We start from the raw sequence: 57,671 nt of genomic DNA on the forward strand, positions 1-57,671 counted from the left end.
AAAAGAAATTCCAAAAGAAAATTTTAAAGAATAAAAATAATTGAATAATTTATTTTTCAAACCTTCATTAACATACAATGATGTATCATAAACATTGCCTATATCAAAAAATAATGATGTTCTTATATCTTTTAATTCTTCAGGAAGAAATGTTGGCACATGTAAAGAAAATTTTGCACAAAATAAAAGGTTGCCTCCAATACTTTCATCGTTAGAATCTTTAGGTCCAAGCATACGTTCTTTAAATCCACGCACATTAGTATTACCTTTCATGTGAAAATTTCTAAAAAATGGGAAATCATCATCTCCAGAATAAACGCTTCCATAATATAAACTAGATGTAACATTAATAATATAATCATCATAAAAATTATAATAATAATTAAAATCATAATTAAACGTATAACACTTTATTTTAGATCCAGGCATATTAAATCTGAAAATAACATTATGATAAAAACCACTTGAAGAATAAGAAAATTTATCAAAAGAATTATAATTCCAAACTATATTAAAAAAATAATCTTTAAAATCAAAACCATTTTGCTCTATAAATTTTTTAATTTCAATAGAAGATGACTCATCATACATTCCTAAAAAAGTCATATCACATCCAACTCCAAAATTAAACTTTTCAAATTTATTTAAGTCCCAAGAATAATACAAATAAGCGCCAAAAGTTTCATACAAAGTGTTAATATAATCAGCATCTTGATCAAATAAATCTGATCTATAATATAAATTATAACCTATTCCAAAAGTTTCATCTGAAAAATAAGGAATGAAATAGCTAAATATAAAATCTGTTTCAACGCCATTACTATTTATATCCAATGCTATATCACTACCTATACCCAAAAAATTAGATAATTCTGTATTTAAATTTATACTAAATCCATCATCATTACTATACGATAAGCCAGCAGTTACTTTACCAAATTTTTGCTCATCAATAATGTAAAAAATATCAGTTTCTAAATAATCATCAGGATTTTTAACATACTCTATATTAACAGAATCAGCAATACCACTACGAATTATCTCGTTTTTACTGAATTCAACATCATCTAAAGCTAAAATAGAACCTTCTGTAAATGGTAACATTCTTCTTAAAACACTATCGCAAGTTAAAAAATTACCAAAAAAACTTATATACCCAACTCTAGTTTTTAAAGATTTAATAATAGAAAAATTAATACCAACTCTAGATTCACCAGCATAAAAAATAGAAAAATCAATATCATGATTTAAAAAAACATTTCTCATCAAAAAATCTTTTAACTTAGACTTAACTTCCATTAACAATTCTCTAGAAAAAACATTTCCTATCTTTAAATATGAAAATATAACAGAGTTAAACTCATCCTCCAAATTATCCTTTTGTAAAATAACTTTATCTCCATGTATATTAATAGAATCAATATGATATAATTCTCCTTCACAAACACTTAATAAAACATTGAAATTATTTTTTTCCTTAGAAAAAAACACTCTAATAAAATCAATGTGAAAATCTGAATAACCTCTATCAAAATAATAAGCTTTCAAATTATCTACATCATTCTCAACTAAATCAGGAAAAAATAAATCATCTTTTAAAAAAAATGACATCCAATTAGAATTAGAATATGATAATGAGGATATAATTTTATCTTTATCAAAAACAGAAACACCTATTATATCTATATTCTTTATTTTTTGTAAAAAACGCTTATCAAGCTTAATAATTAAATCAACACTATTTAAATCTTTATTAAAATTAACAACTAAATCCATATTTGGAATATTAAATCCAGAATAAGCGTAAAATTGAAACAAATTATTCTTAAAAAAACTAATATTGTTACCATCATATAAACAACCACGATAAATTTCGAATCTATTTAATAATGACAAAACATATTCTTTATCAGAATCTACATGCAAAACTACTTTTTTAATAATAGGTTTTTCAACACAAAAAACTTTAATTTCTTTATTATTCCAAAATACTTCTACCTTATTAAAAATATTTAAATCAATGAGTTTTTTAAAAAAAACATCATCATTACATTTATAAAAGTTTGTATTATCAAATATTTTATTCAAAATCTCTTCGTGAGAAAAATAATTAAGACCATAAAATTTAACTTTTTTAAAATTAAATTCTTCTCCAAACAAAGAACATGAATAAAAAAATAAAACAAAAAATATTTTGAAAATAAACATAAAAAAACACTTAAACATTACAAATAATTAATATTAAAATAACAATCAAAAAAAATAAAGACAATAAAAAAAATAATATTATCGTTTTATAACAAAACCAGAGTATAAAAAATAAAGACAAAAAATATACATAAAAAATATAACTAAAAAAATTAAAAATACAGAATAAAATATATTAACTTCAGATATACCTAAAAAAGAATATCTAAAAATATTAACCAAATAAAACATAGGATTTAAATAAACAATAATTTTCAAAACCTTTGGTAATAAATCCAAAGAAAAAAATATACCACTAAAATATATAAGCGGAGTTAACACAAAAGTTGGAACTAAACTAATATCATCAAATTTTTTAGCTAAAATAGCATTAAATAATCCAAATAAAGAAAAAAGTAACGAAGTTAAAAAAAATACAAAGATTAAAAAATAAAAATTATAAAAATAAAACTCATTTAAAAAAAATACAAAAAAACAAACCCCATTAAAAATAAAAAAAGCTCTTATTACACCACCAAAAATAAATCCATTTATCAAAACAAAAAAACTAATTGGTGAAATTAATAGTTCTTCTATATATTTTTGAAACTTAGAACTAAAAAAAGATGATGATACATTAGCATACGCAGAACTTATTATAGACATCATTAATAATCCAGGAATTATATACTGAATATATTTATATCCTGACATATACCCAACCTTTAAACCAAGTATCTTACCAAAAATAATAAAATACAAAAAAATAGTTATAATTGGAGGTAAAACTGTTTGCGGCCAAATCCTAATAATTCTAAAAAACTCTCTCCTAATTATAGTAAAAAAAGCTATAAAATTAAACATTTTTATCATTAATAACAGAATTTAAAAAAAAATCTTCAAGTGGATTATTTCTCATAGAAATACTGAAAATATTAATATTATTAGACATTAAAAAATATAAAAATTCATTCAAGCTATCATTATTTGAAAGATGCAAATCTATAGTATTTTTGTCTAAAATAGAAATTTTAAAACGATTAAAAGATAATAATTTATCTACACTACATACTTTAATAGTAAAAAATTTATCTAAATTAAAAAAATGCAAATCTTTCATTGCTAATTCTTTTAAAATTGCACCCTTATTAATAACAGCAATTTTATTACATAAAGTTTCTACATCACCCATATAATGCGTAGTTAATATAATTGTTTTACCTAATTTATTTAACTCCATTAAAAAATTTAAAATAACTTTTCTAGAAAAAATATCAACTCCAGCCGTAGGTTCATCTAATATTAATATATCAGGATTATGAATTAAAGCACGAACTAACATAAGTCTACGTTTCATACCACCAGACAAATTAAAACTTATAGTATTACGCTTATCCCACAATTCAAAAAAACTTAATAAAGATTTCACCCTATCAAAAATAAAAGATCTAGAAAATCCATAAAATCCAGCTTGATTAAAAACTATGTCAGAAACACTTTCAAATTGATTAAAATTAACATCTTGCGGGACCACACCTATCAAAGACTTAATGAAAATAGAGTTATCATCTAAATTAACCCCACTTATAAAAACTTTTCCTGAGGTTTTTTTTATTAAAGAAACTATTATATTTATTATCGTAGATTTGCCTGCACCATTTTTACCTAAAATTGCATAAAAATCACCATAATCGATAGATAAATTAATATCATTTAAAGCCAAAAAACCATTATCATACTTTTTTCTAAGATCAGATATAAACAAAGCACTCATAAAATCAAATGTAAGTCTTAAATTTATAATTAGGAAAATTCAAAATAGATTTTTCTATTATATTTAAATCCATATTAAAAAAAGCAGTTGATAATGCATCACAAAAGCTACATTTTTCTCCAAAAACAGTGAGAAATAAATAATTTTCTTTTGACTTTAAAGAATATGGGTTTATTATATGATGTGAATTATTAAAAGTTTTTTTTAAATATCCAGCTGAAATAGCTATGCTTCCATCAAATAAATCAAAAAAAAAGTCTCTATCATTTAAAAATTTATATAGACGTTTATCAAAAGAAATTTTCCATGGTAAATTATTAGGCATACCGCCCATAACTCTAACATCTCCTCCAAATTCAATTGCCGCATGTTTTATGCCATTTTCGGATAAAATATTTAAACATTCATCTATAGTAAACCCTTTGCCAATGCCACCTAAATCAACCATAGAATTTTTTCTATTTAATTTTAAATAATTACCATCGAAAATAAAAAGATCATCTTTCATATCACAAAATTCAGTAATATTACCAACAATAGGAACGAAATTATCTATGCCAAATTTATACAACAAATTTCCCATTCCCATATCAAAATAACTAAATGTTTTTTTAGATATAAAATCACCAATTTTCAAAACATTTAATGTATCTATTGACATTTCATTAAACCCTAAAGGATTGTTATTTAATATTCCAACATCAGATAATGGCGAAAATTTTGTTAATACATTTTCTAAATATTTGATTCTGTTAATACTTTTATCAATTACAAATTTACCATATGCTAAATCATCACAAAAAATTTGAATTTTACCATTAGTTCCCATTAAATAAAAATCTTCGCATAAAAACTTAGACGAAAAATCTTCTAAAAAAGATTCATAAAACAAAAAATTAAAAGTAAACGCACTACCAGTTAAAAACACTTTATTTAAAAAACGTCTTCTATCTAAATAAAACATAAATATACCATAACTATTTTTTAAAATTAATTTTCAAAGCTTCAGCTAAAGTATGCCAAATCAATGTAGCACATTTAACTCTGGCAGGATACTTTCTAACATTAGCCAAAGCATTTAAATCACAATAAACTTCATCATAACATATAGACTTTTCATCTTTAATAATCTTTATAAAATAAATAAATAAAGTCTCTGTAATTTTAATCGATTTATTTTTTAATAATAATGTTAATACAGAAGCAGACGCAGTAGAAACGGAACATCCTATTCCCATAAAAGAAATATCAATTAAAACCTCATTTTCAACACATAAATAAATGTCAAACTTATCACCACACAAATGATTAAATCCTGTTGAAAAATGAGTGAATTTATCTAAAATAACTCTATTTCTAGGATTAATACCATGATCAAGTATTAAGTCTTTGTACAAATCAAGCATAACAAACCTAAGAAAATATTTTCTTAGCCTCAAAAATAGATTTTATTAAAACATCTATATCAGAAAAAATATTGTAAAAACTCAAAGATACTCTAATAGAAGACGAAATATTATAGAAATTCATAACAGGCATACAACAATGATGACCAGTTCTAACAGAAACACCATAATGATCTGCTACAGTAGCAAAATCATGTGGATGAATTCCATCTAATAAAAAAGAAATTATACTTGAATTATTATTAGGAGAACCAATTATTTTTACATAAGGTATTTCAAATAACCTATTGCACAAATAATTAAATAACTCTTTTTTATAAAGAAAAAAATCATCCAAATTATAAAAATTTAAAAAATCAATAAGAGCTCCAAAAGCTATAACATTAGCTATAGCTGGTGTGCCAGCTTCAAACTTATAAGGTAAATCATTCCATATTATATTGGAAAAACTAACGCTTTTTATCATGTCTCCACCACCTTGATATGGAATCATACTATCTAAAAAAGAAGTTTTAGCATATAACACACCAAGACCATTCGGTCCATGCATTTTATGAGAAGAAAAAACATAAAAATCACAATCTATATCTTTTAAATCTACTTTACAATGAGAAAATGATTGTGCACCATCTATTAAAACAGGAACATTAACTGAATGTGCTAAAGAAATGATTCGTTTAATATCATTAATAGTACCTATAGAATTTGAAACATGTGCTACAGATAAAATTTTTGTTTTATGCGTTAACAAAGATTCAATTTTAGAATAATCTATAGACCCATCATTTAACATAGGTATGATTTTCAATCTTGCATTAAATTCTTTGCACAACATATACCACGGAACTATATTAGAATGATGTTCCATTTGCGAAATAAGTACTTCATCTCCAGACTTTAATATCGGTCTTAAATAACTATTAGCAATTAAATTTATACCTTCAGTAGTATTTCTAACAAAAATAAAATTTCTGTAATCTTCTCCATTTAAAAAAATATTAAGCTTATTTCTAACATTTTCATATTTTTCTGTTGCTACTTCACTTAAATAATAAGCACCTCTATGAATATTAGCATTATATTTAGAATAATATTCACTAAAAGAACTTATAACACACTCTGGAACTTGCGTAATAGCAGCATTATCCAAATAAACCAATTTATTACCATTAACTTTAATATTTAAAATTGGAAATTTTTTTCTAAAATCATCTAAATCTACAGTTTTCATAATTAATATTTATAATATTTTTCAAATAAAAAAACAAATATATTAAAATAATATAAACTAACATCACAAATAATATCATTTAAAAAAGCATGTATTAATAAATTTATACACTCATCCTTAGAAAAACCTCTAGACATAAGATAAAATAAAACTTCTTCTTCTAAAAATCCAATAGTTGCTCCATGAAAACATTTAACATGATTATTTTTAATAGCCAATTCTGGTAACATATTTATGCTAGAAAAATTATCTAATAACAAACTTTTACAAATTACTCCACCATCTGAATTATAAAAATTAAAATCTACATCAATTAAAGCGTTAAAATTGCAAATAGAAAAATCAGATAAAACAGATTTAAATAAAACTCTGCTAAATGAATTATTTCCATAATGATAAACTTTAGTTGTAATATCATTTTTTGATTTAAACTTTAACAACCTAACAACATTTGCAGCAACTTTAGAAAAAACATCAAAAAGAAAAAAATAACAATTAGTTTTAGAATTAGCGCACCCAAATAAATGATTATTATAGTTCAACGAAGAATTATTATAAATTTTACTGTAAATAGAATATGTATCAAAAGAATTTAAATTAGATTCATTTAAAAAAAAATAATTAACTTTTGAATATTTTTCTAAACACATATAATTATTATAATTTACAAATACTTTATCAGACATATTATTTACATAATTAAAAATATTTAAATTCGAACAATTTTCTATTTTTAAAAAGATTCTCGGAGAATAAAAATTACATTCGTAATCATTATTAAAAAAATTTAAAATATATATAGGTTTATTATTAAAATTATCATTTAAAATAGAAAAATATCTTATTTTTTTATAAAATAAAATATTAATAATAAAAAATATATTCAGATTTTTTAAAATACATTCATCATTAAAAAATGAAACATTTTTTATAAAATTATCATCAAAACAATCAAAAGTATTTAAAACTATATTTGCATTAAAATTTTCTGTTAAAATAAGATGATCATTTAAAAACACACAAATTGGCGAACCATCTACAATATTGAAATTTACATATTTTTTATAATCAAAACTAAAGTTTTGTTTAGTTACAATAGAATCAATGCAAGAAAAATCTATATTCTTAATCAAAAATGAATCATTTAAATAATCAGATTCTAGATATTTATTAAAAAAATTTTTTAATACATCAATATCTAATTCAGATGTTGTTAAATTATTAAATAAATTACTTAAATAAAAAACATTATTATCCATAAAATATACTACGTAAATTGAAAATACCCATTACTATTAATATCATTTAATAACTCCGTATTTCCAGTTTTTACAATTTTCCCATCACACATAACATGAATAAAATCTATATCAATATATTCTAATATTCTAGTATAATGTGTTATAATCAAAAAAGAACTATTTTTATTTTTAAAATTATTTATAGACTTAAAAACATTTTTTAAAGAATCAACATCCAAGCCAGAATCAATTTCATCTAAAATAGATAAACGCGGTTTTAAAAGTAATAGTTGTAAAACTTCATTTTTTTTCTTTTCGCCACCAGAAAAATCTACATTTAAATACCTATTTAATAATTTTTCGTCCATTGACAATGACGTCATATAAGTTTTTACTTCATTCAAAAAAGAAATATTATCTAATGGTTCAATACCATTTATTTTACGTCTATAATTTAAAAAAGATTTAAAAAAATCTAAATTGGAAACTCCTGGTATATCAATTGGATTCTGAAAACTTAAAAACATTCCATTTAAAGAAATCTCATTTTTAGCTAGCTTAAATAAATCAACACCATTAAATAATACAGAACCAGAAAAAGAATAATTAACATAATCACCAGCTAAAAATCTTGCTAAAGTACTTTTTCCAACACCATTAGGCCCCATAATAACATGAACTTCACCAGGTAACATATTTAAATTAAAATCATTTATTATTTTTTTATCATTTAAAGATACAAACAAATTAGATATTTCTAAAACAAAATTTTTACTCATCCTACTGCACCTTCTAAACTTAAATCTAATAACCTTTGAGCTTCCAATAAAAACTCTAAAGGTAATTCACTAATAACTTGTTTACAAAAACCATTAACTATAATACAAATGGCACCTTCTTCATTTAACCCACGTTGCATACAATAAAACAATTGTTCATCACTAATTTTTCCAGTAACTGCTTCATGTTCAATTTTAGAAGTGGAATTTTTACTTTTTATACTAGGATAAGTATAAGCAGAACATTTATTTCCAAATAACAAAGAATCACATTTAGTATAATTTTTTGAATAAAAAGAATTAGATAACATTGAAACAATACCTCTATAAGTATTTTTAGAATTACCCGAAGAAATACCCTTTGCAATAATAACACTAGTGGTATTTTTACCAACATGAATCATTTTTGTACCAGTGTCTGCTTGTTGAAAATTATTTGTCACAGCAACAGAATAAAATTCTCCAGTACTATAATCGCCTTTCAAAATAACAGATGGATATTTCCAAGTTATGGAAGACCCAACTTCTATTTGATTCCACGTTATTTTTGAACCAATTCCTAAACATAACCCTCTTTTAGTAACAAAATTATAAATACCACCCTTCCCATTAGAATCTCCTGGATACCAATTCTGAACAGTAGAATACTTAACTGAAGCATTATCCAAAGCGATTATTTCAACAACGGCAGCATGTAATTGATTTTCATCTCTAATCGGAGCAGTACATCCTTCTAAATACGTAACACCGCTATTCTTATCAGCAATAATCAAAGTTCTCTCAAATTGTCCAATTTTAGCAGAATTTATTCTAAAATAAGTAGATAAATCCATAGGACAAATAACATTTTTAGGAATATAACAAAAAGATCCATCACTAAAAACAGCTGAATTCAATGCAGCAAAAAAATTATCAGAATAGGAAACAACACTACCCAAATACTTTGAAACCAAATCAGGAAAATTAATAACAGCGTCAGAAAAAGAACAAAAAATAATACCATATTTAGCTAATTCTTCTTTAAACGTAGTAATTACAGAAACACTATCAAAAACTGCATCAACAGCAATGCCAGAAATACGTTTCTGTTCATCTAAAGAAATTCCAAGTCTATTATAAGTATCCACTATCCTAGGATCTAATTCATCTAAAGAATTAATATTTTTTTTAATGTTTGGAGCAGAATAATAAATTATGTCATCATATTTTATAACATCATAAAAAACATTTCCCCATTTTGGTTCTTTCATGCATTTCCATTTATAATAAGCCTTCAATCTAAAATCTAATAAAAAATCTGGTTCAGATTTTTTATTAGATATCAACCTAATAACATCTTCATTTATTCCAGGTAATATACTATCAGAATCAATATCAGTATTAAATCCAGCAGCATATTCTCTTTTAATAAATTGTTCTAAATTTATCTTAGTCAAAATAATTCCTCAAAATATATAATTGAATTCAAAAAAAATTTTTTATAACATTAAAAAAAATAACAAAAAAAAATGATAAAAACTATTAAAACAATATGCTATAGAGCAATTATAAAAAAATTTCCAATTTTACACAAACAATTAAAATTAAAAGATATAGATGTATCACAATCAAAAGACACTGCAAAATATCATTTTCAATTTAATGGTGTTATGAAGCTGTCTCAATATACAAAAGAACATCCATTAAATATAGCAAAAAAAATACAAGAAAGTATAGAACAAATAATATCAAACGAATTTTTAACTTCAGAAATAACACATCCAGGATTTATAAATTTCAAAATAAATCAAAAACTTATTAAAAAAAAATTAAACAAATTATTTAAAAAAATTAAAATAAAAAATAAAGAAAAAATAATAATAGACTATTCAAGTCCAAATATAGCAAAAGATATGCATGTTGGGCATTTAAGATCAACAATAATAGGCGATTGTCTTGCAAAAATACTAAAATACACAGGAAATACCGTAATTAAAATAAGTCATTTAGGTGATTGGGGCACACAATTTGGAATATTAATAAATTATATAAAGAACAAATATAATACTCAAACAATTAAAAAATTACCGCTACAAAAATTATCAGAATTATACAAAGATGCTCAAAAAAAATTCGAAACTGATAATAGTTTCAAAGAACATGCAAAAAAAGAAGTAATAAAACTTCAAAATAAGGAAAAAAATACGATAAACATATGGAAAGAAATAAATAAAATATCAAAAAAAGAATATAAAAAAATATACGACTTATTAAATATTAAAATAAAGTACAAAGGTGAATCATTTTATAATGATTTAATAAATCCATTAATAAAAAAATTTGAAAAAAAAAATATCATAGAAATATCTAATAATGCTAAATGTATATATATAGACGGAATGATAAACAAAGAAAATTTACCACTGCCATTAATAATAAAAAAATCTGATGGCGGATCAAATTATGCAACAACTGATTTAGCAGCATTATACTATAGAATAAAATATAATAAAGCAAATAAAATAATATATATAACAGATGTCGGGCAAAGCATGCATTTTAAAATGGTTTTTGAAGCAATTAAAAAAAGTGAAATAAATAAAAATACACACTTAATACACTTACCAATTGGGTTAATGCTAACTTCTGATGGGAAAAAAATTAAAACTAGATCAGGTGAATCTGAAAAATTAATATCTTTGTTAAAAAAAGCAATAAACTACTCAAAAAAAATACTAAAAAGTAAAAATAATAAAATTAACAAAACTATGTTAAATAATAGTGCAAAAATATTAGGTATAAATACAATTAAATATTCAGATTTATCTAATAAAATAGATCAAAATTATATATTCGATTACAAAAAAATACTTCAATCTAATGGCAATACTGCATCATTTTTAAATTATGCATATGTAAGAATAAATAGCATAAGAAATAAAATAAGGGATAATAAAAAAATAGATGAAACTATTTTAAATCTACAAGAAAAAACAGAAATAGATTTAGCTGTACATTTAACACAGTATAATTATATAATAGAAAAAACAGAAGACGAATTAAATCCTAATATTTTAACAACATATTTATATAAATTAGCAGAAAAATTCCATTCATTTTTTCATGAATGTAACGTAATAAAATCACAAAACAAAAACAGCAGATTATTACTTTGCAAAATAACAAGTAAAATTTTAAAAAGTGGAATGAGTTTATTGGGACTAAAAATAATTAAAAGAATGTAAAATGAATGAAAAAAATATTTTTGACATAATATCAAAAAAGTGGTGGGATAAAAAAAATATCTGTCAGCCATTACATATAATAAACAATATAAGATTTAATTATATAAAAAGCAAAACTAACATCATAAACAAGCATATTTTAGATTTAGGTTGTGGAGGCGGCATTCTAACAGAAAAATTAGCACACCATGGGGCTAAAATAACCGCATTAGATAAATCAAAAGAACTCATAAAAATAGCCAAATCTAGGCTAATTTTTTCATCTATTAAAATAGATTATTTGAATATAGATATAATAAATTTTCTAAAAAAATGCCAAACTAAATTCGATATAATAATATGTATGGAATTATTAGAACATATAGAAAATAAACAACCAATAATAAACTTATTAAAAAACATACTAAATGAAAACGGAACAATAATAATATCTTCTTTAAATAAAAATATATTAACATATATTAAAATTATATTATTTGGAGAATTTATTTTTAAAAAATTACACAAAAATACACATATATTTAATAAATTAATAAAACTTGATGAAATTAAAAAATATGAAAATAAATTAAAAATAACAGATATAAAAGAAATAAAATATGATTCAATATTTAAATATTCAAAAATAAATAAAATACCAAAAATGAATTACATATTAACTTTAAAACATGTTGAATAATTTAAAAAAAATAGCAATATTATTTATAACAAGTTATATATTTAATGCATGTTCATCACAACAAATTAACATCGCTGTTGCAGCAAATTTTTTAACTACAACGCAAAAAATATGTTATTTTTTTGAAAAAAAATATGAAAAATGCATTATATCAATAAGTTCAGATTCTACATCTAATTTATTTACAAAAATTAAAAACAAAGCACCATTTAACATATTTATATCTGCTGACACAAAACACGCCAACATACTAGCAAAATCAAATTTTTACAAAAATAGAACACATACTTACGCAAAAGGTTATATAACACTAAGTAAAAAACAAAAAAAAATTAAAAAACAAAATTTAAAATACATAAAAAATGAAAAATTTTTTACAATAAGTAATCCTAAACTTTCCCCATATGGAAAATCTAGTCACAACTTTATTTTAAATCTAAAATTAAATCATAAAAAAATAATATTAGGCCCAAATATAAATCATACATTTAATCTTATAAATAATAATACATGTAACATCGGAATAAATTCCTTCTCGCAAAATATACAAAATAAAATAAAAAAACTTACATATTGGAAAATACCAAAATATTTGCATAAAGAAATTAAACAAAAAACCATTATAATAAAAGAAAATAAAAATAAACAAAATAAACTTTTTTTTAAAAAAATAAAAAATAATAAAATAAGACACATAATAAAAACAAATGGATACAAATAATAAATATGAATAAACTAATATTAGAACCACTATATTTATCATTATATTTAGCTTTTATAAGTTCATTTATATTAATAATATTATGCATGCCAATAGCTTGGTGGCTTGCAAAAACAAAAAAAATATTATTTAAAAAATTTATAGAAACAGTGATAGCTTTGCCACTAGTTTTACCACCAACAATATTAGGCTTTTATATTTTAATAATACTAAATCAAAATACAATCATAGGTAAGTTCTGGTTTAATTTATTTGGTTCCGACATTATTTTTTCAATGTCCGGATTAATAATAGGTTCAATAATATATTCATTACCATTTGCAACGCAACCACTACAATTGTCATTTGAAAAAATAACAAAAAAAACTATAGAACAAGCACAAATATTACAAAAATCAAATTTATTTATTATAATAAAAATAATTTTACCACTAATAAAAAATGGCATAATAAAATCATTTGTATTAAGTTTTGCTCATACATTAGGTGAATTTGGTGTAGTTTTAATGATAGGTGGAAATATTCCAGGGAAAACTCAAGTATTATCTATAGCAATATACGAAAAAATAGAACAGTTAGATTATTATTCAACTCACATACTATCACTAATAACTTTACTAATATCATTTGTTATATTAATAATATTATTTAACATTAATGAAGAATATGAAACTTGAAGCTTTTTTTTATAAAAAACTAAACACATTTACTCTAAATGTTACAATAAAAACAAATAATACAAATATAATAACAATATTAGGGGAATCAGGATCTGGGAAAACAACTCTGTTAAATTGCATGTCTGGGTTAATAATCCCAGATAAAAGTTTTTTTAAAATAAATGATGCAATATTTAACGATTCAAAAAAAAATATTTTTATAAAAACAAATAAAAGAAAAATAGGTTACATACGTCAAACTCCAACATTATTCGCTAACTTATCTGTATACGAAAATATATGCATAGGACTAGCACCACAAAAAAAAAATAAAAACATAAAAAACTTAATAAACATTTTACAATTAAATAAAATATTAAAAAGAAAAATAACAAATTTATCTGGCGGTGAAAAACAAAGAGTTATGATAATGCAAATTCTACTTATGGATCCAAAGATAATATTATTAGACGAGCCATTAACAAATCAAGATGAAAACATTAAAAAAATAATAATAAAATATATTAAACATTTAAATGAAAAATTAAACATTCCCATAATATGGGTATCACATAACATAAAAGAATTAGAATTAATATCAAAAAAAACATTATATCTTACAAAAGGGAAAATAATATATTCAAACTTTTAATTACAAATATTACAATATTGTTTTTTATCAAATTTTAAAATTAAAAAATCTAAATTTTTAAAATCAAAAAATAAAATTTTGGACAACAAAGTATTATAATTATAATTATTATTTTTATTTAACAAAAACTTAACACACTCTATAGCCTGAAAAGCACCTATAGCTCCAGCAACTGGGCCTAACACTCCGTGTCCCAAAAAATTTACATACGAAAAATCTTTATATAAACAATTATAACATCCAAAATTACGTGAAAATATAGAAATACACCCATTAAAACCCAAGATAGATCCGTATATAACGGGTATATTTAACTTAATGCCACATTCATTAACAAAAAACTTAGATTCTAAAGAATCGGTACAATCCAATATAACATCATAACTAATCATAATATCTAAAAAATTATCACGTGATAAACGTTCATTATAAGTAAATATATTAGTAGTATTATTTATCTTTCTTAAAAAATCTTCAGCACAATAAACTTTGCTCTTGCCTAAATCAAAAATATTATACATAAATTGTCTATTCAAATTACTTAAATCGACTTTATCAAAATCAATAATTCCTAAAGAACCGATTCCACAAGAAGCAAGATAGACCAATGCAGAACTACCTAATCCACCAGCACCAACGCACAAAACCTTAGATTTCAAAAGTATATCTTGCCCCAAAATACCAATATCAGATAAAACAATATGTCTAATATAACGCTTATAAAAATTGTACATAACTAATCATTATTAATAATACCCAAAATATTAAGTAAACTCAAAAAAATATTATATAAACTTAAATACAAAGATATAGTAACATTAATATAATCGGTTTCTCCTTCATTAATGACAGAACTTATGTGATATAAAATGCTTGCTGATGAAAATATTATAAAAAAACCCGAAATTAATACATGTAATAACTTTATATGAAAAAATAAATTAAAAATTATACAAAAAATAATAACTAAGCTTCCAACAAACAAAAAATTAGATAAAAAACTAAAATTTTTCTTAGTTATAAAAACATAAAAAGATAACGACAAAAATATAACGCCAGTTAAAAATAAAGCCATAAATAAAATTTGTGCACCATTTTTAACATATAAAAAATGATTTATATAAGGACCAATATAATATCCCAAAAAACCTGTTAATGCAAAAACAAAAAACAAGCTAAATACAGTCTTCTTAAAATATTCTATACAAAAAAGCAAAAATATATAAATAACAATCATCGGTAAGAAACCAACAGGTTTGGCAAATGATTTTATACTAATAAAAGCCATAACGGCACTAAACAATATAGTGCTTGATAATAATAAATAAGTATTAACTAAAACTTTATTAATAAAAATAGAATCAAAACCACTTCGTCTTACCGAAAAAGATCTAATATTATTATTCATAAAAAACAACCTTAAAAACTTTTAATAATTTTCATTATAACTATCATTAGATAAAAACATTGGCTGCAATAATATAATAACATCTTCTCCATCTAAATTAAGTACATGTGTAATCAATTCCCCACTTAATTCATAGCCCTGTTCTAAAGCTAAAGCTATTTTATTTTCAAAGTCTTCAATATTATCATCGCTTCCTTTAATAATTATACATGGCTTCATAAAAGCTCCTTATCTATAGATTTTATACAAACTAATTTTTCATTTTCAGACAAACTTATTAATGAAACACCAGTAGCCTTTCTACTAACACAAGTAATTTCATCAACCTTTATTCTGGATATTATACCAACATCGCTAATCAAAAGCAAATCATTATTAATAAAAACCATTTCAACATCAACTAAATTGCCGGTTTTTTTATTAATTTTAGTTCCTATAATTCCCTTACACCCTCTTCTTGTTATACTATACTCATCGCTTTTTATACGTTTACCATACCCATTTTCAGTAACAGCTAAAATATAACCATCTACACCAATAATAACAATAGATACAACAAAATCTAACGCTGCAAGTTTTATTCCCAAAACACCCTTAGAATTTCTACTTGAGCATTTAATATCTTTTACATGAAATCTAACAGCTCTACCAAAATTAGAAAATATAACTACATTATCAGAATCTTCCACAATTTTAACTTTAACCAAAAAATCATCTTTAGCCAAATCAATAACAAAAATACCATTACTACGCTGATTTTTCAATTTCGTTAATAAAATTTTTTTAACAATACCTTTTTTTGTGATCATAAATAAATATTCATTATCACCATAATTCTTAACAGATAAAAAAACATTTATAATTTCTGCTGAATCCAACTTTAATAAATTAATTATAGGAATACCTTTGGATTGCCTAGTATATAATGTAAAATTGTGCAAATCAAGCCAATAAACTTTTCCAAAATTAGAAAAACATAACAGAACGCTATGTGTATCACAAATCAAAGAATTTTTAATAACGTCATTATCTTTTAAAGTAACAGCAATTTTACCTCTACCACCCTTATGTTGAACATTATAATTTTTTAACAATTGTGCTTTAATATATCCAAAAGAAGACAATGTTATTACTATAAATTCTTTAACAACCAAATCTTTAGATAAAACATCATTAATGTTATAAACAATTTTAGTTTTTCTAGGATCTCCAAATTTATTCTTAATAAAAAACAACTCATCTTTTATAACGGATTCTAAAACATTTTTATTATTTAAAATTTCATTATAAAGAGATACATCTTTCAAAATTCCAACATAATCTTCAAACAAATTTTCTTTTTCTAATTTTGTTAATCTACTTACTTTCATATCTAAAATAGACTGTATCTGAATATTAGAAAATTTATATTTTTCTATTAGAAAATCTTTTTTATAAAAAGTAATACAACTATAATCCCAATCAATAAGTGAAAACTTACTTTTTATATCAGAAATATCATTTGATTTTACTATTAAATTTATTAATTTATCTAAATTATTAACAATAATACATAAACCTTCTAATAAATGAGCTTTATTTTGCGATTTCAAAAGATTAAATTTAGTTCTTCTATATATTACTTCTCTACGATGATCTAAAAAACATTTTATTATAGATTTCAAACCTAACAATTTTGGAACATTATCAACCAAAGCAACCATATTAACATTATAAGTAATTTGCATTTTTGTTTTTAAAAATAAATTATTCAATATAACATCTACATTTTTACTCTTATTTAAATAAATACACACTCTTAACCCATCTTTATCACTTTCATCTCTAATAGATTTAACTCCATCCAATAACCCAGAACTTAATAAAGAATGAAAAGATTCTAATAGTTTGGATTTATTAACTTGATATGGTAATTCGTTTATTACAATACACGAATCATTCAAATGAGATTCAACATAAGTACTTGCTCTCAAAAAAAATTTACCTTTACCAGTTTTATAAATATTTTTAATCTCTTCAGCACCAAAAATAATTCCAGAACTAGGAAAATCGGGTGCAAGAACACAAGTCATTAAATCATCAGTTGTAATATTACTAGAATTATTTAAAAATAATAAACAAGCATCAATTACTTCATTTAAATTATGTGGAGGAATATTAGTAGCCATTCCAACAGCAATACCACACGAACCATTAACTAATAAATTTGGTATCATCGTTGGTAATACAACAGGCTGCTTTTCAGTGTTATCATAATTATCAACAAAATCAACAACAGAAAGCTCCAAATCTTTTAATAAAAACTCAGAAAATTCAGACATTTTAATTTCAGTATAACGCATAGCAGCAGGTGAATCACCATCAATAGACCCAAAATTACCTTGACCATCAATTAAAACATATCTTTGAACAAAAGGTTGAGTCAATCGAACTATACTGTCATAAACAGCAACTTCGCCATGAGGATGATATTTACCTATTACATCACCAACTATTCTAGCAGATTTTTTATAATTTTTATCGAAAGTATTGTTTAATTCACGCATAACAAATAAAATGCGCCTATGCACAGGTTTTAATCCATCTCTTACATCTGGAAGTGCTCTACCAACAATAACGCTCATAGCATAACTTAAATAAGAATTAATTAATTCATCTTCTATAAAAACTTCGTTTACCATACCCATATTTTAAAAAAAATACCTTAAAAAATATAAAAATATTATTTATCATTTAATATAAAAATTATATAATAAAAGAAAATAATTACAAATAATTTAAAAAAAACATATAGAAAAAACAATGCAATACATAAATATAAAAATTAAAACACTAGAAAATTTATATACATTCATTAAAAATAACTTTGAAAACATGACAAATAAAAATATTCATATATTAATAAGAAAAAAAAAATTTTAATAAATAAAAAAAATACGAATGCAAAATATAAAATTAAAAAAAATGACATAATAAATGTAACCAACGAAATTAAAATAAAAAATATAAAAAAAAATAATACTAATTTTATAAAAAATATAATAATAGAAACAGAAAATTTTATAGCATTAAATAAGCCATTTGGAATAGCTGTGCACAATGGGACTAAATCAGAAAAAAACATAATAGATTTAATAAAAAACAAAGAATATGAATACATAGAACTATGTCATAGATTAGATAAAAATACATCTGGATGTATAATATTGGCTAAAAACAAGGATTTTCTATCAAACTTTAATAAATTAATATCAGAAAAAAAAATCATAAAAGAATATCACGCCATTATAAAAGGTAATTTAGAAAAACAAAAAATAAAAATAAAAACAAAAAATAAACTAAATCTCTATAATTCTAAAATCAATGATAACGATAAATATTCAGAAACTGTAATAAAAAACATTGAAAATTATAAAAATGCATCGCTAATCAAAATAATGCCAATTACTGGCAGGTTACACCAAATAAGAATACATTTAACTCATATAGGATATCCTATAGCAAATGATGAAAAATATGGTAACAAAACATTTAATAATGAAATTAAAAAATATGGTAGTTCAAGAATGATTTTACATGCAAAAGCAATAAATTTCACATGTCCAATAACCAAAAAAAGATTTAATATACATGCTGAATATGATTATGAATTTACAAAATTAATTGAAAAATTAAAAGGAATAACTAATGCATAATAACATTACAGAACACACATATAATATTAAAAAAAAATATGTTAAAATGATAGCATTAATATTAATTATTATATTTATAATATTTGTATTTAATAAATCAGACACAGATGATAAACATATAGCAATTATAGAAATAAATGGTATCATAACAGAAAAAAATAATAATTCAAAAACTATAATAAATTTATTGGATAATGCTTTTTTTAATAAAAATTGTAAAGCAATAATATTAAAAATAAACAGTCCTGGTGGAACACCAGTGCAAACAAATATAATACATAATTATATAAAAAAATTAAGAAATACTAAAAAAAAGAATATATATTCAATCATTGAAGATATTGGTACATCAGGCGCATACTTAATAGCAACAGCAACAGAAAAAATTTATTGTGACCCATCAAGTATAATAGGGTCTATAGGAGTAATTATAACATCATTTGGGTTTGTAGAAACTTTAAATAAAATAGGCGTTGAAAGAAGAATCTATAAGGCTGGAAAACATAAAGCAATAATGGATCCTTTTACAGAAAAAAATAAAAATGACGAAATTATAATTCAACACAATTTAGAACTTATACACGAAAATTTCATAAATACAGTTAAAAAAAATAGACCGAATTTATCAACATCATTGCAAGAAGAAATATTTTCCGGAAAATTTTGGACAGGTAAAGATGCTATAGAATTAGGTTTAATTGATGGTTTTTATGATATATATACTTTATCATCAGAAATAATAGACGTAAATAAAACAATAGATTATAATAAAGAAAATATAATTGATATAATTATTAATAATTTGTTTAAAAAATAAGGATTTTTTTATATGGCAGTTCAAAAAAGTAAAAAAAGCAAAGCAAAAAGAAATACACGTCGCAGCGCTAATACAATATTTAATCCTCCAACTTTATCAAAAGATAAAGAAACTGGAGAAACACATATGAGACATTTTATGACTAAAACAGGATACTATAAAGGTAATTTAGTTATCAAACAAAAAGAAAAAAAAAAAAAATTAGAAAATACAGATAATCAAACATAAATATTTTTATAAATTTATGTTGCGTCTTGTTAATTTTTTATGTTTAATATAAAAATGATGGTTTAAAAGTCATCATTTTAAAAAAAATTATAAAAGGAGCTTCAAAATGGCAGATACATTTGAAAGAATTAAAAAATTAATAGTTGAACACACAGAAATAGATGAAAGCAAAATAACACTACAATCATCATTTTCAGATGATTTAGGTGCTGATTCTCTAGATATAGTGGAAATAATAATGGCATTGGAAGAGCAATTTGAAATAGAAATAACAGACGAAGAAGCAAATAATCTAATAACAATAAAAGATGCAGTAGATTTTGTAAATAATAAACTTTCTAAAAAAGAAAATATATAATATATATTAATAATTTATATTTCAGACAAAAAATTATCTAGACTAGAAAATTTATTCTTGTTATTAATAGAACTTTTCAAAAAAGATTCTTCATGAGTTTCTTTATCAACTGATCTAAATACACCCAAAGGAAAAGGAATATCAGAAAAAGATAAACTAGCCAACATAAGTTGTAAAAAATTGTCAGAATTAGTATCATGAAATAAATACTCATCAGAAGAGTCTTTTTCTTTTATATGAAAAGATAAATTTTTTGATAAACAAAGCTTCTTTTCTAAATTACTTCCAAATACTAAAGGTTTTTCATTTTCCAAATAAATTACTTTATCGAGTCTGTCATGGCTATCAGTAATATCTGAATATATTTTATTATTAAAAACGTTACAATTTTGCAAAATCTCTATAAAAGAAGTTCCTTTATGATTAAATCCTTTCAAAACAATATCTTTTAATTTAGATGAATCACTGTCAACAGCTCTTGCAACAAAAGTGCATCCTGCGCTTAAAATCATTAACAAAGGATTAATAGATCGTTCTATTGAACCAAAGGGTGAAGATTTTGTTAAAGTACCTTTTTCCGAAGTAGGAGAATATTGCCCCTTAGTAAGAGCATAAATTTTATTATTTATAAATAAAACATTCAAATTAATATTTCTTCTAACCATATGTAAAACATGTGCAAGTCCAATACTAAACCCATCACCATCACCTATAACTAACCATACGTTCAAATCACTTCTAGATAAACATAACCCTGTTGCAACTGCTGGAGATCTTCCATGTAAAGTATGAAAGCCATAAGAATTAACATAATATGGAAATCTACCAGAACAACCTATGCCAGAAATAAAAACTGTATTTTTATTAGATATCCCCAAGGAATGTAAAGTCTTTTGTACTGTCATCAATATAGCATAATTTCCACATCCAGGACACCACTTTACTTCGCGGCATGATTCAAAATTATTTAATATAGTCATAAAATATCAAAAATTTTATTTTTTAAAAAAATACGGTCAAAGGGCTTGCCAGTAACCTGATTAATATTAATAATCTGTATAATATAATTAGCACGTAATATAAAAGATAATTGTCCACAATTTTCTTCTATAACAACAATTTTTTCAAAAGAATCTATAATAGATTTTAAATTTTTAGGGAATGGATTTAAATGGCGTAAACAAACTAAGGAAAAAACTTTATTCATTTCATCATATAAAGATCTGACTAAGCCAAAAACACTTCCCCAAGTGATAATTAATACTTTTCCACCTAAATTTCCAATAACAGAAACATCTTCTATATAATTAACTAAATTTAATATTTTCTTATGTCTCTTTTCAACCATCAAAGAATGATTTATAGGATCATGAGAAACATTTCCAGTTATAACATCCCTTTCTAACCCACCTATACAAATAACATCACCTTCTTTGCCAGGTACATTCCAATTGAAAGACTTATAAAAATTATCAAAATCAACTAAACTCCATTTTTTTATTTCTAACAAACAAGGCACTTTCCATAACTCAGAACTATTTGCTAAATTAGCATCAGATAATATTATTACAGGTGATAAAGAAATTATCGATAAATAAGAAGCTTCTATAATGGTCCAAAAACAATCACTAGGTGAATTCGGCGCCAAAACAACAACAGAACTTTCCCCATGTCTACCAAAAATCGAAGCTAATAAATCTGTTTGCTCTGATTTAGTTGGTATACCAGTAGATGGCCCACAACGTTGAACATCTATTAAAATTAATGGTAAATTAGCCATAATGGCCAAACCTAAGCCTTCTTGCATTAAATCAAGACCTGGTCCACTAGTACAAGTAAAAGCCAAAGATCCTCCATATGAAGCCCCAATAACAGAACAAATTGCAGATATTTCATCTTCTAACTGGAAAACACGTATAGACTCATCAATATAGTTAGCTAATTCATGAAAAATATCTGATGCTGGAGTTATAGGGTAATTTGCAGAAAATAATGGTAATTTCAATAAAAATGAACTTGTAATAGCTCCAATAGCAAAAGCTTTATTGCCAGAAATTTTAACTAATTTATCATCTTTTCCATATAACTTTAATGCAGGTATAAAAAACTGATTATTAAAAAGTTCAATTGTAGAACAATAATTATATCCAGCCCGTAAAACTTTTTCATTAGCAAAAAATAAATCACTATCACCAAATTTCTTCTTTAACCAATCAATAATACCATCTAAACTTCTATCATAAACCCAACAAATAACACCAAGTGCAAAAAAATTTTTACATTTTTTAGCTTTTGAAACAACATTTATAATATCTTTGACACAAGCATATGTAAGAGTAGTTATTGGAATACTAACTAATTTAAAATTAGATATCGATTCATCTGTTAAAGGATTAGAAACATAACCAGCTTTTTTGAAATTTTTATCATTAAAAGAATCAGAATCAACAAATAAAATTCCACCAAGTTTCAACATATTTAAACTAATTTTAAGTGCTGCTGGATTAAAAACCACCAAAGAATCTACTTCATTGTCAAAACTAAAGATTTTTTTACTAGATATTGTAACCTGAAATCCAGAAATTCCAGAAATAGACCCAGCAGGAGCACGTATTTCAGATGGATATTCAACCAAAGTATAAACATCATTACCAGATTTTATAACACTAGAATCAGAAAACTGATTTCCTATAAGCTGAATACCATCACCAGAATCACCAGCAAATCTAATAACAACTTTATCTAATAATAACTTACCCATAAAAAACAAAAAAAATACGATTGAATTTAGTATAATAAAAAACTATAATATAATCAAATAAAAAGATAAAAGAGTGAATAATTATGTTAGAAAATAAGAAAATCTCAAAGCAAGAAATCGTAATAACGCGCGCTGATTTACCATTATCATGTCCTATTAACCAAACATGGGCAGGACATCCAAAAATATATTTAGATATAAAAGAAAAGAAAAAAATAACATGCCCGTATTGTGGTAATATTTATAAATTAATTGATTAATCAATATTTTCTATTTAAAACAAAATCTATCAAAGATAAAGCTAAATGAGTATATTTGGATTCAGGTATACTCAAAATAGCTTTTTTAGCTAAATCTGCATAATCAGATGCTAAGTTAAAAGTGTAATTTAAAGCATTAGATTTTAACACATTATTTCTTATGTCCAAAACATCATCTGAAGTAAAATCTCTGCTTAAAATATTTTTTACAAAGATTTTATTAGAATTACTTTCATTCATAAAATAAATAAGCGGTAATGTAAACGTAGAACTTTTAATATCTGTAGCTATATTTTTACCAAATCTAACATCATCTGTAGAATAATCCAAAAAATCATCAACTAATTGATAAGCAATCCCCAAATACATGCCATAATTAAATGCTGCAATTTTTAATTCATCTTGCAAATTCGACAAAATAGGACTGACAGAAGCAGAAGCTGCAAATAATTGTGCTGTTTTACATTTTATTATATTTAAACAATCAGACTCTTTAATATCAAAATTACTTCTATTTACCAATTGATAAACTTCTCCTTCCGACATAATATTAGTTGTGTCAGCCATAAGTTTTAAAATATTTAAATTATCAACGTTTACCATCATTTGAAAAGCTCGTGTATAAAGAAAATCTCCGACTAAAATAGCCTCTTTATTGCCCCATAAATTATTAACAGTAATTTTACCACGTCGTTTATCTGATAAATCAACCACATCATCATGAAGTAAAGTTGCTGTATGAATTAATTCTATTGCTCCTGCCATAGAAATTGTTTTATCATGATCAGATGAAAAAATTTTAGAAAATAACATTACAATCAACGGTCTTACACGCTTGCCACCATAAAGAATAACGTATTCACCTACATTCCCTATCAAATCTATATTAGAATATAAACTCTTAACAATAAAATCTTCAACCAGCTTCATTTCAACCTCAAATTTTTTTTTTATATCTTCTATATTCACAAAAAAACTCCTAAAATTTATAAACTACAAAATAATAATACATTAATTACTTGTAGTTTTTAAATAAAAATTATACACTTTTTTACAATATTAAAAAAATAAAAAAAATGAAAAAAAAATCAACTTCATTAACAAACATTGATGAAAGCATAGATTTTTACAAACAAAGAATAAAAAATATTCCAATTTTATCAAAAGACGAAGAATATAATCTTGCAAAAAAATTTAAAGAAAAAAATGACATACAAGCAGCAAAAAAATTAATAGAATTAAATATAAATTACGTTATAAAAATAGCAAAAAATTATTCCGGTTATGGGATAAATATTAAAGATTTAATCCAAGAGGGTATAATAGGATTAATGAAAGCAGTAAATAATTTTAATCCAGATAAAAAATATAGACTTATATCATTTGCTATTTATTGGATAAAATCAGAAATACATGCATATATAATTAAAAATCTAAGAATAGTTAAAATAGCATCAACAAAAAAACAAAAAAAACTATTTTTTAATCTAAAAAACATAAAAAAAATAGGTTGGTTAAACAATAAAGAAAAAAGCCCAATAATAAATCTATTAAATACAAAAACTAAAGAATTAGAGTATATGGAAAGAAGACTGAATTCTAAAGATATTAAAACTGAATATCATAATGATGATATTAAACATACCGATGAATCACAAATAGAATTAGATAAATATGCTTATGAAATAAATAAAGAAAATGATCCACTTATAATAACAGAAAAAAACAATTTAAAACAAATAAATAAAAAAAAATTAAATAAAGCTTTATATAAATTAGATAAAAGGAGTTTAGATATAATAAAAAATAGATGGTTAAATGAAAATACTCAAACATTAAAAAGTTTAGCCGACATATATAATATATCTTCAGAAAGGGTAAGACAAATAGAAAATAATGCAATTAAAAAATTAAAATTTTTAATAGAATCAGAAAAATAAAAAATATGAATATAAACGAACTAAAAAATAAACCAATATCAGATTTAATAAAAATCGCTTCAGATTTAAATATAACAGACATAGGCAGAATGAGAAAACAAGAAATTATATTTTCTATACTAAATGAAAAAGCTAAAAAGGGTGATAGTATATGTGGAAAAGGAGTTTTAGAAATATTACAAGATGGATTTGGCTTTTTACGATCACCAGATAGCTCTTATTTAGCCGGTCCAGATGACATATACGTCTCACCAAGTCAAATAAAAAAATTTAATTTAAGAACTGGAGACGAAATAAAAGGTAAAATAAGACCGCCAAGAGATGGTGAAAGATACTTTGCTTTATTAAAAGTAGATGAAATAAACACAGAAGCTCCAGAAATAGCAAAAAACAAAATAGCTTTCGAAAATTTAACACCATTACATGCATGCGAAAGATTTACATTAGAGATGAAAAATAATACTAACGATGATATGACATCTAGAATAATAGACATAGCAGCACCAATAGGAAAAGGTCAGAGAGCATTACTTGTTTCTCCACCTAAAGCTGGAAAAACAGTAATGCTTCAAAATATAGCTAAATCCTTAACAGAAAATAACAAAGATAGTCATTTAATAGTTTTATTAATAGACGAAAGACCAGAAGAAGTAACAGAAATGTCTAGATCTGTAAAAGGTGAAGTAATAGCAAGTACATTTGACGAACCCGCTAGCAGGCATATTCAAGTTGCTGAAATGGTTATAGAAAAAGCCAAAAGATTAGTAGAACACAAAAAAGATGTTGTAATATTACTTGATTCAATAACACGATTAGCCAGAGCATATAATACTGTTGCCCCATCATCAGGAAAAGTTTTAACAGGCGGTGTAGATTCTAACGCATTACAAAGACCAAAAAGATTTTTTGGATCAGCAAGAAATATAGAAGAAGGAGGAAGCTTAACAATAATAGCAACAGCTTTAATTGAAACTGGCTCAAAAATGGATGATGTAATATTCGAAGAATTCAAAGGAACAGGTAATTCAGAAATTTATTTAGATAGAAAAATATCAGAAAGACGAATATATCCATCAATTAATATAATTAAATCAGGGACTAGAAAAGAAGAACTTTTAATAAATCCAAATGACTTACAAAAAATATGGTTATTAAGAAAAATATTACAACCTATGGATGAAGTAGAAGCTATGGAATTTTTAATTAAACATTTAAAAAATTCAAAAACAAACGAATATTTTTTTGAACTAATGAATACAAAAATGAATTAATACTATGATATACAATTTTATAATAAAAAATATATTTATAATAATAATAATATTTATAATAATTTTAACACTTCTTATTATAGAAATAAAAGATTATCAATATAAAAAAAATGGTGTAACACCTCAAGAAGCAATAAAATTATTAAATAATAACAATGCAATTATAATAGATTTAAGAGAAGAAAATATTTTCAATAACTTATATATTTTAAACTCTATAAACATACCATATAATAAAATAAACGAATACAAAAATACTATTATACGACATAAAAAAAGTCTGATAATTTTAATAGAAAACAAAAAAAACAATAAGGCAGCAACAAATTTATTAAAAAGCTATGGATGTAATAACATGACGTACATAATAGATGGAATAGAATCTTGGAAAAAAAGTGATTTACCAACATATAAAAGAGAACAAAAATGAATATGAATATACTTATATACACGACACAAACATGCACATATTGCAATTTAGCAAAAAACTTATTAAAGGAAAAAAAATTGCAATTTACAGAAATAAATATAGAAACTGACTTAAATATCTTTAAAGAATTAATTAAAAAAACAAGCCATAAAACAGTTCCTCAAATATTTATAAATGAAAAATTTATAGGTGGTTATACAGAACTATATGAATATTTAAAATAAAAAATAAGTAAGACTTAATTTTTAATAGTAAAATCTTTAATAGATTTTCCAATTTTATCTATAGAATCTATTATATAAACACCATTTCTTTTTAAAAGTCCTACTTTTTCATTAGCTTTACCACTGGTAGATCTTATTATAGCGCCAGCATGTCCCATTCTTTTTCCAGAAGGAGCACTAACTCCAGCTATATAAGCAAAAACAGGTTTTTTCATGTTATTTTTCAGATATATTGCAGCTTCTTCTTCCAAGGATCCACCTATTTCACCTATAAGTAATATAACTTTAGTATTTAAACAATTATTGAAATGTTTTAAAAAATCAATAAAATTAGAACCCACTATTGGATCTCCACCTATGCCAACACTCATACTTTGTCCCAAATCTAAATCAGAAGTTTGTTTTATAGCTTCATAAGTCAAAGTTCCAGATCTAGAAACAATACCAACCATACCAACTTTATGTATATTAATTGGCATAATACCTAACCTACAAATGCTTGGTACAACCAACCCCGGCGAATTAGGACCTATAAAAAATACATTTTTTTCTTTTAAAATTTTCTTTAAAAAAAACATATCTAATAAAGGAATACCTTCGGTAATACAAACAATAAACTTAATACCAACATCTACTGCATCTAAAACAGAATCAACACATTTATTTGCTGGAACGAAAATAATGCTAGCGTTTGCTCCAGTAGCATCAACAGCATCTTTTGCATTATCAAAAACAGGTTTTCCCAAGTGATAAATACCACCCTTACCAGGAGAAATTCCAGCAACAATATTTGTATTATATTTAATAGATAAATCAGAATGGTATGTTCCCATTTTACCAGTAAATCCATGACAAACAATTTTAATATCTTTAAAAAAATTCATATTCATTTTAGTTCCTTAGAAATTTTCACAACTTTTTCTACAGCAGTAGTAAAATCAGATTCAAAAAATACATTATTTTTACATTCAGATAAAATTAAAACTGCTTCATCAGATTTATTTCCAACAAATCTAACAACAATAGGTATATTAATTTTCATAAGCTTTATAAATTTAACAATACTGTGTGCAATAAAATCACATTTAACTATTCCACCAAAGATATTAAAAAATACACAATTAACTCTATTATTTAAAAGAATTATTCTAATAGCATTAAAAACTCTATCTTCAGTAGCATCCCCACCTATATCCAAAAAATTAGCAGGAGAACCATTTTTCATATTTATTAAATCCATTGTAGACATAGCTAACCCAGCTCCATTAACAATACAACCTATATTACCTTCCAAAGAAATATAACTCAAATTATATTTTTTTGCTTCAACCTCTAAAAAATCATATTGAGTTACATCATTCGAAATAAACAAATCTTCCTGTCTGAAAAAAGAATTATCATCAACTTCAAACTTAGCATCTAAACATAAAAAATCATCATTTTTTATTATCAGGGGATTAATTTCTAATAAAACCAAATCGTTTGAAATAAAAATATCTAAAAACGAAGATAACAAAACTTTCATTTTGTTAAATAAAAACACATCTAAATCTAATTTTTTTAATATATACTTAACATTATAATCAGAAATACCAAATAAAGGTTCTATATTAAGAGTAAAAAATTTTTTTCCAGACGAACTTTCTATAGAACCTCCAGAATCATTTGAAAATAAAAAACATATATTCTCGTCAGCCCTATTAATAAATAAAGACAAATAAAAACTTCTAGAAAAATCAATAAATTCTTCAACAAGAACTTTTTTAACAAGCTTGAATTCTCCACAAGTTTGATTTGTAACAATTTTTGATCCCAACATTTCATTTAACTTTGAATACAGATCATTGAAATCATTATTCACTAAGACTATACCACCAAAATTAGCTCTAGACCCCGAATGAATTTGTGCTTTTAAAAATAACTTATCAGAAATAAATAAAGACTTTATAGTTTGAATAGTATTTATATCTTCTACAAGGATTGATCTAGGAACTAAGATGTTATGTCTTTTCAAAATTTCTTTACTTTGATATTCATGTAAATACATATTTATCTCTTAAAAAATAAATTATATTATATATAAATAAAAACATATTATTAATAAATAAATGAAAAAACATATTAAAAAACTACACAAATCAAGAAAATTATTATTACAAAGTTTATACGGCTTAACACTTAATAAAGAAAATAATACACAAGATCTAATAAAAATTAAAAACAAAAATAAAATAAATTTAAAATATTTAGACAATTCAATAAAAACAATAACTAAAAAAAATACAATTTTAGAACTTATTGTAAAAACATATATAAAAAATTATAATATAGGTCTTATAGAAAAATTAATACTTAAAATAGCAACTTTTGAATTTTTTTTCAATAAAAAAATTCCACCCAAAGTTATAATAAATGAATCAATAAATTTATCTAAAATATTTTGTAATCAAAAAAGTCATAAAATGATAAACAAAATACTAGATAAAATAATTAAAAATAAATAAAACTACTTTTCTTCAGAAAATTTATTGACAAAACCACCCTCTATTTCTCTTAAAGCAATAACCGTTGATTTATTTTTTAAAGGATCAACAAATAATTTTGAATTTTTAAAAGAGATATCTTTTGCTCTTTTAGATGCAACCAATACTAATTCAAATTTATTAAAACAAGATTTATAACAATCTTGAAATACAAAATCAGACATATTATTACCCTCAATATTTTTTTAAAAAATTAAAAAAATTCACAAATATTAAAACAAAGTTTTTTTAATCCAATGTTATTTTTTGAAGAAATGTAAAAGATATTAGAATAATTAAACTTTGATAAAATTGTTTTATCTATGGAATAAAAGCTAGTAACTAAATCACTTTTGTTAATTATTAACCATTTTTTTATATTAAGCAAATCCAAATTATAAACTTTTAACTCATTATTAAGTATTGCTAATTCTTTTAATAAATAACTTTTAGAATCAATTTTTTCAGCATCAACAAAATGCAATAATAACTTAGTTTTTAACAAATGTTTTAAAAAATTAAAACCTAGACCAATACCTAAACAAGATCCCTCAATTATACCTGGAATATCAGCTATTAAAATTTTATCAAAATTAAAAAATTTCAAAGTTCCTAAAACTGGATGTAAAGTAGTAAAAGGATAGTCTCCAACTTTAGAAAAAACATTTGAAACACGATTAATAAATAAAGATTTTCCAACATTAGGAAACCCTAATAAACCAACATCAGCCAATATTTTTAATTCCAAATGAAATTTTGCTAATTTAGAAGCGCCACCCAATAATAATTTATCAAAAATATTTTTATCACATGATTTTAAAAAAAAATTACCATATCCAGCACGCCCACCCTTTAAAACTAAAAATTTATCATCATCATTTAAAATATCACAAATAAAAACATTATGTTCTTTATCATAAATAGCAGTCCCCAAAGGAACTGAAATATATATATCAACACCACTTTTGCCAGTTCTAAGATTTGACTCTCCATTTAATCCATCACCAGCTTTATAATTAAGATTAAACTTCAAATTACTAAATGTTTTTAAATTTTTATCTCCTATAAAATAAACATCTCCACCTCTTCCACCATTACCACCATCAGCTTTACCCAAAGACCCATAAGATCCTCTATTAAAACTAACACAACCATTTCCTCCTCTACCAGAAGAAACATACAAATCTATAGAATCAACAAAAAACATAAAATTTAATTATCAACAACATTTACATATAAAGTTCTGCTTTTTCCTCTAGCTAAAAACTTAACAAAACCATCTTTTAAAGCAAATAAAGTATGATCTTTTCCTAATCCAACATTTACACCATTATGAAATTTTGTACCTCTTTGTCTAACTAAAATGTTACCACTTTTTACAAATTCTCCACCAAAACGTTTAACTCCTAAACGTTTTGATTTAGAATCTCTCCCATTTCTAGAACTGCCACCAGCTTTTTTTGTCGCCATAAAAACTCCTTAAACTTACTTATTACCTATAAAAATAACTTTTAATGTAGTCATTTTTTGTCTATTTCCAATACGTTTCATATGATGTTTTCTTCTTCTAAATTTTAAAGTTATTTTTTTATCCAACTTAAAATGATTTATAACTTCTAATTTAACAACAACATCTTTTAAAAAAGGAGAACCAAAAATGACACTATCCCCATTATTATAAAAAATTACATCATCTATATTAATAATGCTGTTAGCAGCAACATTAATAAAATCAACTTTAATAAAACAATTTTCTTTAACTAAATATTGCTTATTTCTATCTGAAATTAAAGCATGCATAAAAACTCCCATATAAAAATACAAAATAACTTTATAAAAATTTAACTTTTTTTAAAAATAACTTCATGGCAATTCTTTTCAAACCAATTCAAATCATTTATACTTGAAAAAACTAATTCTCTATAAAAAAAAGATAACTCATAATCATTAATTTTTGACTTATCATAAATATATTTAATATAAATATTAATAATATTAATATCAAATCTATTAATAGAAAAACTACCAAAAATACTTTTTTCAAAAAAACTTTTAAGCTCTAAAAATAACCCATTCCAATCAACAGACAAATTATATAATAAAACTGGAATACTTTTTAAAATTAAAAATTTATCATCAAAAATTTCAAAAACAAATCCATAAGTAAAAAAAATGTTTTTAAAATCTAAAAAAATTGAAAAAATTTCCAAACTAAATAAATCACAATACAAAACATTTTTACTCAAAATTCTTCGTTTTTTTAAATATTGTAAAGAAAACAATTTATTTAAAACTCTATTTCTAATGTTAAACAACTTAATAAAATATAATTTATTTTCTAAATAAAAACAAACATTTACATCATCTAAAACAAGAATAATCTCATTACAATTATTAAAAATTTTTCTATTATTAAAATTCATACAAAAAAATTTATCCAAATCAAATTCTTTTTGGAAAACAGTTTCTTTATTTTTTAATAAATAATTTGATAAAATAATTTTATTAGCATTTACTGAATTAAATATAGAATCAAATAAAAATTTATAAATAAAAGCATAATTTTTAAAAAAAACATCCATTTTGTTGACACTAAAAACAATGCTATACTCACATGGATCCAAATATAAATAAAAACAATAACTTAAATTCAAAATTTTATTAAGTGCAGTAAAAATATCTTGAAAAATTCTATCAATAATGTCAGACTTTATTATTCTATTATTAACATAAAAAAATTTAAACTTTTTAGATTTTTTTTTATTATCATTAAAATAAATAAACCCAGAAAAACTAATATCATTCAATAAACAATTTATATCAACAATATTATCCGTATTAATTCCAGGATAAAAACATTCGAATCTTTTTATCTTAGAATAATCATTACTGCAAATAGGAAAATTATACAATTCAATATTATTAGAATGAAAAATAAATCTAACATCAAATCTTGATAAAACCATACACGACAACATATGTAAAATATCATTTCGCTCTTCAATAAAATCTTTGGAAAAATTTTTTAATTCTAAATTATTATAAAACAAATTTCTAACATCTACGGTAGTTCCATTTGTTCCAGGATTAACATTTAAACTATTTTTTTTTTCAGAATTTAAAAAACTAATTTTATACGCGAATGATTGATCATAAGGCTTAGAAATAATGCTTAAGTTAGATAAAGAATTTATTACATATAATGATTCGCCTCTAAACCCATAAGTACTAATATTAATTAAATCACTTAATTTAAATACTTTACTTGTATTAAACCTTAATCCTACTTTAAGTAAATCATCTTTATAAACACCAATACCATTATCTATAACTCTTATTAATTTTATACCAAAACCCTCAAGGTAAATAGATACACTAGAACTTGATGCATCTAAACTATTTTCTACCAGTTCTTTAAGTACACAAGAAGGACGTTTTATTAAAAAACTAATGCTAAATTTAGTAATAATATCATCAGATAATTTATCAATAAAAAATCTTTTCATAAAAAATTAAAAAAATCTCCTGCATTCTTTAAAATAATAAATATTTAATATACATCTATTACAAATTCTTAGTTCATTAAATTTATTTACACTCCTATGCCAACATCTTTCACATTTAAAAAAATTAGACTTTACTATTTCAAAATAAAACCCATCACTTTTTATATCTAAAATACAATTAACTTTAGAAACCAAAAAAAACAAAAACAAATCATCTTTTAATTTTAATAAAAAATTAAACCAATAAATATCACAATAAAAATACAATTCAAGCTCTAAAGAAGAGCCAATATTAAATTCATGTCTAAATCTTTCTATAATTTTATTAACATAATCTTTAATATAAAAGAGTTTATCAAAAAAAATAAGATCAAAAACATTGAAATGTTCATGATTTAAAAATAAATTAACTTTCAAATCAAAAACACTGGAATGCACAGAATTAACAACATATTTAATATTTTTCCAAATTTCTTCAGCGGTAAAAGACAAAATTGGAGAAATTAATTTAACAAATTCATATAAAATATAATACAATGTAGATTGGCAAGATAATCTAAAAATAGATGAAGATCTGGTTAAATATAATCTATCTTTAACTATCTCAAAATACTTACTGCCCAATTCATCTATACAAAAATTATATATTTTTTTATAAACAGAATAAAACTTATATTCATTAAAATCTCTAATAAGATCATCTTTAAATAAAATAAATTTTTTTAAAATCCATTTATCTATATAAAAAATATCAAAATACATAACTAAATTATTTTCAGGGTTAAAATCATAAACATTAGACAAGAAAAATCTGAAAGTATTTCTAATCTTACGATATGATTCACATACACGACTTAAAATTTCTTCTGAAATATTAACATCAAAACAATAATTAACAGAAGAAACCCATAATCTCAAAACATCAGCGCCATAAATTTTAATAACATCATTAGGAGAAACTACATTGTTAAGCGATTTAGACATTTTTCTGCCAAATCCATCTAAAACAAATCCATGCGCAACTATAGTTTTAAATGGAAATAAATTATAATTAGCCACAGAATTAATTAAAGACGCTTGAAACCACCCTCTATACTGATCATTACCTTCCAGACATAAATCAAAAGGAATTTTTAAAAAATGAAATTTATTTAAAATAAATTCATAAACAGAACTAGAATCATACCATACATCTAAAACATCAGTTACTTTTCTATACAAAACAGGATCAATATTAAAATAAGCAAAAACATCGCAATCATACCAAAAATTTGTACCATCATTTTTAATAAGTTCAATTATTTCATCTAATATAAGTAAAGACCTAGGATGTAGAGAGTCATCATTTTTATTAACAAACAAAAATATAGGCACTCCCCAAACTCTTTGTCTAGAAATACACCAATCAGGCCTATCATTTATCATTGACAATATCTTTGTTTTACCATTTTCCGGTATCCATCTAATAAAATTCTTAGACATATTAATAACATTACTTCTCAATAATTTATTATCTACACTTAAAAACCATTGATTAGTTGTTCTAAATATAAGTGAACTTTTATGTCTCCAACAATGTGGATACCTATGTAAGATACATTCATGCAATAACAAATTATTTTTTTCTTTCAACTTAGCAACAACATTTGGATTAACATCTTTAATATTCAAACTAGAAAAATCTTCAACATCACCATAAAAATATCCATTTACATCAATCTTATTCTGTATTGGCAATCCAAATTTCAAAGCTACTTTATAATCATCATACCCATAGCCAGGTGCTATATGCACACATCCAGTTCCAGAATCACTAGAAACATGATCACTTAAAACAACCTTAACAAATTTACTATACATTGGATGAATAATTCGCATATTAAGAAAAAAATCAGCAGAAAAAGTATGTAAAACATGTATGCGATTAAATGCTAATTTTTTTACAACAAAATCTAATAATTTTTTATCAAAAATATACCCAATTTCTTTATGTGCTATAAGTAAATATTCTGCTTTAGGATTTAATGCTATAGCTTCATTAAAGGGCAAAGTCCAAGGAGTTGTTGTCCAAATAACAAATCCAATCTTACGAAAATAAAACTTATCAAAAAAATTTTCAAAGTCAAATATTTCAAAAAAAACATAAATTGAATCAGATTGTTTATCTAAATACTCTAATTCAGCATCAGCTAAAGCTGATGTACAATCAAAACACCAATAAACTGGTCTAATACTACTATAAATATAACCATTTTCTAATAAAGATCTAAAAGTTTTAACAATAGCTGCTTCAAATTTAAAATCCATAGTTTGATAAAAATCATTCCACGATGCATTTATACCTAATCTAATAAAAGAGGATCTTTGAATGCTAACTTGTTCATCAGCATATTTCTTACACAAAGCTCTGAAATCACTATCAGAAACTAAAAATTTTGATTTTTTTATAATTTTTTCAACATTAAGCTCAATAGGTAGTCCATGACAATCCCATCCTGGAACAAAATTTACAAAAAAACCATCTAAGCGCTTAAATTTACAAACTATGTCTTTTAAAATCTTATTAAACGCATGACCTATATGAATATCGCCATTAGAGTATGGTGGCCCATCGTTTAAAACAAAAATTTTCTTATTAAAACTTTTTTTATTATATAAATTTATACCATCCCAAAACTTTAAAATATCATTTTCATTTAAGCTAAGATTTGCCTTCATTGAAAAATTTGTCTCAGGTAAATTTAAAGTAAATCTATAATCCATTTAAACATCTCATTTCAAAACTTTATTAAATTAAACAAAAATATATAAAAAATAACAACATAATATAAAAGTTTTTAAATAACATAAAAAAAAATTTGCATAACTGTTATAAAAAATATATTATTGTATAAAAATATTGCTGACGTAGCTCATCTGGTAGAGCAGCTGACTTGTAATCAGCAGGTAGTAGGTTCAAGTCCTATCGTCAGCTAAATTCTAATTAATTTTCTTGACTTTTATTTATTAGAATGAAAAAATATCTACTTATTAAAGGAGGAGTGCCCGAGTGGACAAAGGGAACAGACTGTAAATCTGCCGACCGAAAGGTCTACGTAGGTTCGAATCCTACTTCCTCCAAAAAAAAATCAAATCAAAAACGCGGATGTAGTTTAACGGTAAAACTTCAGCCTTCCAAGCTGATAAAGTGGGTTCGATTCCCATCATCCGCTTTAAAATATAAATCCGTAAAGCCCATATAGCTCAGAGGCAGAGCATTTCCTTGGTAAGGAAAAGGTCACCGGTTCAATTCTGGTTATGGGCTAAATTTTTAGGAGATAACAAGTGTCAAAATTAAAATTTGAAAGAACACTACCACATATAAATGTAGGCACAATAGGACACGTTGACCACGGCAAAACAACATTGACTGCAGCAATAACAAAAATCTTGTCTAAAAAATTCGGTGGAGAATTCAAAGATTACGGTGATATCGATTCCTCCCCAGAAGAAAAAGAAAGAGGAATAACAATTTCAACTACACACGTTGAATATACATCAGAAAATAGACATTATGCTCATGTAGATTGTCCAGGACACGCAGATTATATAAAAAACATGATTACAGGAGCTGCGCAAATGGATGGAGCAATTTTGGTTGTATCTGCAGCCGATGGTCCTATGCCTCAAACAAGAGAGCATATCTTGTTAGCAAGACAAGTTGGTGTACCTAGTATAATAGTTTATCTAAATAAAATAGACTTAGTAGAAGACGAAGAATTATTGGAATTAGTAGAAATAGAAATAAGAGAATTATTGTCAAAATACGATTTTCCTGGAAATGATATTCCTATTATTAAAGGCTCAGCATTAAAAGCATTAAATGATGAAGATAAAGATTTAGGTGAAAAATCTATACTTGAATTAGTAAATACAATGGATAAATATTTTCCTATACCTAAAAGAGATATAGAAAAACCATTTTTATTACCTATAGAAGATGTGTTCACAATTTCAGGAAGAGGTACAGTTGTGACAGGAAAAATTGAAAGAGGAATAATAAAAGTTGGTGAGGAAGTAGAAATTGTAGGAATCAAAAAAACATTAAGAACTACATGTACTGGTGTAGAAATGTTTAGAAAAATATTAAATGAAGGTCAAGCTGGTGATAACGTTGGAGTATTATTACGTGGAACAAAAAAAGAAGAAGTTGAAAGAGGCCAAGTATTAGCAAAAATAAAAAGCATAAATCCTCACAAAAAATTTAAAGCAGAAGTTTATGTGCTTAGCAAAGAAGAAGGTGGCAGACATACACCATTTTTTAACGGATATAGACCACAATTTTACTTCAGAACCACAGACGTAACAGGAGAAATAATATTACCAAAAAATGTAGAAATGATAATGCCTGGTGACAACATAAATATAGAAATAAATTTAATATATCAAATAGCTATGGAAGAAGGATTGAGATTTGCAATAAGAGAAGGCGGAAAAACAGTTGGTGCTGGTATAGTTTCAGAAATAATAGAATAATAAAAAGGCCAGTGGCTCAATTTGGTAGAGCAGCGGTCTCCAAAACCGCAGGTTGGGGGTTCGAGGCCCTCCTGGCCTGAAAATTTTTATTTAAATAAAATGAAAAATTATAAAACAAAAAAATATACTGCAATAAAAATAATAATGCTACTGGCATTATTAACTATAATTAATATTTTAATCCAAAAAAAAATAGTTATGCTTTTAATGACAAGCATAATAATAACAATATCCACTATAATTTTATTAAAAAATAAAAAATCAGATTTACTTGATTTAAAATCAGAAATAAAAAGCATAAGCTGGCCAGATAAAAAAGAAGTAAATCAATCAATGTTAACTGTAACACTTATAATTATTAGTGCAAGTTTGATTATATGGTTGATAGATTCTACATTAACATTTTTAATCTCAAAGATAATATGAGTAAAGAAAATAAACTTAAAAAATGGTACATAATACAAACAGTTTCTGGTCATGAAATAAAAGTAAAAGAACAATTGCAAGAAAAAATATTACAACTAAATTTAAATAATTTTTTTGGTAAAATATTAATACCTACAGAAGATATAATAGAAATAAAAGCTGGGAAAAAATATACAAGTAAAAGAAAAATATTTCCAGGTTATATTCTAATAGAAATGCAAATAACAGATGACTCAATTCAAATAATAAAAAACATAAAATATGTTTTTGGATTTATTGGTGGTACACCAGGAAATCCTACTCCTTTAAGTGAAGATGAAACAAAAAAAATTTTAGATAAAATGAAAGAAAGTTCAAAAAAACCAAAACCAAAAAAATTATTTGAGACGGGAGAAATGGTAAGGGTAATAGATGGACCTTTTTCTGATTTTAACGGCACAGTAGAAGAAATAAATTATGACAAAAACAGGCTTTGTATAGGAGTACTTATTTTTGGAAGATCAACGCCTATAGATTTAGATTTCAGTCAAGTGGAAAAAATATAAAAGGTAAAATAAATGAAAATAACAGTTAAATTACAACTAAAATCTCAAGAAGCAAATCCTAGTCCACCTATAGGTCCAGCTTTAGGTTCAAAAGGTGTGAATATAATGAATTTTTGTAACAAATTCAATGAAACAACAAGAAACATGCCTGAAATTAAAAAAGGAACTTTAGTATCTGTACTAATACATATATACCCAGACAAAAGTTTTGATTTTATAATAAAATCAACACCAACTTCAAATATGATAAAAGATATTTTAAACATAGAAAAAGGTAGTAAAATCCCAAATAAAATAAAAGTAAGTAAAATAACTAAAGAACAATTAGAAATAATATCAAAACAAAAAATAAATGATCTAATAGTAAATTCAAATGATGCAGCTATAAAAACAATAATTGGTACAGCAAAAAGCATGGGGATAGAAATCGAATGAATAAAAAAAATAAAGAAACTAACAAAAATCAAATTTATTCTTTTGAAAAAGCAATAGACTTTATAAAAAATTTAAAAAAAAGAAATTTTAAAGAAAGTATAGATGTTGCTATACAGTTAAACATTGTGCCTAATAAAAAAAATATAAGCATTAAAGGTCATGCAATACTGCCTAATAAAATAAATGAAAATAAAAAAATAGCAGCATTTTTAATCTCAGATAATGAAATAAACGAAGCAAAGGATCAAAGTATAGAAATAATATTAAATGAAAAAAATATACCAGATTTTACAAAAAAAAACATAAACTTCGATTTAATGATAACAACACCAAACGCAATAATAAAAATGGGAAAATTAAATAAAATACTTGGTTCTAAAAATTTAATGCCAGATATAAAATATGGAACAATAACTACAAATATAAAAGAAACTTTATCAAAAATAAGGAAAAATTATGTAAAATTCAAAAATGATAAAAATGACATAATACATTCTTCAATTGGTAAAATAGACTTAGATACAAATAAATTAAAAGAAAATCTGGAAACATTAATAAATGAAATTAAAAAATATAAGCCACAAAATTGCAAAAATATGTCAATTAAAAAAATACACATATCAAGCACAATGGGTTGTGGGTTAGAAATAAATTTAAATTCATTGACTATTTAATAAAAAAATGAAAACCACAAACGAAAAAAAAAAGAATATAGTAAAAGAAATAAATAATTTACTCATAAATTCTGTTTCTACAACAATACTAGACTATTCAAAAGTTACTTCATTAGAATTAAAACACATACGTAAAGCATTATTTAATAAAAATATAAAAGCTAAAGTGTTAAAAAATAATTTAATTAAAAAAGCTTTAAATGAAACAGAGAATGATAAATTATTACCTTATATACATGGTCAAATATTAATTATATTTAGTAACTCTGAAATATCAGAACCATTAAAAATAATTAAAGATTTTAATTCAAAAAATAAAAATATTAAGGTTAAAGCAACATATTTATATGGGAGAATATTTGAAAATAAAGATATACAGAAAATAATAAGATTGAATTCAAAAGAACAAGAATTACAAAACTTAATATATAGTCTTAAAATAAGTGTAATAAGGCTATCGCAAATATTAAATAATTTAATAAAAATTAAAAACAATGAAAATGGAGAAAAAAATGAAAATAACTAATGAAGAAATAATAAATGCAATATCAAATATGAATATATTGGAATTAACAGAATTAACAAATTTAATAGAAAAAAAATTTAATATATCAATACAAAATCAACAAATAGCTTCTAATCCAGAACATGTTGAAGAAAAATCAAAACCTGAAGAAAAATTAACATTTACAATAATTATGACATCATATGGTGATAATAAACTTAACGTTATAAAAACAATAAGAACTATATTAGATTTAGGACTTAAAGAAGCAAAAGACTTCGTAGAAAAATTACCAGCAACTATTAAAGAGAATGTTCAAAAATCAGATATAGAAAAAATCAAAACCGCTTTAGAAATAAGTGGCGCAAAAATAGAAATAAGATAATGTTTATTTTAAATGGGAAATACTTATGATAAATACAGAAAATATGCTATTATCATACACAGAAAAAAAATGTTTACGCGCAAATTTTGGTGAACATATAGAAAAATTGAAAATACCAAAATTACACAATATACAAATAAAATCATATGAAAAATTTATACAAGAAAACACAGGAATAGAAACGCAAAGAAAAAATATAGGATTAGAATATGTATTACGTTCTATATTTCCTATACAAAGCATTAGCAAAAATTCAAGATTAGATTATATAAGTTATTCTATATCTAAACCTTTATTCACTGCAGCAGAATGTAAAATAAAGGGATTAACTTATGCAAGCCCATTAAAATTAAAACTCATTTTCACAAAAAATATAAATACAAAAAAAGATAAAATCAAACCATTAGAACAAGATGTATATATTTTAGATATGCCACTAATGACACCAAAAGGAACATTTATAATAAATGGTACAGAAAGAGTAATAGTTTCGCAACTGCATAGATCTCCAGGATTATTTTTTGAAATAGACAAAACAAAACAAAATATATATACAAATAAAATATCATATATTGCAAAAATAATACCACATAGAGGCGCGTGGTTAGATATAGAAATAGATACAAAAAATTGTATTTTCGGCAGAATAGATAAAAAAAGAAAATTTCCAATATCAATATTGTTAAAAGCACTAAATTTAACTACAGAAGAAATAATAAATGTGTTTGAAAACAAATCAAACAACACAGAATTACAAAAAAATAATGAAATAGAATACAAAAATTATAAAAATTATATAATAAATACATTAAAATTAGAAAATATAACAAAACAAAATGACGCTATTATTGAACTCTATAAAATAATAAGACCTGATGAATTAATAAGTAAAGATTCAGCAAAACAAATGTTTGATACAATATTTTTTTCATCTGAAAAATATGACTTATCTAAAATTGGAAGAATGAAAATAAATAAAAGATTAAATACCTCAAATTTTAAAGAAACTGTATTATGTAATGATGATATAATTAATATAATTAAAAAGCTAATAGATATAAAAGAAGGAAAAGATCACATAGATGACATAGATCATCTAGGTAATAGACGTGTACGAAGTGTTGGAGAGATAATAGAAAACCAATTTAAAACAGGTTTTATAAAAATAGAAAAATCTATAAAAGAAAAATTAACTCTTGCAGAAAATGACAATTTATCACCAAATGACATAGTAAATGCAAAACCAATTGCCGCTATGATACGAGAATTTTTCTGTTCTAGCCAATTATCTCAATTTATGGATCAAATCAATCCATTGTCAGAAATAACACACAAAAGACGCGTTTCTGCTTTAGGACCAGGTGGGTTAACACGAGAACGTGCTGGGTTTGAAGTAAGAGACGTACATAACACACATTATGGTAGAATATGCCCAATAGAAACCCCAGAAGGGCCAAACATCGGATTAATAAATTCATTAGCGATATATGCAAAAACAGATGAATATGGATTTTTAGAAACACCATATATAAAAATAGAAAATAATAAAATAACTAACGAGATAAAATATCTATCCGCTATAGATGAAAGTGATTTTATAATTGCTCAAGCAAATGCAAAAATAAATAAAAAAACGATGATGTTAGAAGAAGATCAAGTATCTTGTAGATTTAAAAACGAATTCATAATAATAAGCAGCAATAAAGTAGAATACATAGATATATCACCTAAACAAATAGTTTCTGTAGCTACAGCTCTAATTCCTTTCTTAGAACATGATGATGCAAATAGAGCATTAATGGGATCAAATATGCAAAGACAAGCTGTACCACTGTTAAGAGCAGAAAAACCACTTGTAGGAACGGGTATGGAAAAAATAGTTGCTTTAGATTCTGGAGCAACTGTTATGGCAAAGAGAAATGGAATAATAGAAAAAGTTGATGCGTCAAGAATAATAATAAAAGTAAATAAAGATGAAATTCAAAATAATGAGATAGGTGTAGATATATATAATCTTATAAAATATTCAAGATCCAATCAAAATACATGTATAAACCAAAAACCACTTGTAAAAAAAGGTGATAAAATAAATAAAGATGACATAATAGCTGACGGACCAGCAACAGACTTAGGTGAATTAGCTTTGGGGCAAAATTTATTTGTGGCTTTTATGTCCTGGAATGGATTTAATTTTGAAGATTCAATAATAATATCTGAAAATGTTGTTAAAGAGAACAAATTAACAAGCATTCATATAGAAGAATTAATTTGTGTAGCAAGAGACTTAAAACTCGGTCCAGAAGAAATAACTTCAGATATTCCAAACATAAATAATACAGCACTAACGAAATTGGATGAGTGTGGAATTATATATTTAGGTTCAGAAGTTACAACTGGAGATATTTTAGTAGGTAAAGTAACAAAAAAAAGTGAAGTGCAACTAACACCAGAAGAAAAACTTTTACAAGCCATTTTTGGTGAGAAAGCTTCAGACGTAAAAGATTCGTCTTTAAAAGTACCACAAGGCATAACAGGTACTATAATAGATATCCAAATATTTACACGAGATGCTCTTAAAAAAGATAAAAGAACTTTAGAAATAGAAGATTTCAAACTAAAAAATATTAAAAAAGATTTAGCTGACGAATTAGACATATTAAAAAAAGATATATTAAATGAACTAGATGCACTTGTTTTAGAAAATAAAAAAACAAATCAAAATACATTGTTAACTTTAGATTTAATAATAAATACGCCAATTAAAGAAATTAAAAACATAAAAATTAAAAATAAAGAAATTAAAAATAAAATAATAGATAAACGCATTAAATTAGATGAAATACATCAAGAAAACAACTTAAAATTAAAAGAATTAGAAGAAAAAATAAAAAGAGGTGATGATTTACCTCCAGGTATAATTAAAATGGTTAAAGTCTCTATAGCAATAAAAAGAAGAATACAGGTTGGAGATAAATTATCTGGCAGACATGGTAATAAAGGAGTTATATCAATCATTGTTCCTGTAGAAGACATGCCATATTTAAAAAATGGCAAAACAATAGATATTATATTAAATCCCTTAGGTGTACCATCAAGAATGAATATTGGACAAGTTTTAGAAACTCATTTAGGTTGGGCAGCAAAAGAACTTGGAAAAAAATTAAAACATCTTAAAAAAGAAGATGCAAAAAATTTTATAGAAAAAATTTATAATATTAAAAACAAAAATTTAGACTTAAATTCATTTTCACAAGATGAATTGAAAACATTAATAAAAAACCTATCTAACGGCATACCTATAGCAACACCAGTATTTGATGGTATAAATGAAGAAGAAATTAAAAAATTATTACAATTGGCTGATTTACCAAAACATGGCAAAACAATATTATATGACGGAAGAACAAGCATGCCTTTTGAAAATGAAATAACTGTTGGGTATCAATATATAATGAAATTAAATCATTTAATAGACGATAAAATGCATGCTAGATCAACAGGATCATATAGTTTAGTATCACAACAACCACTTGGTGGTAAAGCTCAATTTGGTGGACAAAGATTTGGAGAAATGGAAGTATGGGCATTAGAAGCATATGGCGCAGCTTATACGCTTCAAGAAATGTTAACAATAAAATCTGATGATATTACAGGTAGAACAAAAATATATAAAAACGTAATAGATAATAATTTTCAATCAGAACCAGGCATTCCAGAAGCTTTTAATGTACTTTCAAAAGAAATTTTATCACTCGGATTAAATATAGAATTAGATAAAGAATAATTCTTGGAGAAAAAATTGAAAGACATAATAGACATAATTAAACGAAATACAAATATAACAAATTTTAATTGCATCAAAATAGGCCTTGCATCTCCAGAACAAATCTTATCAAGATCGTATGGAGAAATTAAAAAACCAGAAACAATAAATTATAGAACATTTAAACCTGAAAGAGACGGACTGTTTTGTGCAAAAATCTTTGGTCCAATTAAAGACTACGAATGTTTATGTGGTAAATATAAAAAATTAAAACATAGAGGCATAATATGCGAAAAATGTGGAGTAGAAGTAACTACTGCTGAAGTAAGAAGAAGTAGAATGGCTAGTATAACATTGGCTACTCCGATAGCACATATATGGTTTTTAAAATCATTACCATCAAAAATTGGGTTAATATTAGATATAAATTTAAAAGATGTGGAAAAAATATTATACTTTGAACAATATGTAGTTATAGATCCAGGATTAAGTTTGCTCAAAAAAGGGCAATTGTTAACAGAAGAAGAATATTTAGATTCAACAAAACAATATGGTGATGAAATAATTGTAAAAATGGGTGCCGAAGCAATACAATTATTATTAAAAGATCTAAATTTAAAAGAAGAAATTAAAATAACAAAAGAAAAAATTAAAACAACAACATCTGATATAAAAAATAAAAAATTATACAAAAGACTTAAAATATTAGAATTATTCATAAATTCAAATAATAAACCAGAATGGATGATTTTAAATGTATTGCCAGTATTACCACCAGATTTAAGACCATTGGTACCTTTAGATGGTGGAAGATTTGCGTCATCAGATCTTAATGACTTATATAGAAGAGTAATAAATAGAAATAATAGATTAAAAAAGCTAATAGATCTAAATGCACCAAATATAATAATAAAGAATGAAAAAAGAATGCTACAAGAAGCAATAGATGCTTTAATAGATAACGGACGCAGAGGTAAAACTATAAATGGATCAAATAAAAGACCACTAAAATCTTTGGCAGATTTAATCAAGGGTAAACAAGGAAGATTTAGACAAAATTTATTAGGCAAACGTGTAGATTATTCTGGTAGATCTGTAATAGTTGTAGGCCCCAACCTAAAATTAAATCAATGCGGATTACCAAGAAAAATGGCAATAGAATTATTTAAACCCTTTATATTTGGCGAACTTAAAAAAAGAAATATAACCACCACAATTAAAAGCTCAAAAAAAATGGTAGAAGAAGAAGGAGCTTACATTTGGGACATTTTAAACGATATAGTTCAAGATCATCCTGTATTACTAAATAGAGCTCCAACATTACATCGACTAGGAATACAAGCTTTTGAACCTATTTTGATAGACGGAAAGGCAATACAATTACATCCTTTAGTATGCACTGCTTTTAATGCAGATTTTGATGGCGACCAAATGGCTGTACACATACCATTAACAATAGAGGCACAACTAGAAGCAAGAATTTTAATGATGTCAACAAATAACATATTATCCCCAGCAAATGGTGAACCAATAATATTACCATCTCAAGATATAGTATTAGGGCTTTATTACCTATCTAAAGAAAAAAAATGTACAAATAAAAGTATAAAATATTTTAAAAATGTAAATGACGTAGAAAAAGCATACGAAAACTCACAAATAGGATTGCACGAAAAAATAAAATTAAAGATAAATAATTCATTTACAGAAACAACTTGTGGTCGCGCTATTTTAAGCAGAGTATTACCTATAAATATTACTTTCGACTCAATTAACAAATTAATGACAAAGAAAGAAATATCGAGCTTAATAAGCACGTGTTACAAAAACAATAGTATAAAAGACAGCGTAATATTAGCAGATAACCTTATGAGAATAGGATTTGAATATGCAACAAAGTCAGGAATATCGATTGGTATAGAAGATATAGATATACCAAAAGAAAAGTATGACATAATAAAACAAACTGAAGAACAAATTCTTACAATAGAAGATGCATATTCAAATGGATTAATAAACAAAGAAGATAGATACAATCAAATAATAGATATATGGTCAAAAGCAAATGAGAATATAACGAAAGTTCTAATGAAAAAATTAGCTCTGAAAGAAATAATAAACGAAGAAGGTAAGATTATTACAGAAGATTCTTTTAACCCAATATACATGATGGCGGAATCAGGTGCTAGAGGATCAATAAATCAAATAAGACAATTAGCTGGAATGCGAGGATTAATGGCGAAGCCAGATGGTTCTATAATAGAAACACCTATAACAGCAAATTTTAGAGAAGGTCTGAATATTTTACAATATTTTATATCTACTCATGGCGCAAGAAAAGGATTGGCTGATACTGCTTTAAAAACAGCAAACTCAGGTTATTTAACACGAAGATTAGTTGATGTTGCACAAGACGTTGTAATAACACAAAATGACTGCGAAACTACCGATAGTATAGAAATAACACCAATAATAGAAGATGGCAATGTAATAGAAAAATTAACGGATAGAATCAAAGGAAGAATACTACAAGAAGACATTAAAAACAAAAAAGACGAGATTATTATAACAAAAAACACATTATTAAATGACAACGAAATAATTTTAATAGAAAAGTTAAATATAAAAAAAATAAAAGTAAGATCAGTCATAAAATGTAAATTAAAATATGGCGTATGTTCAAAATGTTATGGAACAGATTTGACAACAAATGCATTAGTAAATATAGGTGAAGCTGTTGGCGTAATAGCTGCTCAATCAATAGGTGAACCAGGTACTCAATTAACAATGAGAACATTTCATATAGGTGGAGCAGCTTCTAGAATAAGCATGAATAATCAAATACAGTGTAAAACAGATGGAATACTCGAGTATAAAAATATAAAAACAATAATTCATGAAAAAACAAAAAATATAATATCAATTTCACGCTCAGGTAAAATAATAATACTTGACAAAGAAAAAAAAGAATTAGAACAATATAAAATACCTTACGGAGCAATAATACATAAAAATAATGCACATGAAAGCAAAAAAGACGAAATTATAGCAACATGGGATCCACACAATCTACCAATAATATCTGAAATAACTGGTACAATTAAATACATAAATTTAATAGAAGGCCTAACAATTAAAAAAGAATTAGACGAAACCACTGGATTATCAAACATAATTGTTATTGATTCAAATAAAAGCAATCAAAATATTAATAATATAAAACCATGCATAGAAATAATAAATAAAGAACTTAAGATAGAAAATAATGATACAAAAATAACTAATTATTTTTTATCTCCTGGAACAATAATAAACGTAGAAAATCATCAAAAAATTAACATAGGCGACATAATAGCTAAAATACCAAAAGATACTTCAAAAGTAAAAGATATAACAGGTGGATTACCACGTGTAGCAGATATTTTTGAAGCAAGAAAACCTAAAGATCCTGCTATACTAGCAGATACATCTGGGATTGTCATTTTTGGAAAAGAAACAAAAGATAAAAATAGAATTTTAATAAAAGATGCAGAAGGTAATTTCAATGAACTATTAATTCCAAAATGGAAAAATGTAAATGTATTCGAAAATGAAAATGTAATAAAAGGCGATATCTTGGTAGAAGGTGAACACAATTTACATGATATTTTAAGATTATTAGGTGTAAACGAATTAACTGACCATATTAAAAGAGAAGTGCAAAGTGTTTATAGACTACAAGGTGTTAGAATAGATGATAAACACATAGAAGTAATAATTAAACAAATGCTTAAAAAAGGTATAATAATAGATTCTGGTGAAAGTAATTTATTAAAAGACGATCAAGAAAACATATTTTTAATAAATGATCTAAATAAAAAATTAAAAAATGAAAATAAAAAAGAAATACTATATAAAACAATATTGTTAGGCATAACAAAAGCTGCTTTAACTACAGATTCTTTTATATCAGCCGCATCATTTCAAGAAACCACTAAAGTATTAACAGAAGCTGCTATAAGTGGAAAAAAAGATAGATTATTAGGATTGAAAGAAAATGTAATAGTAGGAAAATTAATTCCAGCAGGCACAGGCTTTCATAAAAAAATAAATACAATATGAAAAATATACTTGAAAATATAAAATACAAAGAAATCTTATCACTTATACTTTTTTTTTTAACAATAATTATAATAATAAAAAGTTCGTTTTTTTTACCAATAATTATAAGTATTATAATAACTTACTTTTTGTACAACATACAAAAATTACTGACAAAAGTAAATATATCTAATTCTATATCTTTTTTTATAACATATTCTCTTTTTTTAACATTTTTTATACTAATATTAACTATACTCTTGCCAATTATATTTAAACAATTAGCAAACTTATTTGACGACTTACCTATTATTTTGCAAAAAATAAAAATATTAACATATAAATATCCATCAATATTTTCTATAGAACAAACAAACATATTATTTTCTAATATAACTACTTATGTACAAAGTATAGGTAAAACATTAATAAGCGCATCTTTAATTTCTATAGCTATAATAATAAAATGGACGATATCTATATTTATAATACCAATTTTAGTTCTATTCTTATTAAAAGATCATAAAAAAATACTAGAATGGTTTAATAAAATAATGCCAGAAAAAATGCGCTTTTGGAAAAACATTTGGATAGAAATAAATACACAAATAGAAAACTACATACGAGGTAAAATAATTGAAATAATAATAATAACCATAGCGAACTACATTTTATTTAAAATATATAAAATATCGTATGCGGATTTATTATCTATAATGGTAGGAGTATCTGTTATAATTCCATATATAGGTGCAATAATGGTATCAATTCCAGTAATATTGATATCAGCTGTGCAACTAGGAATATCACAAGAATTTTTGTACATAACAATAATTTATACTACAATTCAATTATTAGATGGAAACATATTGGTACCGCTTCTTTTTTCAGAAGCGGTAAATCTACACCCAATATCAATAATAATATCAGTAATAGTTTTTGGTTCAACTTTAAATATATACGGAGTATTCTTCGCAATACCATTTGCAATAGTAATTAAAGCTATAATAAATATACATTTAAAACATTAATACCTACAAAGAACATAACTGTAAAATATATGATGGAAACATACCAACATACAATATGAAAGCTCCGTTAAGCAAAATTAATAAAAATGCAAAATTAGACACTCCTAATATTTCCACGCCATTATCAGAAACATTAAAAAACATAGCTTTAATAATTTTTAAATAATAATAAGCCCCAATAACTGATAACAATAAAATAAAAATAACTAATTCAATGTAACCATAAGAAATTAAATTCTTCAATACAAAAAACTTTGCATAAAATCCAGCAGTAGGTGGTATGCCAGCTAAAGAAAATAAAAATATTGCCATAACAATACCAAAAACTGGATAAATAAGTCCAACTCCATTAAAATTAAAAATAAACTGAGCTTCTTTTAACTTTGAACTTAAAGCCATTACAACACCAAAAGCACCAAGCGATGAAAACACATAAACAAAAACATAGAACATAGCAATAGAAAAATTATTTGAATTTGAACCGACAAAAGCGAAAAAAATAAATCCAACATGCGCTATTGCTGAATATCCTAAAAGACGTTTTATATTAGACTGCGTTAAAGCAAAGATATTACCGACAAATAATGATAAAACTCCACTTATAATACATAAAAATTCAATTTCATTAGTTACATAAGAAAATGTGTCTGACAATAATCTATAAGCCATACCTAAAGCAGCAATTTTAGGTACTGTACCTATAAAAAGAGTAACAGGTATAGGAGATCCTTCATAAACGTCAGGTACCCACATATGGAAAGGAACTGCACCGAATTTAAAAACTAATCCAGCAAATATAAAAACTAACCCATATAAAATGCCTATCTGAGAAAAAATATCACCTTCTGTAATTAAATAATTAATTCCTTTAAGTTCAATTAATCCAGTCAACCCATAAACCATAGACACGCCAAACAAAAATAATCCTGAAGCTATAGAACCCATAATAAAAAACTTCATGGCAGCCTCAGAAGAAATATAATTTTTATTCATAATAATTAAAGAATACAACGGTAAAGATAATAATTCTAATCCTAAATAAAAAGTTATAAAATCTCCACTAGATATTAAAATCATCATTCCTAAAATAGATAACAAACACAAAACAAAATATTCACTCTTAAATAAATCTATTAAAAAAAGATACTTTTTTGAATATAAAAATACAAAGAACGCAATCAAAATTAATAAAAATTTTAAAAAAATACTAAAAGAATCAAATACAAAAGCACCATCAAATAATATACATTTTGGCACTTTCATAGAATAACTTAAAATGAATAATATAAATAAAAACGATCCTTGAGCTAAATAATAAATTATATATCTTTTATTACTAGAAACAAAAAGATCAAAAATTAATATAAAACATGCCATTACAGCAATAACTAATTCTGGCAATATAAAAATAACTCCACTATACATAAAACACCTAACCTAAAAAACCTTAGATTCTATAACTTCACGAACAAAATGATCAAAAGTAGAATGAATTAAATTTAAAATTGGAGCAGGCCATATACCTAAAAGTAAAACAAAAAAAGCTAAAAAAATTAAAACTAATTTTTCATCTAATTTTATGTCATTAAATAACGCTATCTCACTATTAGCTATTTTACCAAACATAACTCTCTTATACATCCACAAAGTATAAGTTGCTCCAAAAATAAGAGTTAATCCAGCTAAAAAAGAATATAAAACATGAGCTTTGAAAACTGCTAAAATAACAAGCAATTCTCCAACAAAACCAGATGTACCTGGCAACCCTGAATTAGCCATAGCAAAAAGCATAAAGAAAGATGCGAAAATAGGCATAGTATTAACTACACCACCATATTTACTTATAAGTTTTGTATGCAATCTTTCATAAAGAATGCCTACACATATAAACATAGCTCCAGAAATAAACCCATGAGAAATCATCTGAACCATAGCTCCTTCTAATCCCATAACAGCATTATCAAAATATTTTGAATCAAATCCAAAAACAAAAAATAAAAAACAACCTAAAGTAACAAAACCCATATGAGAAATAGAAGAATATGCTACTAACTTTTTCATATCATCTTGAACTATAGCTACCAACCCTATATAAACTATAGATATAAAAGATAAAACTATAACAACGTCAGCAAAAATCATACAACCATCAGGCACTATAGGTAATAAAAATCTTATAATACCATACCCACCAACTTTTAATGTAATTGCTGCTAAAATAACAGAACCACCAGTAGGTGCTTCAACATGTGCATCAGGCAACCAAGTATGAACTGGCCACATAGGAACTTTAACTGCAAATGCTATCAACATTCCCCAGAACAACCATTTTTGTTGAGAAACAGATAAAAATGCTGATTGGAATTTAAGTATAGAAAAAGTCATCTCACCTGTATTGTAATAAATCATATGATTTATATAAATCAAAGATATTAAAAAAAACACAGATCCAAAAAAAGTATATAAAAAGAATTTTATAGTAGCATAAATTCTATTATTTCCACCCCAAATACCAATGATCAAAAACATAGGTATTAACATAGCTTCAAAAAATACATAAAACAATATAGCATCTAATGCTACAAAAACTCCACAAACCAACCCTTGCATAATAAGAAAATAAGAAAAATACTGAGCAATATGATCTTTTATGCTTCTATACGAATAAACAACCACAATGAAAGTCATAAAACAAGTCAATAAAACCAAAGCTATAGATATACCATCAACTCCTAAACTATAAAAAATTCCAAGACTACCAATCCATTGTCTATCTTCCACAAACTGCATTTTCCAAGAAAGAAAATCAAATCCAGAATACAATAAATAGCACAAATAAAGAGAAAAAATAGATGCCAACAATGCTAAATTTCTTGTGATAAAAGAAAATCTTTTATCATTATTAAAGAACAAAATAACAACCCCAATAATAATAGGCATCCAAATAATGAAACTTAATAAAGGTATTTCTATTAACATATATTATCTTCCAAAACTACTGAAATCACCAGCAACAATATAATATAATAATAAAGCAAATCCAGTAACCATTATATAAACATAATTATAAATACGTCCAGATTGTAACACTCTAACAAAATCAGAAAAATATTTTATCATCAATGGCACACCATTTACTATCAATTTATCGATAAATAACATATCTCCAATTTTCCAAAAAAACAATCCAATTTTTCTAGTACCAAAAGCCAAAACATATTGATTAAATTCATCAAATCCATATTTCTTAATAAGAATGAAATAGATAAAACTAAACTTTTCTCTAATAAATACAACAATACTTGAATTAACACAATATAAATACCATGCAGAAAATATACCTAAAGCACTCATTAAAAATGGTAAAGATGTAAATCCATGAAGAAATAAATTATTACTACTAACAAGTTCATGTTTTAAATGTGACAATACAGAACTGTCTTTAACAAAAATAGCATCACCAAAAAAACCAGCTAAAATTTTATCAAAAAATAACCAACCGCTAATTAAAGAAAATATACTTAAAATTATCAATGGTATTGTTATCACAAAAGGTGATTCTTTTACGCCACCATCAGAATGATGATCATTACCATGTCCATGATCTTCATGGCTAGAATGATGATTTATACGTTCATTTGTATGAAAAACTAAAAAAAACATTCTAAAAGAATAAAAAGCAGTAACAAACACAGCACAGACAAGAACATAATAAATAAAACCGGAAAATGGCACAGATGATATTTTAACTGAATCTATAATAAGATCTTTAGAAAAAAAACCAGAAAATCCAGGTATACCTGCTAAAGCTAAACTACCTATAAACATAGTATAATAAGTAATAGGCATATATTTTTTTAAATTTCCCATATATCTAATATCTTGTTCATGATGCAAAGCAACTATAACAGATCCAGCACCCAAAAATAAAAGTGCTTTAAAAAAAGCATGAGTTACCAAATGAAATATAGCAGCAGAATAAGCTGAAACACCTAATGCTGTAACCATTAATCCTAATTGAGACAAAGTAGAATAAGCTACAACTCTCTTAATATCATTTTGAACTATACCTAAAAGCCCCATAAAAAAACAAGTTATAGCTCCTATAATCATAACAAAAGATAATGCAGTCTCTGAATATTCAAATATAGGCGACATTCTAGCTACCATAAAAATACCTGCAGTAACCATTGTTGCTGCATGTATCAAAGCAGATATTGGAGTAGGACCCTCCATAGAATCAGGTAACCACACATGTAAAGGAACTTGCGCTGATTTCCCCATAGCACCTATAAATAAACAAATACAAATAAAAGTAATAGCAGAGACAGGTGTAAAAGCAAAAAAAGTATTTAAAAATAAAGAACCATCAGAAACAAAATTTTTAACACCATCAAAAACAACTAAATAATTTAAAGAACCAAAACAACAATAAATAGCAGCTATTCCAAGTAAAAAACCTAAATCACCAACTCTATTAACTATAAAAGCCTTTAAATTAGCAAATACAGCGCTTTCTCTATCAAACCAAAAACCAATTAATAAATAAGACGCCAATCCTACACCTTCCCACCCAAAAAATAGTTGTAAAAAATTATTTGATACAACCAACATAAGCATAGCAAAAGTAAAGAATGAAATATAAGAAAAAAATCTATTATAACCACCGTCACCATGCATATAACCTATAGTATACACATGAACTAAAAAAGAAATACAAGTAACTACAAAAAGCATTATACAAGTCAATCTGTCAACTAAAAAACCTATTTCTAATTTTAAACTACCTACTGTCCCCCAAATATATAAACTATCTTCAAAAGTAGCTAAACCTTTAAAAGAAAACATATACAACAATTTCAATGAAAAAATTAAAGATATGAACATCATAACTGAAGTTAAATAATGTGCAATAGAATTATTAATAATTCTACAAGTTAGTCCAACTACTGAAGCACTAAATAAAGGAGAAAAAACCACAATTAAAATATATATTTTTATTAAATCCACAAACTACCCCTTTAAATCATTCATTTTTCTAATACTAACAGTACCACGATTTCTAAAAATTATTACTAATATAGCCAATCCTATGGCAGCTTCAACAGCGGCAACGGATAAAATAAAAAATACAAAAACTTGACCAGTATAATCGCCCATATACCTAGAAAAAGAAATGAAATTAGTATTAACTGCCAATAACATAAGTTCCATACACATCAAAAGTACAATTATATTTTTTCTATTTATAAATACACCAGTGATGCCAATAACAAACAAAACAGACGAAAAAATCAAATAATTAGATAAAAAAACCATAAAAATCTCTTGAATAACGTTTATTTCTCAAAATTTACATATTTAAGTCTATCACCAGACTTAACATTAACTTGTTCAGATACATCTTGATTCAATCTATCCTGCTTACCTCTAAAAGAAATAGCTATAGCTGCAACCATACCAACTAAAAATAATATTCCTGCAATTTCAAAAGCAAATAAGTATTTATTATAAAGCAACAAACCTAACAATATAACATTATAACTTGCACCCCTAAATTCAGGCAATATAACATCAGACCCAAAATGATATGGACTTATAAACAACAATAAGGTTACTAAAAGAAGTAAAGAACTACACATAATTAAAGGCGAATATTTAGATACGCCCAATTTAGTTATTTCAAATTCTTGATCTATCATCATAACTACAAATAAAAACAAGACCATTACAGCACCTACATAAACCAAAATAAGAGTTATAGCCAAAAATTCCGCTTCTAAAAGCAACCATATACAAGCAGTAGATAAAAATGACAAAATTAAAAATAATACAGATTTAACTGTATTTTTAGATAAGACAACAAAAATAGAAGAAAAAATAGCTATACCAGCAAAAATATAAAAAAACAACCATGACATAAAAATACCCTTAATTACCTATAAATAGAATCATTTTTTTTCATCCTAAAAATATCTTTTTTATGCTGATCTCCAATAGCCAATAACTTATCTTTAGTTATAACACAGCTATTTCTATCATAAAAACAATAATCATAAATTTCAGTTTGCACTATTGAATCTACAGGACAAGCTTCTTCACAATAACCACAAAATATGCATTTAAATAAATCAATTTCATATCTAATAGTTCTTCTTGAACCATCGTCTCGCTCAGCTGTTTCAATAGTTATGGCTTTTGCGGGGCAAATTATTTCGCACAATTTACAACCTATACATCTCTCTTCACCATTATCATAACGCATTAAAGCATGTAAACCTCTAAATCTATCAGATTTAGGAATGGTTTCTTCTGGATAAAAAATAGTAATTTTTCTACCAACGAAATGTTTCATTGTAACTCTAAGTCCTTGTATAAGCTCTAACAAAAGAAAAGACTTAAAAAATCGCTTTAAAAAAACAAACAAAAAAACCCCCTAAATTAAAAAAATCTAATAAATATACCAACAACAAAAATCCAGAGCAAAGTTACAGGTATAAAAATTTTCCAACCTAATCTCATAATTTGATCATATCTATATCTAGGAAATGTTGCTCTAAACCAAAGAAAACTAAAAATAAAAAATGATGACTTAAACAATAACCAAACTATACCAGGAATAATAGAAAGAAAAGAACCAATCTGACTATTAGATGCCACAGGTGGTAACCATCCACCAAAAAACATAATAACACACAAAAAAGAAACTAATATCATATTGGAATATTCTGATAAAAAAAATAAAGCAAATCTTATACCACTATATTCAACATGAAATCCCGCAACAATTTCAGATTCTCCTTCAACAACATCAAATGGAGCTCTATTAGTCTCAGCAACAGCAGAAATCCAATATATAACAAATAAAGGAAATAAAGGTAACCAAAACCAACTAAAAACACCTCCATCTTGTTCCATAACAATATCTCTCAAATTCATGCTTTTTGATAACATTAAAACACCAACAAAACAAAAACCCATTGCAATTTCATAAGATATTGTTTGAGCAGCAGATCTTAAAGATCCTAATAAAGCATATTTAGAATTAGTAGCCCAACCAGCTATTATAACGCCATAAACACTTAATGATGTCATAGATAATAAAAATAATAAACCAACATTTAAATTAGCTACAACAAAAGTTTCACTAAAAGGCATTACAGCCCATGCTGTTAAAGAAGGCCCTATAACTATAATAGGAGCAATAACATATAAATATTTATTAGATTTTGTAGGTATAATTAATTCTTTAAACAACAATTTAATTGCATCAGCAAAAGGTTGTAAAAGCCCAAATTTACCAACTCTATTTGGGCCTATTCTATCATGCATATAAGCA

At 24.6% G+C, this 57,671-nt stretch carries 55 protein-coding genes, 5 tRNA genes and 1 pseudogene (2 of these 61 running past the window's edge); 30 read left to right on the forward strand and 31 right to left on the reverse strand.

Annotated features, from left to right (window positions below):
* From bamA to sufB, 9 genes are all read right to left on the reverse strand, one after another.
* A protein-coding gene (gene bamA, locus ESZ_RS01395) for an outer membrane protein assembly factor BamA (protein ID WP_176604999.1) crosses the window boundary here: on the reverse strand, positions 1 to 2,208 show its 5' portion. It extends 105 nt beyond the left edge of the window; the window shows 2,208 of its 2,313 coding nt (coding positions 1-2,208); its start codon is at positions 2,206 to 2,208; its stop codon lies beyond the left edge, outside the window.
* Between the two features lie 78 nt (positions 2,209 to 2,286).
* Positions 2,287 to 3,060: an ABC transporter permease gene (locus ESZ_RS01400; protein ID WP_176605000.1), complete on the reverse strand. Its 774-nt coding sequence runs from the start codon at positions 3,058 to 3,060 to the stop codon at positions 2,287 to 2,289.
* Positions 3,044 to 3,961 (reverse strand): ABC transporter ATP-binding protein, encoded by a 918-nt coding sequence (locus tag ESZ_RS01405; RefSeq protein WP_176605001.1) that lies wholly within the window; start codon positions 3,959 to 3,961, stop codon positions 3,044 to 3,046. The genes ESZ_RS01400 and ESZ_RS01405 overlap by 17 nt, the downstream gene beginning before the upstream one ends.
* Positions 3,962 to 3,965: 4 nt before the next feature.
* Positions 3,966 to 4,925, reverse strand: coding sequence for an FAD:protein FMN transferase (locus ESZ_RS01410; RefSeq protein ID WP_176605002.1), 960 nt, complete (start codon positions 4,923 to 4,925; stop codon positions 3,966 to 3,968).
* A gap of 13 nt (positions 4,926 to 4,938) precedes the next feature.
* Complete coding sequence (gene sufU, locus ESZ_RS01415) at positions 4,939 to 5,367, reverse strand: Fe-S cluster assembly sulfur transfer protein SufU (protein ID WP_176605003.1); 429 nt, start codon at positions 5,365 to 5,367, stop codon at positions 4,939 to 4,941.
* Positions 5,368 to 5,374: 7 nt separating this feature from the next.
* Complete coding sequence (locus tag ESZ_RS01420; protein ID WP_176605004.1) at positions 5,375 to 6,598, reverse strand: SufS family cysteine desulfurase; 1,224 nt, start codon at positions 6,596 to 6,598, stop codon at positions 5,375 to 5,377.
* 2 nt (positions 6,599 to 6,600) lie between these two features.
* Positions 6,601 to 7,857 (reverse strand): SufB/SufD family protein, encoded by a 1,257-nt coding sequence (locus ESZ_RS01425; RefSeq protein WP_176605005.1) that lies wholly within the window; start codon positions 7,855 to 7,857, stop codon positions 6,601 to 6,603.
* An 8-nt stretch (positions 7,858 to 7,865) separates the two neighbouring features.
* On the reverse strand, positions 7,866 to 8,618 hold the full coding sequence (gene sufC, locus ESZ_RS01430) for a Fe-S cluster assembly ATPase SufC (protein WP_176605006.1): 753 nt from the start codon (positions 8,616 to 8,618) through the stop codon (positions 7,866 to 7,868).
* Entirely contained in the window at positions 8,615 to 10,060 is a 1,446-nt protein-coding gene (sufB, locus tag ESZ_RS01435; protein WP_176605065.1) for a Fe-S cluster assembly protein SufB, read from the reverse strand. Before sufB ends, sufC begins: the two co-directional genes overlap by 4 nt.
* Positions 10,061 to 10,126: 66 nt before the next feature.
* Here sufB and argS point away from each other — a divergent pair, with 66 nt between their 5' ends.
* From argS to ESZ_RS01460, 5 genes are read left to right on the forward strand one after another with little or no spacing between them, the layout of a single operon-like run.
* Positions 10,127 to 11,842 carry an arginine--tRNA ligase gene (gene argS / locus ESZ_RS01440; protein WP_176605007.1) on the forward strand — a complete coding sequence of 572 codons (1,716 nt, stop codon included), beginning with the start codon at positions 10,127 to 10,129 and terminating at the stop codon, positions 11,840 to 11,842.
* A 1-nt stretch (position 11,843) separates the two neighbouring features.
* Positions 11,844 to 12,521, forward strand: coding sequence for a bifunctional 2-polyprenyl-6-hydroxyphenol methylase/3-demethylubiquinol 3-O-methyltransferase UbiG (ubiG, locus tag ESZ_RS01445; RefSeq protein ID WP_176605008.1), 678 nt, complete (start codon positions 11,844 to 11,846; stop codon positions 12,519 to 12,521).
* Entirely contained in the window at positions 12,511 to 13,242 is a 732-nt protein-coding gene (modA, locus tag ESZ_RS01450) for a molybdate ABC transporter substrate-binding protein (RefSeq protein WP_176605009.1), read from the forward strand. The genes ubiG and modA overlap by 11 nt, the downstream gene beginning before the upstream one ends.
* Positions 13,243 to 13,247: 5 nt before the next feature.
* The gene (gene modB, locus ESZ_RS01455; RefSeq protein ID WP_176605010.1) at positions 13,248 to 13,919 is read left to right on the forward strand and encodes a molybdate ABC transporter permease subunit; all 672 of its coding nucleotides are present in this window, start codon (positions 13,248 to 13,250) and stop codon (positions 13,917 to 13,919) included.
* The gene (locus ESZ_RS01460) at positions 13,909 to 14,553 is read left to right on the forward strand and encodes an ATP-binding cassette domain-containing protein (RefSeq protein ID WP_176605011.1); all 645 of its coding nucleotides are present in this window, start codon (positions 13,909 to 13,911) and stop codon (positions 14,551 to 14,553) included. The genes modB and ESZ_RS01460 overlap by 11 nt, the downstream gene beginning before the upstream one ends.
* Here the strand turns inward: ESZ_RS01460 and ESZ_RS01465 are convergent.
* Genes ESZ_RS01465 through gyrA form a run of 4 tightly spaced genes read right to left on the reverse strand, consistent with a single transcriptional unit; the run spans position 14,550 to position 18,648 of the window.
* Positions 14,550 to 15,287, reverse strand: a complete 738-nt coding sequence (locus ESZ_RS01465) for a HesA/MoeB/ThiF family protein (protein WP_176605012.1) — start codon at positions 15,285 to 15,287, stop codon at positions 14,550 to 14,552. The two genes, ESZ_RS01460 and ESZ_RS01465, sit on opposite strands and share 4 nt — an antisense overlap.
* A gap of 2 nt (positions 15,288 to 15,289) precedes the next feature.
* Positions 15,290 to 15,961 (reverse strand): Bax inhibitor-1 family protein, encoded by a 672-nt coding sequence (locus tag ESZ_RS01470; RefSeq protein ID WP_176605013.1) that lies wholly within the window; start codon positions 15,959 to 15,961, stop codon positions 15,290 to 15,292.
* A 21-nt stretch (positions 15,962 to 15,982) separates the two neighbouring features.
* Positions 15,983 to 16,180 carry a hypothetical protein gene (locus ESZ_RS01475; protein WP_176605014.1) on the reverse strand — a complete coding sequence of 66 codons (198 nt, stop codon included), beginning with the start codon at positions 16,178 to 16,180 and terminating at the stop codon, positions 15,983 to 15,985.
* Positions 16,177 to 18,648 carry a DNA gyrase subunit A gene (gyrA, locus tag ESZ_RS01480; protein ID WP_176605015.1) on the reverse strand — a complete coding sequence of 824 codons (2,472 nt, stop codon included), beginning with the start codon at positions 18,646 to 18,648 and terminating at the stop codon, positions 16,177 to 16,179. Before gyrA ends, ESZ_RS01475 begins: the two co-directional genes overlap by 4 nt.
* A 267-nt stretch (positions 18,649 to 18,915) precedes the next feature.
* Here gyrA and ESZ_RS01485 point away from each other — a divergent pair, with 267 nt between their 5' ends.
* The 4 genes from ESZ_RS01485 to ESZ_RS01500 all read left to right on the forward strand — a co-directional run bounded on the left by ESZ_RS01485 (position 18,916) and on the right by ESZ_RS01500 (position 21,059).
* The gene (locus tag ESZ_RS01485) at positions 18,916 to 19,656 is read left to right on the forward strand and encodes an RluA family pseudouridine synthase (protein WP_242012210.1); all 741 of its coding nucleotides are present in this window, start codon (positions 18,916 to 18,918) and stop codon (positions 19,654 to 19,656) included.
* Positions 19,649 to 20,473: a signal peptide peptidase SppA gene (gene sppA / locus ESZ_RS01490; RefSeq protein WP_176605016.1), complete on the forward strand. Its 825-nt coding sequence runs from the start codon at positions 19,649 to 19,651 to the stop codon at positions 20,471 to 20,473. Before ESZ_RS01485 ends, sppA begins: the two co-directional genes overlap by 8 nt.
* 12 nt (positions 20,474 to 20,485) lie before the next feature.
* The gene (gene rpmF, locus ESZ_RS01495; protein WP_176605017.1) at positions 20,486 to 20,701 is read left to right on the forward strand and encodes a 50S ribosomal protein L32; all 216 of its coding nucleotides are present in this window, start codon (positions 20,486 to 20,488) and stop codon (positions 20,699 to 20,701) included.
* Positions 20,702 to 20,807: 106 nt separating this feature from the next.
* Positions 20,808 to 21,059 (forward strand): acyl carrier protein, encoded by a 252-nt coding sequence (locus ESZ_RS01500; RefSeq protein ID WP_176605018.1) that lies wholly within the window; start codon positions 20,808 to 20,810, stop codon positions 21,057 to 21,059.
* A 14-nt stretch (positions 21,060 to 21,073) separates the two neighbouring features.
* Here ESZ_RS01500 and ESZ_RS01505 read toward each other — a convergent pair whose 3' ends face one another.
* The gene (locus tag ESZ_RS01505) at positions 21,074 to 22,039 is read right to left on the reverse strand and encodes a 2-oxoacid:ferredoxin oxidoreductase subunit beta (protein WP_176605019.1); all 966 of its coding nucleotides are present in this window, start codon (positions 22,037 to 22,039) and stop codon (positions 21,074 to 21,076) included.
* Positions 22,036 to 23,820: a 2-oxoacid:acceptor oxidoreductase subunit alpha gene (locus ESZ_RS01510; protein ID WP_176605020.1), complete on the reverse strand. Its 1,785-nt coding sequence runs from the start codon at positions 23,818 to 23,820 to the stop codon at positions 22,036 to 22,038. The genes ESZ_RS01505 and ESZ_RS01510 overlap by 4 nt, the downstream gene beginning before the upstream one ends.
* Before the next feature lie 83 nt (positions 23,821 to 23,903).
* Here ESZ_RS01510 and ESZ_RS01515 point away from each other — a divergent pair, with 83 nt between their 5' ends.
* Positions 23,904 to 24,080 carry a zinc-finger domain-containing protein gene (locus ESZ_RS01515; protein WP_176605021.1) on the forward strand — a complete coding sequence of 59 codons (177 nt, stop codon included), beginning with the start codon at positions 23,904 to 23,906 and terminating at the stop codon, positions 24,078 to 24,080.
* Here the strand turns inward: ESZ_RS01515 and ESZ_RS01520 are convergent, their stop codons facing one another.
* Positions 24,081 to 25,049 (reverse strand): polyprenyl synthetase family protein, encoded by a 969-nt coding sequence (locus tag ESZ_RS01520; RefSeq protein ID WP_176605022.1) that lies wholly within the window; start codon positions 25,047 to 25,049, stop codon positions 24,081 to 24,083. It abuts the gene before it with no gap.
* Between the two features lie 107 nt (positions 25,050 to 25,156).
* On the opposite strand from ESZ_RS01520, the gene ESZ_RS01525 reads away from it, so the two are divergent.
* The 4 genes from ESZ_RS01525 to ESZ_RS01540 are packed head-to-tail and all read left to right on the forward strand — an operon-like array spanning position 25,157 to position 27,945.
* The gene (locus ESZ_RS01525) at positions 25,157 to 26,020 is read left to right on the forward strand and encodes an RNA polymerase factor sigma-32 (RefSeq protein ID WP_176605023.1); all 864 of its coding nucleotides are present in this window, start codon (positions 25,157 to 25,159) and stop codon (positions 26,018 to 26,020) included.
* Between the two features lie 5 nt (positions 26,021 to 26,025).
* Positions 26,026 to 27,291 carry a transcription termination factor Rho gene (gene rho, locus ESZ_RS01530; protein WP_176605024.1) on the forward strand — a complete coding sequence of 422 codons (1,266 nt, stop codon included), beginning with the start codon at positions 26,026 to 26,028 and terminating at the stop codon, positions 27,289 to 27,291.
* A gap of 4 nt (positions 27,292 to 27,295) precedes the next feature.
* The gene (locus tag ESZ_RS01535) at positions 27,296 to 27,721 is read left to right on the forward strand and encodes a rhodanese-like domain-containing protein (RefSeq protein WP_176605025.1); all 426 of its coding nucleotides are present in this window, start codon (positions 27,296 to 27,298) and stop codon (positions 27,719 to 27,721) included.
* Entirely contained in the window at positions 27,718 to 27,945 is a 228-nt protein-coding gene (locus tag ESZ_RS01540) for a glutaredoxin domain-containing protein (protein ID WP_176605026.1), read from the forward strand. The genes ESZ_RS01535 and ESZ_RS01540 overlap by 4 nt, the downstream gene beginning before the upstream one ends.
* A 14-nt stretch (positions 27,946 to 27,959) precedes the next feature.
* Here ESZ_RS01540 and sucD read toward each other — a convergent pair whose 3' ends face one another.
* Together sucD and sucC are read right to left on the reverse strand one after the other, a co-directional pair.
* A complete protein-coding gene (gene sucD / locus ESZ_RS01545; protein WP_176605027.1) occupies positions 27,960 to 28,835 on the reverse strand; it encodes a succinate--CoA ligase subunit alpha in 876 nt (291 codons plus the stop codon).
* Positions 28,832 to 29,992, reverse strand: coding sequence for an ADP-forming succinate--CoA ligase subunit beta (gene sucC, locus ESZ_RS01550; protein WP_176605028.1), 1,161 nt, complete (start codon positions 29,990 to 29,992; stop codon positions 28,832 to 28,834). Before sucC ends, sucD begins: the two co-directional genes overlap by 4 nt.
* Before the next feature lie 61 nt (positions 29,993 to 30,053).
* Here sucC and ESZ_RS01555 point away from each other — a divergent pair, with 61 nt between their 5' ends.
* Positions 30,054 to 30,449, forward strand: a complete 396-nt coding sequence (locus tag ESZ_RS01555) for a transcription antitermination protein NusB (protein ID WP_176605029.1) — start codon at positions 30,054 to 30,056, stop codon at positions 30,447 to 30,449.
* A gap of 2 nt (positions 30,450 to 30,451) precedes the next feature.
* Here the strand turns inward: ESZ_RS01555 and rpoZ are convergent, their stop codons facing one another.
* Genes rpoZ through ileS form a run of 6 tightly spaced genes read right to left on the reverse strand, consistent with a single transcriptional unit; the run spans position 30,452 to position 36,736 of the window.
* A complete protein-coding gene (gene rpoZ / locus ESZ_RS01560; protein ID WP_176605030.1) occupies positions 30,452 to 30,652 on the reverse strand; it encodes a DNA-directed RNA polymerase subunit omega in 201 nt (66 codons plus the stop codon).
* A gap of 29 nt (positions 30,653 to 30,681) precedes the next feature.
* Positions 30,682 to 31,674, reverse strand: a complete 993-nt coding sequence (obgE, locus tag ESZ_RS01565) for a GTPase ObgE (protein WP_176605031.1) — start codon at positions 31,672 to 31,674, stop codon at positions 30,682 to 30,684.
* Between the two features lie 5 nt (positions 31,675 to 31,679).
* A complete protein-coding gene (gene rpmA / locus ESZ_RS01570) occupies positions 31,680 to 31,937 on the reverse strand; it encodes a 50S ribosomal protein L27 (RefSeq protein ID WP_176605032.1) in 258 nt (85 codons plus the stop codon).
* A gap of 15 nt (positions 31,938 to 31,952) precedes the next feature.
* Complete coding sequence (rplU, locus tag ESZ_RS01575; protein ID WP_176605033.1) at positions 31,953 to 32,267, reverse strand: 50S ribosomal protein L21; 315 nt, start codon at positions 32,265 to 32,267, stop codon at positions 31,953 to 31,955.
* A 41-nt stretch (positions 32,268 to 32,308) separates the two neighbouring features.
* The gene (gene mutL / locus ESZ_RS01580; protein ID WP_176605034.1) at positions 32,309 to 33,973 is read right to left on the reverse strand and encodes a DNA mismatch repair endonuclease MutL; all 1,665 of its coding nucleotides are present in this window, start codon (positions 33,971 to 33,973) and stop codon (positions 32,309 to 32,311) included.
* A gap of 6 nt (positions 33,974 to 33,979) precedes the next feature.
* Complete coding sequence (gene ileS, locus ESZ_RS01585) at positions 33,980 to 36,736, reverse strand: isoleucine--tRNA ligase (RefSeq protein WP_176605035.1); 2,757 nt, start codon at positions 36,734 to 36,736, stop codon at positions 33,980 to 33,982.
* Between the two features lie 138 nt (positions 36,737 to 36,874).
* Here ileS and ESZ_RS01590 point away from each other — a divergent pair.
* The 15 genes and pseudogenes from ESZ_RS01590 to ESZ_RS01660 all read left to right on the forward strand — a co-directional run bounded on the left by ESZ_RS01590 (position 36,875) and on the right by ESZ_RS01660 (position 50,332).
* Positions 36,875 to 36,947, forward strand: a tRNA-Thr gene (locus tag ESZ_RS01590).
* Between the two features lie 61 nt (positions 36,948 to 37,008).
* Positions 37,009 to 37,093, forward strand: a tRNA-Tyr gene (locus tag ESZ_RS01595).
* A gap of 21 nt (positions 37,094 to 37,114) precedes the next feature.
* A tRNA-Gly gene (locus ESZ_RS01600) sits at positions 37,115 to 37,185 on the forward strand.
* A 20-nt stretch (positions 37,186 to 37,205) separates the two neighbouring features.
* Positions 37,206 to 37,277: transfer RNA gene (locus ESZ_RS01605), tRNA-Thr, on the forward strand.
* A 20-nt stretch (positions 37,278 to 37,297) separates the two neighbouring features.
* The gene (gene tuf / locus ESZ_RS01610) at positions 37,298 to 38,488 is read left to right on the forward strand and encodes an elongation factor Tu (RefSeq protein ID WP_176605036.1); all 1,191 of its coding nucleotides are present in this window, start codon (positions 37,298 to 37,300) and stop codon (positions 38,486 to 38,488) included.
* Between the two features lie 5 nt (positions 38,489 to 38,493).
* Positions 38,494 to 38,567: transfer RNA gene (locus tag ESZ_RS01615), tRNA-Trp, on the forward strand.
* A 20-nt stretch (positions 38,568 to 38,587) separates the two neighbouring features.
* Positions 38,588 to 38,914: a preprotein translocase subunit SecE gene (secE, locus tag ESZ_RS01620; protein ID WP_176605037.1), complete on the forward strand. Its 327-nt coding sequence runs from the start codon at positions 38,588 to 38,590 to the stop codon at positions 38,912 to 38,914.
* The gene (gene nusG, locus ESZ_RS01625; RefSeq protein ID WP_176605038.1) at positions 38,911 to 39,459 is read left to right on the forward strand and encodes a transcription termination/antitermination protein NusG; all 549 of its coding nucleotides are present in this window, start codon (positions 38,911 to 38,913) and stop codon (positions 39,457 to 39,459) included. Before secE ends, nusG begins: the two co-directional genes overlap by 4 nt.
* Positions 39,460 to 39,471: 12 nt before the next feature.
* A complete protein-coding gene (gene rplK / locus ESZ_RS01630) occupies positions 39,472 to 39,894 on the forward strand; it encodes a 50S ribosomal protein L11 (protein WP_176605039.1) in 423 nt (140 codons plus the stop codon).
* Positions 39,891 to 40,568 (forward strand): 50S ribosomal protein L1, encoded by a 678-nt coding sequence (gene rplA, locus ESZ_RS01635; protein WP_176605040.1) that lies wholly within the window; start codon positions 39,891 to 39,893, stop codon positions 40,566 to 40,568. Before rplK ends, rplA begins: the two co-directional genes overlap by 4 nt.
* 7 nt (positions 40,569 to 40,575) lie before the next feature.
* Positions 40,576 to 41,094 carry a 50S ribosomal protein L10 gene (gene rplJ, locus ESZ_RS01640; RefSeq protein WP_176605041.1) on the forward strand — a complete coding sequence of 173 codons (519 nt, stop codon included), beginning with the start codon at positions 40,576 to 40,578 and terminating at the stop codon, positions 41,092 to 41,094.
* Complete coding sequence (rplL, locus tag ESZ_RS01645; protein ID WP_176605042.1) at positions 41,081 to 41,458, forward strand: 50S ribosomal protein L7/L12; 378 nt, start codon at positions 41,081 to 41,083, stop codon at positions 41,456 to 41,458. Before rplJ ends, rplL begins: the two co-directional genes overlap by 14 nt.
* 43 nt (positions 41,459 to 41,501) lie before the next feature.
* A complete protein-coding gene (gene rpoB, locus ESZ_RS01650) occupies positions 41,502 to 45,242 on the forward strand; it encodes a DNA-directed RNA polymerase subunit beta (protein ID WP_176605067.1) in 3,741 nt (1,246 codons plus the stop codon).
* A gap of 15 nt (positions 45,243 to 45,257) precedes the next feature.
* A pseudogene (gene rpoC, locus ESZ_RS01655) lies at positions 45,258 to 49,295 on the forward strand (DNA-directed RNA polymerase subunit beta'); the annotation flags it as partial.
* 23 nt (positions 49,296 to 49,318) lie between these two features.
* Positions 49,319 to 50,332 carry an AI-2E family transporter gene (locus ESZ_RS01660; protein ID WP_176605044.1) on the forward strand — a complete coding sequence of 338 codons (1,014 nt, stop codon included), beginning with the start codon at positions 49,319 to 49,321 and terminating at the stop codon, positions 50,330 to 50,332.
* 3 nt (positions 50,333 to 50,335) lie between these two features.
* On the opposite strand, the gene ESZ_RS01665 is transcribed toward ESZ_RS01660, so the two are convergent.
* The 7 genes in view from ESZ_RS01665 to nuoH are tightly spaced (at most 20 nt apart) and all read right to left on the reverse strand, a layout consistent with a single transcriptional unit that may run on beyond the window.
* Positions 50,336 to 51,757, reverse strand: a complete 1,422-nt coding sequence (locus ESZ_RS01665) for an NADH-quinone oxidoreductase subunit N (protein ID WP_176605045.1) — start codon at positions 51,755 to 51,757, stop codon at positions 50,336 to 50,338.
* Positions 51,758 to 51,769: 12 nt separating this feature from the next.
* A complete protein-coding gene (locus tag ESZ_RS01670; protein ID WP_176605046.1) occupies positions 51,770 to 53,311 on the reverse strand; it encodes a complex I subunit 4 family protein in 1,542 nt (513 codons plus the stop codon).
* A gap of 3 nt (positions 53,312 to 53,314) precedes the next feature.
* Positions 53,315 to 55,333: an NADH-quinone oxidoreductase subunit L gene (nuoL, locus tag ESZ_RS01675; protein WP_407925658.1), complete on the reverse strand. Its 2,019-nt coding sequence runs from the start codon at positions 55,331 to 55,333 to the stop codon at positions 53,315 to 53,317.
* Between the two features lie 12 nt (positions 55,334 to 55,345).
* Positions 55,346 to 55,651, reverse strand: a complete 306-nt coding sequence (gene nuoK / locus ESZ_RS01680) for an NADH-quinone oxidoreductase subunit NuoK (protein WP_176605048.1) — start codon at positions 55,649 to 55,651, stop codon at positions 55,346 to 55,348.
* A 20-nt stretch (positions 55,652 to 55,671) separates the two neighbouring features.
* On the reverse strand, positions 55,672 to 56,253 hold the full coding sequence (locus ESZ_RS01685) for an NADH-quinone oxidoreductase subunit J (protein ID WP_176605049.1): 582 nt from the start codon (positions 56,251 to 56,253) through the stop codon (positions 55,672 to 55,674).
* Positions 56,254 to 56,267: 14 nt separating this feature from the next.
* Positions 56,268 to 56,759, reverse strand: coding sequence for an NADH-quinone oxidoreductase subunit NuoI (nuoI, locus tag ESZ_RS01690; RefSeq protein WP_176605050.1), 492 nt, complete (start codon positions 56,757 to 56,759; stop codon positions 56,268 to 56,270).
* 14 nt (positions 56,760 to 56,773) lie between these two features.
* A protein-coding gene (gene nuoH, locus ESZ_RS01695) for an NADH-quinone oxidoreductase subunit NuoH (protein ID WP_176605051.1) crosses the window boundary here: on the reverse strand, positions 56,774 to 57,671 show its 3' portion. Its footprint extends 113 nt past the window's final position; 898 of the gene's 1,011 nt are visible here — the last part of the coding sequence; its start codon lies beyond the right edge, outside the window — the gene reads right to left on this strand; its stop codon occupies positions 56,774 to 56,776.

Origin of the sequence: Candidatus Azoamicus ciliaticola (assembly GCF_902860225.1) — a bacterium.
In the GTDB taxonomy this organism is placed as follows: domain Bacteria; phylum Pseudomonadota; class Gammaproteobacteria; order UBA6186; family Azoamicaceae; genus Azoamicus; species Azoamicus ciliaticola.

Bases quoted from the DNA above. Each gene is read 5' to 3' on its own strand.
- ESZ_RS01400 (WP_176605000.1), bottom strand. From the start codon at position 3,060: ATGATAAAAATGTTTAATTTTATAGCTTTTTTTACTATAATTAGGAGA.
- ESZ_RS01405 (WP_176605001.1), bottom strand. From the start codon at position 3,961: ATGAGTGCTTTGTTTATATCTGATCTTAGAAAAAAGTATGATAATGGT.
- ESZ_RS01410 (WP_176605002.1), bottom strand. From the start codon at position 4,925: ATGTTTTATTTAGATAGAAGACGTTTTTTAAATAAAGTGTTTTTAACT.
- sufU (WP_176605003.1), bottom strand. From the start codon at position 5,367: ATGCTTGATTTGTACAAAGACTTAATACTTGATCATGGTATTAATCCT.
- ESZ_RS01420 (WP_176605004.1), bottom strand. From the start codon at position 6,598: ATGAAAACTGTAGATTTAGATGATTTTAGAAAAAAATTTCCAATTTTA.
- ESZ_RS01425 (WP_176605005.1), bottom strand. From the start codon at position 7,857: ATGGATAATAATGTTTTTTATTTAAGTAATTTATTTAATAATTTAACA.
- sufC (WP_176605006.1), bottom strand. From the start codon at position 8,618: ATGAGTAAAAATTTTGTTTTAGAAATATCTAATTTGTTTGTATCTTTA.
- argS (WP_176605007.1), top strand. From the start codon at position 10,127: ATGATAAAAACTATTAAAACAATATGCTATAGAGCAATTATAAAAAAA.
- ubiG (WP_176605008.1), top strand. From the start codon at position 11,844: ATGAATGAAAAAAATATTTTTGACATAATATCAAAAAAGTGGTGGGAT.
- modA (WP_176605009.1), top strand. From the start codon at position 12,511: ATGTTGAATAATTTAAAAAAAATAGCAATATTATTTATAACAAGTTAT.
- modB (WP_176605010.1), top strand. From the start codon at position 13,248: ATGAATAAACTAATATTAGAACCACTATATTTATCATTATATTTAGCT.
- ESZ_RS01460 (WP_176605011.1), top strand. From the start codon at position 13,909: ATGAAACTTGAAGCTTTTTTTTATAAAAAACTAAACACATTTACTCTA.
- ESZ_RS01465 (WP_176605012.1), bottom strand. From the start codon at position 15,287: ATGTACAATTTTTATAAGCGTTATATTAGACATATTGTTTTATCTGAT.
- ESZ_RS01470 (WP_176605013.1), bottom strand. From the start codon at position 15,961: ATGAATAATAATATTAGATCTTTTTCGGTAAGACGAAGTGGTTTTGAT.
- ESZ_RS01475 (WP_176605014.1), bottom strand. From the start codon at position 16,180: ATGAAGCCATGTATAATTATTAAAGGAAGCGATGATAATATTGAAGAC.
- gyrA (WP_176605015.1), bottom strand. From the start codon at position 18,648: ATGGGTATGGTAAACGAAGTTTTTATAGAAGATGAATTAATTAATTCT.
- sppA (WP_176605016.1), top strand. From the start codon at position 19,649: ATGCATAATAACATTACAGAACACACATATAATATTAAAAAAAAATAT.
- rpmF (WP_176605017.1), top strand. From the start codon at position 20,486: ATGGCAGTTCAAAAAAGTAAAAAAAGCAAAGCAAAAAGAAATACACGT.
- ESZ_RS01500 (WP_176605018.1), top strand. From the start codon at position 20,808: ATGGCAGATACATTTGAAAGAATTAAAAAATTAATAGTTGAACACACA.
- ESZ_RS01505 (WP_176605019.1), bottom strand. From the start codon at position 22,039: ATGACTATATTAAATAATTTTGAATCATGCCGCGAAGTAAAGTGGTGT.
- ESZ_RS01510 (WP_176605020.1), bottom strand. From the start codon at position 23,820: ATGGGTAAGTTATTATTAGATAAAGTTGTTATTAGATTTGCTGGTGAT.
- ESZ_RS01515 (WP_176605021.1), top strand. From the start codon at position 23,904: ATGTTAGAAAATAAGAAAATCTCAAAGCAAGAAATCGTAATAACGCGC.
- ESZ_RS01525 (WP_176605023.1), top strand. From the start codon at position 25,157: ATGAAAAAAAAATCAACTTCATTAACAAACATTGATGAAAGCATAGAT.
- rho (WP_176605024.1), top strand. From the start codon at position 26,026: ATGAATATAAACGAACTAAAAAATAAACCAATATCAGATTTAATAAAA.
- ESZ_RS01535 (WP_176605025.1), top strand. From the start codon at position 27,296: ATGATATACAATTTTATAATAAAAAATATATTTATAATAATAATAATA.
- ESZ_RS01540 (WP_176605026.1), top strand. From the start codon at position 27,718: ATGAATATGAATATACTTATATACACGACACAAACATGCACATATTGC.
- sucD (WP_176605027.1), bottom strand. From the start codon at position 28,835: ATGAATATGAATTTTTTTAAAGATATTAAAATTGTTTGTCATGGATTT.
- sucC (WP_176605028.1), bottom strand. From the start codon at position 29,992: ATGTATTTACATGAATATCAAAGTAAAGAAATTTTGAAAAGACATAAC.
- ESZ_RS01555 (WP_176605029.1), top strand. From the start codon at position 30,054: ATGAAAAAACATATTAAAAAACTACACAAATCAAGAAAATTATTATTA.
- rpoZ (WP_176605030.1), bottom strand. From the start codon at position 30,652: ATGTCTGATTTTGTATTTCAAGATTGTTATAAATCTTGTTTTAATAAA.
- obgE (WP_176605031.1), bottom strand. From the start codon at position 31,674: ATGTTTTTTGTTGATTCTATAGATTTGTATGTTTCTTCTGGTAGAGGA.
- rpmA (WP_176605032.1), bottom strand. From the start codon at position 31,937: ATGGCGACAAAAAAAGCTGGTGGCAGTTCTAGAAATGGGAGAGATTCT.
- rplU (WP_176605033.1), bottom strand. From the start codon at position 32,267: ATGCATGCTTTAATTTCAGATAGAAATAAGCAATATTTAGTTAAAGAA.
- mutL (WP_176605034.1), bottom strand. From the start codon at position 33,973: ATGAAAAGATTTTTTATTGATAAATTATCTGATGATATTATTACTAAA.
- ileS (WP_176605035.1), bottom strand. From the start codon at position 36,736: ATGGATTATAGATTTACTTTAAATTTACCTGAGACAAATTTTTCAATG.
- secE (WP_176605037.1), top strand. From the start codon at position 38,588: ATGAAAAATTATAAAACAAAAAAATATACTGCAATAAAAATAATAATG.
- nusG (WP_176605038.1), top strand. From the start codon at position 38,911: ATGAGTAAAGAAAATAAACTTAAAAAATGGTACATAATACAAACAGTT.
- rplK (WP_176605039.1), top strand. From the start codon at position 39,472: ATGAAAATAACAGTTAAATTACAACTAAAATCTCAAGAAGCAAATCCT.
- rplA (WP_176605040.1), top strand. From the start codon at position 39,891: ATGAATAAAAAAAATAAAGAAACTAACAAAAATCAAATTTATTCTTTT.
- rplJ (WP_176605041.1), top strand. From the start codon at position 40,576: ATGAAAACCACAAACGAAAAAAAAAAGAATATAGTAAAAGAAATAAAT.
- rplL (WP_176605042.1), top strand. From the start codon at position 41,081: ATGAAAATAACTAATGAAGAAATAATAAATGCAATATCAAATATGAAT.
- rpoB (WP_176605067.1), top strand. From the start codon at position 41,502: ATGCTATTATCATACACAGAAAAAAAATGTTTACGCGCAAATTTTGGT.
- ESZ_RS01660 (WP_176605044.1), top strand. From the start codon at position 49,319: ATGAAAAATATACTTGAAAATATAAAATACAAAGAAATCTTATCACTT.
- ESZ_RS01665 (WP_176605045.1), bottom strand. From the start codon at position 51,757: ATGTATAGTGGAGTTATTTTTATATTGCCAGAATTAGTTATTGCTGTA.
- ESZ_RS01670 (WP_176605046.1), bottom strand. From the start codon at position 53,311: ATGTTAATAGAAATACCTTTATTAAGTTTCATTATTTGGATGCCTATT.
- nuoK (WP_176605048.1), bottom strand. From the start codon at position 55,651: ATGGTTTTTTTATCTAATTATTTGATTTTTTCGTCTGTTTTGTTTGTT.
- ESZ_RS01685 (WP_176605049.1), bottom strand. From the start codon at position 56,253: ATGTCATGGTTGTTTTTTTATATTTTTGCTGGTATAGCTATTTTTTCT.